Origin of the sequence: Streptomyces sp. KL116D, assembly GCF_030766975.1 — a bacterium.
In the GTDB taxonomy this organism is placed as follows: domain Bacteria; phylum Actinomycetota; class Actinomycetes; order Streptomycetales; family Streptomycetaceae; genus Streptomyces; species Streptomyces longispororuber_A.
The window spans coordinates 1-54,061 of sequence record NZ_JASERH010000004.1 but is presented as its reverse complement, the minus strand read 5'-3'; the positions used below and the strand labels follow the sequence as shown (position 1 = coordinate 54,061).

At 72.2% G+C, this 54,061-nt stretch carries 57 protein-coding genes and 1 riboswitch (1 of these 58 cut by a window edge); of the genes, 21 read left to right on the top strand and 36 right to left on the bottom strand.

What is annotated here, in order from left to right; all coding sequences use genetic code 11:
• Both mug and purB read right to left on the bottom strand, forming a co-directional pair.
• Window positions 1-349, bottom strand: the 5' portion of a protein-coding gene (gene mug / locus RBJ77_RS00740) for a G/U mismatch-specific DNA glycosylase (RefSeq protein WP_372343267.1). The gene continues 203 nt to the left of window position 1, outside the view; 349 of the gene's 552 nt are visible here — the first part of the coding sequence; the start codon lies at window positions 347-349; its stop codon lies beyond the left edge, outside the window.
• Window positions 346-1,827, bottom strand: a complete 1,482-nt coding sequence (purB, locus tag RBJ77_RS00735; protein ID WP_372343151.1) for an adenylosuccinate lyase — start codon at window positions 1,825-1,827, stop codon at window positions 346-348. Before purB ends, mug begins: the two co-directional genes overlap by 4 nt.
• A gap of 150 nt (window positions 1,828-1,977) precedes the next feature.
• Here purB and RBJ77_RS00730 point away from each other — a divergent pair, with 150 nt between their 5' ends.
• The 3 genes from RBJ77_RS00730 to RBJ77_RS00720 are packed head-to-tail and all read left to right on the top strand — an operon-like array spanning window position 1,978 to window position 5,526.
• Window positions 1,978-2,838 carry an alpha/beta fold hydrolase gene (locus RBJ77_RS00730; protein ID WP_372343150.1) on the top strand — a complete coding sequence of 287 codons (861 nt, stop codon included), beginning with the start codon at window positions 1,978-1,980 and terminating at the stop codon, window positions 2,836-2,838.
• A 40-nt stretch (window positions 2,839-2,878) separates the two neighbouring features.
• Window positions 2,879-4,585 (top strand): bifunctional 3-(3-hydroxy-phenyl)propionate/3-hydroxycinnamic acid hydroxylase, encoded by a 1,707-nt coding sequence (locus RBJ77_RS00725; RefSeq protein ID WP_372343149.1) that lies wholly within the window; start codon window positions 2,879-2,881, stop codon window positions 4,583-4,585.
• Complete coding sequence (locus RBJ77_RS00720) at window positions 4,582-5,526, top strand: 3-carboxyethylcatechol 2,3-dioxygenase (protein WP_372343148.1); 945 nt, start codon at window positions 4,582-4,584, stop codon at window positions 5,524-5,526. The genes RBJ77_RS00725 and RBJ77_RS00720 overlap by 4 nt, the downstream gene beginning before the upstream one ends.
• A gap of 3 nt (window positions 5,527-5,529) precedes the next feature.
• Here the strand turns inward: RBJ77_RS00720 and RBJ77_RS00715 are convergent, their stop codons facing one another.
• Window positions 5,530-6,327, bottom strand: coding sequence for an SGNH/GDSL hydrolase family protein (locus tag RBJ77_RS00715; protein ID WP_372343147.1), 798 nt, complete (start codon window positions 6,325-6,327; stop codon window positions 5,530-5,532).
• Between the two features lie 132 nt (window positions 6,328-6,459).
• Between RBJ77_RS00715 and RBJ77_RS00710 the strand changes: the two genes are divergently transcribed.
• Entirely contained in the window at window positions 6,460-6,723 is a 264-nt protein-coding gene (locus RBJ77_RS00710) for a holin (protein WP_372343146.1), read from the top strand.
• Window positions 6,724-6,725: 2 nt separating this feature from the next.
• On the opposite strand, the gene abc-f is transcribed toward RBJ77_RS00710, so the two are convergent.
• From abc-f to RBJ77_RS00675, 7 genes are all read right to left on the bottom strand, one after another.
• The gene (abc-f, locus tag RBJ77_RS00705) at window positions 6,726-8,354 is read right to left on the bottom strand and encodes a ribosomal protection-like ABC-F family protein (protein WP_372343145.1); all 1,629 of its coding nucleotides are present in this window, start codon (window positions 8,352-8,354) and stop codon (window positions 6,726-6,728) included.
• Between the two features lie 52 nt (window positions 8,355-8,406).
• The gene (locus tag RBJ77_RS00700; protein WP_372343144.1) at window positions 8,407-9,420 is read right to left on the bottom strand and encodes a hemolysin family protein; all 1,014 of its coding nucleotides are present in this window, start codon (window positions 9,418-9,420) and stop codon (window positions 8,407-8,409) included.
• Window positions 9,417-10,751, bottom strand: coding sequence for a hemolysin family protein (locus RBJ77_RS00695; RefSeq protein WP_372343143.1), 1,335 nt, complete (start codon window positions 10,749-10,751; stop codon window positions 9,417-9,419). Before RBJ77_RS00695 ends, RBJ77_RS00700 begins: the two co-directional genes overlap by 4 nt.
• Window positions 10,752-10,974: 223 nt before the next feature.
• Window positions 10,975-11,403, bottom strand: coding sequence for a GNAT family N-acetyltransferase (locus RBJ77_RS00690; protein WP_372343142.1), 429 nt, complete (start codon window positions 11,401-11,403; stop codon window positions 10,975-10,977).
• A gap of 58 nt (window positions 11,404-11,461) precedes the next feature.
• Window positions 11,462-12,331, bottom strand: coding sequence for an LLM class F420-dependent oxidoreductase (locus RBJ77_RS00685; protein ID WP_372343141.1), 870 nt, complete (start codon window positions 12,329-12,331; stop codon window positions 11,462-11,464).
• Between the two features lie 63 nt (window positions 12,332-12,394).
• Window positions 12,395-14,959, bottom strand: coding sequence for an ABC transporter permease (locus RBJ77_RS00680; protein WP_372343140.1), 2,565 nt, complete (start codon window positions 14,957-14,959; stop codon window positions 12,395-12,397).
• A gap of 2 nt (window positions 14,960-14,961) precedes the next feature.
• Window positions 14,962-15,750 carry an ABC transporter ATP-binding protein gene (locus tag RBJ77_RS00675; RefSeq protein ID WP_372343139.1) on the bottom strand — a complete coding sequence of 263 codons (789 nt, stop codon included), beginning with the start codon at window positions 15,748-15,750 and terminating at the stop codon, window positions 14,962-14,964.
• 105 nt (window positions 15,751-15,855) lie between these two features.
• Here RBJ77_RS00675 and RBJ77_RS00670 point away from each other — a divergent pair, with 105 nt between their 5' ends.
• Together RBJ77_RS00670 and RBJ77_RS00665 are read left to right on the top strand one after the other, a co-directional pair.
• Window positions 15,856-16,095 (top strand): toxin-antitoxin system HicB family antitoxin, encoded by a 240-nt coding sequence (locus RBJ77_RS00670; RefSeq protein WP_372343138.1) that lies wholly within the window; start codon window positions 15,856-15,858, stop codon window positions 16,093-16,095.
• A gap of 34 nt (window positions 16,096-16,129) precedes the next feature.
• Complete coding sequence (locus RBJ77_RS00665) at window positions 16,130-16,468, top strand: fic family toxin-antitoxin system, toxin component (protein WP_372343266.1); 339 nt, start codon at window positions 16,130-16,132, stop codon at window positions 16,466-16,468.
• A gap of 3 nt (window positions 16,469-16,471) precedes the next feature.
• On the opposite strand, the gene RBJ77_RS00660 is transcribed toward RBJ77_RS00665, so the two are convergent.
• The 4 genes from RBJ77_RS00660 to bioB all read right to left on the bottom strand — a co-directional run bounded on the left by RBJ77_RS00660 (window position 16,472) and on the right by bioB (window position 20,632).
• Complete coding sequence (locus tag RBJ77_RS00660) at window positions 16,472-17,176, bottom strand: class I SAM-dependent methyltransferase (RefSeq protein ID WP_372343137.1); 705 nt, start codon at window positions 17,174-17,176, stop codon at window positions 16,472-16,474.
• Between the two features lie 278 nt (window positions 17,177-17,454).
• Entirely contained in the window at window positions 17,455-18,189 is a 735-nt protein-coding gene (gene bioD / locus RBJ77_RS00655) for a dethiobiotin synthase (protein WP_372343136.1), read from the bottom strand.
• A 6-nt stretch (window positions 18,190-18,195) separates the two neighbouring features.
• Window positions 18,196-19,473 (bottom strand): adenosylmethionine--8-amino-7-oxononanoate transaminase, encoded by a 1,278-nt coding sequence (locus RBJ77_RS00650; RefSeq protein ID WP_372343135.1) that lies wholly within the window; start codon window positions 19,471-19,473, stop codon window positions 18,196-18,198.
• Entirely contained in the window at window positions 19,466-20,632 is a 1,167-nt protein-coding gene (gene bioB / locus RBJ77_RS00645; protein ID WP_372343134.1) for a biotin synthase BioB, read from the bottom strand. The genes RBJ77_RS00650 and bioB overlap by 8 nt, the downstream gene beginning before the upstream one ends.
• Window positions 20,633-20,775: 143 nt before the next feature.
• On the opposite strand from bioB, the gene RBJ77_RS00640 reads away from it, so the two are divergent.
• Entirely contained in the window at window positions 20,776-21,945 is a 1,170-nt protein-coding gene (locus tag RBJ77_RS00640; protein ID WP_372343133.1) for an 8-amino-7-oxononanoate synthase, read from the top strand.
• Here the strand turns inward: RBJ77_RS00640 and RBJ77_RS00635 are convergent.
• Both RBJ77_RS00635 and RBJ77_RS00630 read right to left on the bottom strand, forming a co-directional pair.
• A complete protein-coding gene (locus RBJ77_RS00635; RefSeq protein WP_372343132.1) occupies window positions 21,929-22,162 on the bottom strand; it encodes a DUF397 domain-containing protein in 234 nt (77 codons plus the stop codon). The genes RBJ77_RS00640 and RBJ77_RS00635 overlap by 17 nt on opposite strands.
• The gene (locus RBJ77_RS00630) at window positions 22,159-23,064 is read right to left on the bottom strand and encodes a helix-turn-helix domain-containing protein (protein ID WP_372343131.1); all 906 of its coding nucleotides are present in this window, start codon (window positions 23,062-23,064) and stop codon (window positions 22,159-22,161) included. The genes RBJ77_RS00635 and RBJ77_RS00630 overlap by 4 nt, the downstream gene beginning before the upstream one ends.
• 285 nt (window positions 23,065-23,349) lie before the next feature.
• On the opposite strand from RBJ77_RS00630, the gene RBJ77_RS00625 reads away from it, so the two are divergent.
• Window positions 23,350-23,808 (top strand): ATP-binding protein, encoded by a 459-nt coding sequence (locus tag RBJ77_RS00625; RefSeq protein WP_372343130.1) that lies wholly within the window; start codon window positions 23,350-23,352, stop codon window positions 23,806-23,808.
• A 69-nt stretch (window positions 23,809-23,877) separates the two neighbouring features.
• On the opposite strand, the gene RBJ77_RS00620 is transcribed toward RBJ77_RS00625, so the two are convergent.
• Entirely contained in the window at window positions 23,878-24,798 is a 921-nt protein-coding gene (locus RBJ77_RS00620) for a LysR family transcriptional regulator (protein WP_372343129.1), read from the bottom strand.
• Window positions 24,799-24,913: 115 nt separating this feature from the next.
• On the opposite strand from RBJ77_RS00620, the gene RBJ77_RS00615 reads away from it, so the two are divergent.
• Window positions 24,914-25,546 carry a LysE family translocator gene (locus RBJ77_RS00615; protein WP_372343128.1) on the top strand — a complete coding sequence of 211 codons (633 nt, stop codon included), beginning with the start codon at window positions 24,914-24,916 and terminating at the stop codon, window positions 25,544-25,546.
• Here the strand turns inward: RBJ77_RS00615 and RBJ77_RS00610 are convergent.
• The 4 genes from RBJ77_RS00610 to RBJ77_RS00595 form a co-directional block, all read right to left on the bottom strand.
• Complete coding sequence (locus RBJ77_RS00610; protein WP_372343127.1) at window positions 25,485-26,003, bottom strand: DUF6328 family protein; 519 nt, start codon at window positions 26,001-26,003, stop codon at window positions 25,485-25,487. The two genes, RBJ77_RS00615 and RBJ77_RS00610, sit on opposite strands and share 62 nt — an antisense overlap.
• A 114-nt stretch (window positions 26,004-26,117) precedes the next feature.
• Window positions 26,118-26,591, bottom strand: coding sequence for a C40 family peptidase (locus RBJ77_RS00605; protein WP_255970953.1), 474 nt, complete (start codon window positions 26,589-26,591; stop codon window positions 26,118-26,120).
• Between the two features lie 3 nt (window positions 26,592-26,594).
• Window positions 26,595-26,764: riboswitch (cyclic di-AMP (ydaO/yuaA leader) on the bottom strand.
• A gap of 367 nt (window positions 26,765-27,131) precedes the next feature.
• Window positions 27,132-27,440: a hypothetical protein gene (locus RBJ77_RS00600; RefSeq protein WP_372343126.1), complete on the bottom strand. Its 309-nt coding sequence runs from the start codon at window positions 27,438-27,440 to the stop codon at window positions 27,132-27,134.
• Between the two features lie 7 nt (window positions 27,441-27,447).
• On the bottom strand, window positions 27,448-28,083 hold the full coding sequence (locus RBJ77_RS00595; protein ID WP_372343125.1) for an ATP-dependent Clp protease proteolytic subunit: 636 nt from the start codon (window positions 28,081-28,083) through the stop codon (window positions 27,448-27,450).
• 98 nt (window positions 28,084-28,181) lie between these two features.
• Between RBJ77_RS00595 and RBJ77_RS00590 the strand changes: the two genes are divergently transcribed.
• Complete coding sequence (locus RBJ77_RS00590) at window positions 28,182-28,472, top strand: type II toxin-antitoxin system Phd/YefM family antitoxin (RefSeq protein WP_372343124.1); 291 nt, start codon at window positions 28,182-28,184, stop codon at window positions 28,470-28,472.
• A gap of 90 nt (window positions 28,473-28,562) precedes the next feature.
• Here RBJ77_RS00590 and RBJ77_RS00585 read toward each other — a convergent pair whose 3' ends face one another.
• Window positions 28,563-29,531, bottom strand: a complete 969-nt coding sequence (locus RBJ77_RS00585) for an ABC transporter permease (protein WP_372343265.1) — start codon at window positions 29,529-29,531, stop codon at window positions 28,563-28,565.
• A gap of 177 nt (window positions 29,532-29,708) precedes the next feature.
• Between RBJ77_RS00585 and RBJ77_RS00580 the strand changes: the two genes are divergently transcribed.
• From RBJ77_RS00580 to RBJ77_RS00545, 8 genes are all read left to right on the top strand, one after another.
• A complete protein-coding gene (locus tag RBJ77_RS00580; RefSeq protein ID WP_372343123.1) occupies window positions 29,709-30,335 on the top strand; it encodes a TetR/AcrR family transcriptional regulator in 627 nt (208 codons plus the stop codon).
• A gap of 211 nt (window positions 30,336-30,546) precedes the next feature.
• Window positions 30,547-30,849: an urease subunit gamma gene (locus RBJ77_RS00575; protein WP_372343122.1), complete on the top strand. Its 303-nt coding sequence runs from the start codon at window positions 30,547-30,549 to the stop codon at window positions 30,847-30,849.
• Between the two features lie 16 nt (window positions 30,850-30,865).
• Entirely contained in the window at window positions 30,866-31,177 is a 312-nt protein-coding gene (locus RBJ77_RS00570) for an urease subunit beta (protein WP_372343121.1), read from the top strand.
• Window positions 31,170-32,891 carry an urease subunit alpha gene (locus tag RBJ77_RS00565; RefSeq protein ID WP_372343120.1) on the top strand — a complete coding sequence of 574 codons (1,722 nt, stop codon included), beginning with the start codon at window positions 31,170-31,172 and terminating at the stop codon, window positions 32,889-32,891. Before RBJ77_RS00570 ends, RBJ77_RS00565 begins: the two co-directional genes overlap by 8 nt.
• Window positions 32,892-32,907: 16 nt before the next feature.
• Window positions 32,908-33,582: an urease accessory protein UreF gene (locus tag RBJ77_RS00560; RefSeq protein WP_372343119.1), complete on the top strand. Its 675-nt coding sequence runs from the start codon at window positions 32,908-32,910 to the stop codon at window positions 33,580-33,582.
• A 58-nt stretch (window positions 33,583-33,640) separates the two neighbouring features.
• Complete coding sequence (gene ureG / locus RBJ77_RS00555; protein WP_372343118.1) at window positions 33,641-34,318, top strand: urease accessory protein UreG; 678 nt, start codon at window positions 33,641-33,643, stop codon at window positions 34,316-34,318.
• A gap of 2 nt (window positions 34,319-34,320) precedes the next feature.
• The gene (locus RBJ77_RS00550; protein WP_372343264.1) at window positions 34,321-35,094 is read left to right on the top strand and encodes an urease accessory protein UreD; all 774 of its coding nucleotides are present in this window, start codon (window positions 34,321-34,323) and stop codon (window positions 35,092-35,094) included.
• A 188-nt stretch (window positions 35,095-35,282) separates the two neighbouring features.
• A complete protein-coding gene (locus RBJ77_RS00545; protein ID WP_372343117.1) occupies window positions 35,283-36,860 on the top strand; it encodes an alpha/beta hydrolase in 1,578 nt (525 codons plus the stop codon).
• 42 nt (window positions 36,861-36,902) lie between these two features.
• Here the strand turns inward: RBJ77_RS00545 and RBJ77_RS00540 are convergent, their stop codons facing one another.
• Window positions 36,903-37,937 (bottom strand): NAD-dependent epimerase/dehydratase family protein, encoded by a 1,035-nt coding sequence (locus tag RBJ77_RS00540; protein WP_372343116.1) that lies wholly within the window; start codon window positions 37,935-37,937, stop codon window positions 36,903-36,905.
• Between the two features lie 87 nt (window positions 37,938-38,024).
• Window positions 38,025-38,741: a lysophospholipid acyltransferase family protein gene (locus tag RBJ77_RS00535; RefSeq protein ID WP_372343115.1), complete on the bottom strand. Its 717-nt coding sequence runs from the start codon at window positions 38,739-38,741 to the stop codon at window positions 38,025-38,027.
• Window positions 38,742-38,960: 219 nt separating this feature from the next.
• Between RBJ77_RS00535 and RBJ77_RS00530 the strand changes: the two genes are divergently transcribed.
• Entirely contained in the window at window positions 38,961-39,347 is a 387-nt protein-coding gene (locus RBJ77_RS00530) for an SSI family serine proteinase inhibitor (RefSeq protein ID WP_372343114.1), read from the top strand.
• 13 nt (window positions 39,348-39,360) lie between these two features.
• Here the strand turns inward: RBJ77_RS00530 and RBJ77_RS00525 are convergent, their stop codons facing one another.
• The 5 genes from RBJ77_RS00525 to RBJ77_RS00505 all read right to left on the bottom strand — a co-directional run bounded on the left by RBJ77_RS00525 (window position 39,361) and on the right by RBJ77_RS00505 (window position 43,928).
• Window positions 39,361-39,519 carry a hypothetical protein gene (locus RBJ77_RS00525; protein ID WP_188340237.1) on the bottom strand — a complete coding sequence of 53 codons (159 nt, stop codon included), beginning with the start codon at window positions 39,517-39,519 and terminating at the stop codon, window positions 39,361-39,363.
• A 94-nt stretch (window positions 39,520-39,613) separates the two neighbouring features.
• Window positions 39,614-40,567, bottom strand: coding sequence for a cytochrome c oxidase assembly protein (locus tag RBJ77_RS00520; RefSeq protein WP_372343113.1), 954 nt, complete (start codon window positions 40,565-40,567; stop codon window positions 39,614-39,616).
• Between the two features lie 171 nt (window positions 40,568-40,738).
• Window positions 40,739-41,764, bottom strand: coding sequence for a 6-phosphofructokinase (locus RBJ77_RS00515; protein ID WP_372343112.1), 1,026 nt, complete (start codon window positions 41,762-41,764; stop codon window positions 40,739-40,741).
• Between the two features lie 157 nt (window positions 41,765-41,921).
• Complete coding sequence (locus RBJ77_RS00510) at window positions 41,922-42,653, bottom strand: type 1 glutamine amidotransferase (RefSeq protein ID WP_255970991.1); 732 nt, start codon at window positions 42,651-42,653, stop codon at window positions 41,922-41,924.
• 36 nt (window positions 42,654-42,689) lie between these two features.
• Window positions 42,690-43,928, bottom strand: coding sequence for a MurT ligase domain-containing protein (locus RBJ77_RS00505; RefSeq protein ID WP_372343111.1), 1,239 nt, complete (start codon window positions 43,926-43,928; stop codon window positions 42,690-42,692).
• A 142-nt stretch (window positions 43,929-44,070) separates the two neighbouring features.
• Here RBJ77_RS00505 and def point away from each other — a divergent pair, with 142 nt between their 5' ends.
• Complete coding sequence (gene def, locus RBJ77_RS00500) at window positions 44,071-44,610, top strand: peptide deformylase (RefSeq protein ID WP_255970995.1); 540 nt, start codon at window positions 44,071-44,073, stop codon at window positions 44,608-44,610.
• 19 nt (window positions 44,611-44,629) lie between these two features.
• On the opposite strand, the gene RBJ77_RS00495 is transcribed toward def, so the two are convergent.
• On the bottom strand, window positions 44,630-45,283 hold the full coding sequence (locus RBJ77_RS00495) for a TetR family transcriptional regulator (RefSeq protein WP_372343110.1): 654 nt from the start codon (window positions 45,281-45,283) through the stop codon (window positions 44,630-44,632).
• A 163-nt stretch (window positions 45,284-45,446) separates the two neighbouring features.
• Between RBJ77_RS00495 and RBJ77_RS00490 the strand changes: the two genes are divergently transcribed.
• Window positions 45,447-46,673 carry an acyl-CoA dehydrogenase family protein gene (locus tag RBJ77_RS00490; protein WP_372343109.1) on the top strand — a complete coding sequence of 409 codons (1,227 nt, stop codon included), beginning with the start codon at window positions 45,447-45,449 and terminating at the stop codon, window positions 46,671-46,673.
• A 9-nt stretch (window positions 46,674-46,682) separates the two neighbouring features.
• On the opposite strand, the gene RBJ77_RS00485 is transcribed toward RBJ77_RS00490, so the two are convergent.
• The 6 genes from RBJ77_RS00485 to RBJ77_RS00460 all read right to left on the bottom strand — a co-directional run.
• Complete coding sequence (locus RBJ77_RS00485) at window positions 46,683-47,435, bottom strand: SDR family NAD(P)-dependent oxidoreductase (protein WP_372343108.1); 753 nt, start codon at window positions 47,433-47,435, stop codon at window positions 46,683-46,685.
• A gap of 46 nt (window positions 47,436-47,481) precedes the next feature.
• Entirely contained in the window at window positions 47,482-48,018 is a 537-nt protein-coding gene (locus RBJ77_RS00480; RefSeq protein ID WP_372343107.1) for a cupin domain-containing protein, read from the bottom strand.
• A complete protein-coding gene (locus RBJ77_RS00475; RefSeq protein ID WP_372343106.1) occupies window positions 48,015-49,235 on the bottom strand; it encodes a cytochrome P450 in 1,221 nt (406 codons plus the stop codon). The genes RBJ77_RS00480 and RBJ77_RS00475 overlap by 4 nt, the downstream gene beginning before the upstream one ends.
• Window positions 49,232-50,314 carry a type III polyketide synthase gene (locus RBJ77_RS00470; protein ID WP_372343105.1) on the bottom strand — a complete coding sequence of 361 codons (1,083 nt, stop codon included), beginning with the start codon at window positions 50,312-50,314 and terminating at the stop codon, window positions 49,232-49,234. Before RBJ77_RS00470 ends, RBJ77_RS00475 begins: the two co-directional genes overlap by 4 nt.
• A gap of 138 nt (window positions 50,315-50,452) precedes the next feature.
• Window positions 50,453-51,751, bottom strand: a complete 1,299-nt coding sequence (locus RBJ77_RS00465) for an SWF or SNF family helicase (protein ID WP_372343104.1) — start codon at window positions 51,749-51,751, stop codon at window positions 50,453-50,455.
• Window positions 51,748-54,061, bottom strand: a 2,314-nt coding sequence (locus tag RBJ77_RS00460; RefSeq protein WP_372343103.1) for a DEAD/DEAH box helicase, incomplete at its 5' end; no start/stop codon positions are given. The genes RBJ77_RS00460 and RBJ77_RS00465, both read right to left, overlap by 4 nt.

Here is a 54,061-nt window from a genome sequence, read left to right as displayed (position 1 = left end):
CCGGCTTCAGCCGCGCGACCTTCTCCGTCAGGAGCCGGCCGCCCTCGCGGTACTCCGCCGGGCTCAGCTCGTCGGCGCGCGCCGTGGCCCGCGCGACGACGTTGGTGATGCCGAGCCCGTACGACAGCAGTTCGTCCTGCTCGGACGGCTTCAGCTGCCGGGGCGTGAAGCCGGACAGGTGCAGCACCGGCCAGAAGCGGTTGCCCGGCCGGGCGAAGTGGTGACCGGTCGCCGCACTCATCAGACCCGGATTGATGCCGCAGAACAGGACCCGGAGGCCGTCGCCCGCGACGTCCGGGAGCTGGAGGCCGCGAGCGGCCTCCAGCTCCTCGGTGGTGAGCCGCGTCAGAGGATCGCCCCCGGCGCGTAGCCGGCGGCCTCCGGGTGCTGCTTCACGATCTCGTCGACCCGCGCGACGATCTGGCCCACCTGGCCGGCGGCCGCGCCGGTGAACGACAGCTTGTCCGCCATCAGTTCGTCGAGCTGCGCACGGTCCAGCGGGATGCGGGAGTCGGCGGCCAGCTTGTCGAGCAGCTCGTTGCGCTCGGCGCCCTGCTCGCGCATCGCGAGGGCCGAGGCCACCGCGTTCTCCTTGATGGCCTCGTGGGCCTCCTCGCGGCCGACGCCCGCGCGCACCGAGGCCATGAGCACCTTCGTCGTGGCCAGGAACGGCAGGTAGCGGTCCAGCTCACGGGCGACGACGGCGGGGAACGCGCCGAACTCGTCGAGCACCGTCAGGAACGTCTCCAGGAGACCGTCCAGCGCGAAGAACGCGTCCGGCAGCGCGACCCGGCGCACCACCGAGCAGGACACGTCGCCCTCGTTCCACTGGTCTCCCGCCAGCTCGCCGGTCATCGACGCGTAGCCGCGCAGGATGACCATGAGGCCGTTGACGCGCTCGCAGGAGCGGGTGTTCATCTTGTGCGGCATCGCCGACGAGCCGACCTGGCCCGGCTTGAAGCCCTCGGTGACCAGCTCGTGGCCGGCCATCAGGCGGATCGTCTTGGCCAGCGAGGAGGGGGCCGCGGCGAGCTGCACGAGCGCGGTGATGACCTCGTAGTCCAGGGAGCGCGGGTAGACCTGGCCGACCGAGGTGAAGGCCTGGGCGAAGCCCAGGTGCCCGGCGATCCGGTCCTCCAGGTCGGCGAGCTTCGCGGCGTCGCCGCCGAGCAGGTCGAGCATGTCCTGGGCGGTGCCGACCGGGCCCTTGATGCCGCGCAGCGGGTAGCGGCCGAGCAGCTCCTCGACCCGGCCGTACGCGACGAGCAGCTCGTCGGCGGCGGTCGCGAAGCGCTTGCCCAGGGTGGTGGCCTGCGCGGCGACGTTGTGGGAGCGGCCCGCCATGACCAGCTCGCCGTACTCGCCGGCCAGCTTGCCCAGGCGCGCGAGGACGGCGACGGAGCGGTCCCGGATCAGCTCGAGGGAGAGCCGGATCTGGAGCTGCTCGACGTTCTCCGTCAGGTCGCGGGACGTCATGCCCTTGTGGACCTGCTCGTGCCCGGCGAGCGCGTTGAACTCCTCGATGCGGGCCTTCACGTCGTGCCGGGTGACCTTCTCGCGCTCGGCGATGGAGGCCAGGTCGACCTGGTCGAGCACCCGCTCGTAGTCGGCGATCGCGGCGTCCGGCACCTCGATCCCGAGGTCCTTCTGGGCCTTCAGCACGGCGAGCCAGAGCTGTCGCTCCAGCTTCACCTTCTCCTCCGGCGACCAGAGGGTGGCGAGCTCGGCGGAGGCATAGCGTCCGGCGAGAACGTTCGGGATACGGGGCTTGGCAGGCGCAGTCACGTGTACGGAGTTTACCGGGCGTCCGTACAGGCTCCGAACCATCAGCCAGATGTAGGAACCTACAGGTCACGGGCCCTTTGCCCGCGCCGCCCGCCCACCCTTGACAATCCCCTGCCCTGGGCGTTGCATACAAGTCGTTGTGCAACTATCGGTTGGTTGCGTGCAGATAACGCACGAGAGTGAGTTCAGGTCATGACCGTCACCAAGGAATCCGCAGCCCGCGACATCACGCTTCCGTCGGGCCTGCGCCTGCGCTACTACGAGGCCGGGGAGCGCGGGGGCGTCCCCGTCGTCCTGCTGCACGGCTCGGGTCCCGGCGCGACCGGCTGGTCGAACTTCTCCGGGAACCTGGGCGCGATCGCCGACGCCGGATTCCACGTCCTCGCACCCGACATGCCGGGCTGGGGTGACTCCGACGCCCAGGCGACCAAGGACATGGACCACGACACGACGCTCACGGAGTTCCTCGACGCCCTCGGGATCCGGACGGCGGCCCTCGTCGGCAACTCGATGGGCGCCCACACCGCGATCCGCTTCGCCACGCTGCACCCCGAACGCCTCAGCCACCTGGTGACCATGGGCGCCTCGCTCGGCCGCGGCCCCGCCACCCTCTTCGGCGCGGGCGACGGGCCGAGCGAAGGCCTGAAGGTGCTCGTCAGGGCGTACAAGGACGCCAGCCCGGAGAACATGCGGGCGCTCGTCGAGATCATGACGTACGACAAGGAGCGCTTCGCGACCCCGGAGCTCACCCGGGCCCGTTCGGAGGCCGCGCTCAGCCGCCCCGACCACCTCGCCAACTATGTCGAGGGGCTCGCGCACGGCGCCCCCATCCCGGTCCGGGTCGACCGCGACAGGATCCCCGGCATCACGGCGCCGACCCTGCTCGTCCACGGCAAGGACGACCGGGTCCTGCCCTACGAGATCAGCCTGTGGCTGCTGGCGAACATCCCGGACGCCCGGCTCGTACTGCTCAACCGCTGCGGCCACTGGGCGATGATCGAGCACGCCGCCGAGTTCAACCGCCTCGTCGTCGACTTCCTGTCGCACAACTGAGCCGGCCCGACCCGACCCCGAACTCGATCGGACGCAGAACATGACCACCCTCGACACCGACGTCGTTGTCATCGGAGCCGGTCCCGTCGGCCTCACCCTCGCCAACCTGCTCGGCGTGCGCGGCCACCGGGCCACCGTCCTGGAGAGCCGCGACCGGCTCATCGACTACCCCCGCGGCGTCGGACTCGACGACGAATCGATCCGCACGCTGAGCACGGCCGGACTGTGGGAGAAGGTCCGCCCCTACACCGTCGCGCACCACGTGGTGCGGCTGGTCAACGGCAAGGGGCGGGTCCTCGCCACCAACGACCCGCGGACCCAGGAGTTCGGCCACGCGCGCAAGCACGGCTTCATCCAGCCGCTGGTCGACCGGGAACTCGCCGCGGGCCTCGACCGGTTCCCCGGCACCGAACTGCGCTTCGGCCACCGGGTCGTGGGCCTGGAGGACCGCGGCGACCACGTCGCGGTCACCGCCGAGCGGCTCGACGCCGACGGCGAGGCCACCGGCACCGTCACCCTCACCGCCGCGTACGCCGTCGGCTGCGAGGGCGGCAGCTCCTTCACCCGCAAGTGGATGGGCGTGCCGTTCGAGGGCAAGTCGCCCTCGACCCGCTGGGTGGTCGTCGACGTCGAGAACGACCCGATCGGCACCCCGTCCGTCTACCTCGGCGCCGACACGCGCCGCCCCTACGTATCCATCGGCCTGCCCCAGGGCATCCGCCGCTGGGAGTTCATGCTGCACGACGACGAGCCCACCGAACGGGTCGACGACCCCGCCTTCATGCACTCCCTGCTGGAGCGGCACGTCCCCGACCCGGCGGCGCTCACGGTCATCAACCAGCGCACCTTCACCCACCACGGGCGGGTGGCCGCCTCCTTCCGCAAGGGGCGCGTCCTCATCGCGGGCGACGCCGCCCACCTGATGCCGGTCTGGCTCGGCCAGGGCTGGAACTCGGGCATCCGCGACGCCACCAACCTGGCGTGGAAGCTCACCTCCGTCCTCGACGGCAGCGCCGACGCCGCCCTCCTCGACACCTACACCGAGGAGCGCCGCCGGCACGCCGCCGACATGATCGACGTGAACATGGCGGCCGGCACGATCATGAAGATGGGCCGCTTCGGCGGTGGGCTGCGCGACGCCTGTGCCGTCGTGCTCAATCTCGTACCGCGGTGGAAGTCGTACTTCACCGACCTGCGGTTCAAGCCCATGCCGCGCTACGCCGCGGGTGTCGTCGTCGACCAGGCGACCCTCGCGCCGGGCACCGCGCGGGCCGGGTTCAAGCGCGGCCGGCTCGCCCCGTTCACCGACTCCGCCGGTGAACTCTCCCCGGTGGGGCTGCAGTTCATCCAGCCGCGCGTCAGCACGGCGGACGCCACGGACGTCCTGCTCGACGAGGTCACCGGCGACTGGTGGACCCTCGCCACCTGGGGCACCGACCCGACGGCCTTCCTGTCACCGGCCGACCTGGCGCTCGTCCGGCGCCACCGCATCGCCCTGGTCTCCTTCGTGCCCGAGACCCAGCGCGCCTGGGCCGAGCAGCGCTCCGCCGGCTCACCGGCGCCGGTCACGGTGGTCGGCGACAGCACCGGAGCGCTCAAGAACTGGTTCGACACCCGCGCCTGCGGTCTGGTCGTCCTGCGTCCCGACCGCTTCGTCGCGGCCGCCTCGCTGACCGTGCAGGCCTCGCGGACCCTCGCCGCCGTTCTCGCGGCCGGATCCCTCACCACGGAAGGAGTCCCGGCATGACCCTCGCCCTCGTCACCATGTCGCACAGCCCGCTGCTGGAGTACGCCGATCCGCCCGCAGAGGTGGCCGACGCGGTCCAGGGCGCCTTCGACACCGTGCGGAACTTCGTGACGGAGTACGACCCCACCCTGGTCGTCTCCTTCGCGCCCGACCACTACAACGGCTTCTTCCACGACCTGATGCCGCCGTTCTGCATCGGCTTCGACGCCGTGGGCGTCGGCGACTACGGCACCACCGAAGGGCCGCTGAGCGTGCCGGGCGAGCGTGCCGAGGAGCTCGCGCAGTGGGTGGCCGAGCGGGACATCGACGTGGCCGTCTCCCGCCGCATGGAGGTCGACCACGGCGCCGTTCAGCCGCTGGAGATCCTCTTCGGCGGCGTCGACACCGTCCCCACCGTCCCGGTCTTCGTCAACGGCGTCGCCAGGCCCTTCGTGACGATGCGCCGCGTGCGCCGGCTCGGCGAAGCGATCGGCTCGTACCTCGCGGCGCTCCAGGACGAACGCGTCCTCGTCGTCGGCTCCGGCGGACTCTCCCACGACCCGCCCGTGCCCCAGTGGGCCACCGCCGACGACGCCGCCCGCGCCCTGCTGCTCAACGGGCGCCACCCCACGGCCGCCGCCCGCGACGCGCGCCAGCAGCGGGTCATCGACACGGCGAAGGCCTTCGCGGCGGGCACGGCCGACATCCGCGACCTCAACCCCGAGTGGGACCGGAACCTGATGGCGGTGCTCGCCTCCGGGGACCTGTCGCCGATCGACGCGATGACCGCGGACCAGATGGCGAAGGACGCGGGGAACTCCGCGCACGAGGTCCGCACCTGGGTCGCCGCCTTCGCGGCGCTCGGCGCCGCGGGCCCCTACGACGTGGCGTACTCGTTCTACCGGCCGATCCCGGAGTACATCGCAGGATTCGGCGTGATGGCGGCCCGCACCACCCGGTGACCTCTAGGGGCGGTCGTCGGTGTGGTCGGCGAGGTCGGCGTAGGGCGTCAGCTCGGCCCGCTTCGGCGGCCGCCCGTCACCCGAGGAGCGGCCGGTCAGCCGCCGCCCGATCCACGGCACGAGGTGCTGCTTGGCGAAGCGCGCGTCGGCCGCCCGGCGGGTCACCCAGTTCGGCGGGACCGCGGTCGGCAGCGCGGCCCGCCAGTCGGACTCGGCGTCGTACCCGAGCGCCTGCCACACCGCCTCGGCGACCCGGCGATGGCCCTCCGTCGTCAGGTGCAGCCGGTCCACGTCCCACATGCGCTGGTCGCCCAGGGCCGCGGCCCCGTACAGATCGACGACCACGGCGTCGTGCCGCGCCGCGAGGTCGTCGATGCAGGTGAACAGCTCCTCCATGCGCGGCCGGAACCGCTCCATCACCGGACCGTTGCGCCCCGGCGAACGCATCAGGACCAGCCGCTCGCACGACGGGGCCAGCCTCTCGACGGCCTCCGTGAGCAGATCGCGGACCCGGACCATGTCGCACTTGGGGCGCAGGGTGTCGTTGAGGCCGCCGACGAGGGTCACCACGTCCGCCTTCATGGCGGCGGCGACATCGATCTGCTCGTCGACGATCTGCCCGATGAGCTTGCCGCGCACGGCGAGGTTCGCGTACCGGAAGCCGGGGCTCTGGGCCGCCAGCCGGCCGGCCAGCACGTCGGCCCAGCCGCGGTACGAGCCGTCCGGGAGCCGGTCCGACATGCCCTCGGTGAAGGAGTCGCCGACCGCGACGAGGCTGGTGTATTTGGCATTCATCTGCATGGCGCCAGTGATGGTATCCCGGCCGGTCACAGCTCCGCGCGCCGCAGGTCTGGGCAGCGGCCCGGCCCCGCGGTATTCCAGGAGCAGACGGCACAGCGGCACGGCAGCACGAACGAGACGGGGGAGACGACCATGTGGAGCACCGCCTTCTGGAAGGCCACCGCCGAGCGCGCGATCAGGACCTTCGCCCAGGCCCTCGCCGCCGTCCTCGTGGCCGGCGCCACGAACCTGCTCGACGTCGACTGGGTGGCCGCACTCGGCACCGCGGGCCTGGCCACCCTGCTCGCCGTCCTCACGGCCGTCGGCACGGCCGGCATCGGACCGCACGGCCCCGGCATCCTGGAAGAGCCCACCGGCGGGACGACCTCGGCAGAGCCCGCCCGGCCCGCCGCCTGACGTCAGCCGCCGGCGACCAGCGCCCCGTCGGCGATCCGCACCTGGTCCCCGGCGAACCGCTCCCGCAGCCTGCGGTCGTGCGAGACCACCACGAGCGTGCCCGCGTACCCGGCGAGCGCCTCGTCCAGGTCCTCGACGAGCGCGGGGGACACGTGGTTCGTCGGCTCGTCCAGGAGCAGCAGATCGGCGGGGCGGGTGACCAGGCGCGCCAGGTCGAGGCGGCGGCGCTGCCCCACGGAGAGGCCGCGCACCGGCACGGACAGGTCCTCCTCGCGGAACAGCCCGAGGGCCAGGAGCGTCTCCGCGTGGTCCTCCGGCAGCCCGCCGAGCCCGGCCGCGAACGCGTCGAGCAGCGGCAGGCCGACGCCGTCGTGCGCCACCTCCTGCGTCAGGTAGCCGATGCGCGGCGGCAGCTGGACGCTGCCGCGATCCGGTACGAGCCGCCCCGCGAGGAGCGCCAGCAGGGTCGACTTGCCCGCGCCGTTCGGCCCCGTCACCAGCGTCCGTGAGCCCGGCTCCAGCACCAGCCGGTCCACCGCGAGCCGCTCGCCCACCACGGCGTCCGTCACCTCGACGGGCCGTACGAACGGATGGTCGCCGCCCTCCAGCGCGCCCTCGCCCGCCAGGAACCGCAGCGGGTCCGGCGGCCTCGGCACGGGCTCGGCGCGCAGCCTACGCAGCCGCTCGCGCGCGTTGCGGACGATGCCCGAGACCTGGCCCTCCACCGACCGCTGGTGCTTGGAGAACTTGGCGAACGAGCTGCTGTCCCGCATCCGCCAGCCGCTGGAGAGCCGGTCCGCCGTCCCCTCGGCGATCCGCTCCTGCCGCTCCACCTCGTCGCGCCACGCCCGGTGCCGCTCCTCCCAGCGGCGCCGCAGCGCCGTGCGCTGCTCCAGGTAGCCGTGCCAGCCGTTGCCGTACCGCGCCACCGAGCGGCGGTCCCCGTCGACCTCGACGATCGCGCCCGCCACCCGGTCGAGGAAGACCCGGTCGTGGGTGACGGCGACGACGGTGCCGCGGTGGGCCCGCAGCCGGTCCTCCAGCCAGCCGAGCGCCTGGTCGTCGAGGTGGTTCGTCGGCTCGTCCAGGAGCAGCAGCTCGGGCTGCGGCGCGAGCACACAGGCGAGCGCGAGCCGCGCCGCCTCACCGCCGGAGAGCGAGCCGAGCGTCCGCGTGCGATCCAGCCGGGGTACGCCGAGCCCGTGCAGGGCGGCCTCCAGCCGGGCGTCGGCGCGATAGCCGTCGCGCGCCTCGAAGGCCGCCACCAGATCCGCGTACGCGGCGAGCCCGGCCCGGTCCGCCGAGCCGAGCTCCGCCTCGGCCGCCCTGATCCGGCGCTCCAGGTCGCGCAGGTCCGCGAGCGCGTCGTCGACGGCGTCCCGCACGGTCGCCTCGGGCGGCAGCCGGAGCGTCTGGGCGAGGTAGCCGGTGCCGCCGTCGGCGACCACGACCGCGGACCCCTCGGCGGGGAGCAGCTCACCGGCCACGATGCGCAGCAGCGTCGACTTGCCCGAACCGTTCTCGCCGATGATCGCCACGTGCTCGCCGGGCCGCACCGTCAGCGAGACCCGGTCGAGCACCGGCCGGTCCGGATACCCGTACGACACGTCCTTCAGGACGAGCTGACTCACGACCTTGCCCCCTGCCGCTTCGGAGTTGCCTCGGAGCTGCCTCGGATTTGCCTCAGACGGGTAGCCCGAACAGCTCCCGCAGCACGTCCTCCATGGTCACCAGACCGGCGAGCCGGCCGTCCGAGCCGAGCACCGCGGCCACGTGCGTACGGCTGCCGCGCATCGCCGTCAGGACGTCGTCCAGCGGCGTCGTCTCCCGCACCCGCGCGATGGAGCGCATGTCCGGCACCCGGAACGGCAGATCGCGCGGCATCGCGTCCAGCGCGTCCTTCACGTGCAGATAGCCGACGATGCGCCGGCCCTCGTCCACCACGGGGAAGCGGGAGAAGCCGGACTCGGCGGAGAGCCGCTCCAGCTGCTCGGGGGTCACGCCCACGCGCGCGTAGACGACCTTCTCCAGCGGCAGGACGATCTCCTTCACCGGGCGGCGGCCCAGTTCGAGCGCGTCGTGCAGCCGCTCCTGGGCCCGGTCGTTGATCAGCCCGGCGTCCGAGGAGTCCTTGACCATCCGGGCCAGTTCGTCGTCCGAGAACGTCGCCGCGACCTCGTCCTTGACCTCGACGCGGAGCAGCTTGAGCAGCGTGTTCGCGAAGGCGTTGATCGTGAAGATCACCGGGCGCAGGGCGCGCGCCAGGGCCACCAGCGGCGGGCCGAGGAGCAGCGCGGAGCGCACCGGCTCGGCGAGCGCGATGTTCTTCGGCACCATCTCGCCGAGCAGCATGTGCAGATACGTCGCCACGGTCAGCGCGATCACGAACGAGATCGGGTGGACCAGGCCGTGCGGCACGCCGACGCCGTCGAAGACCGGCTCCAGCAGGTGCGCGATCGCCGGCTCGGCCACGATGCCGAGGACCAGCGTGCACAGCGTGATGCCGAGCTGCGCGGCGGCGAGCAGCGCGGACACGTGCTGCAGGCCCCACAGGACGCTGCGGGCCCGGCGGTCGCCGTCCTCGGCGTGCGGTTCGATCTGGCTGCGGCGCACCGAGATCAGGGCGAACTCGGCGCCCACGAAGAAGGCGTTGACGACGAGGGTCGCCAGGCCGATCAGAAGCTGGATCGCGGTCATCGGGCCTCCTCCGGGGTGGCGCTGTCGGTCAGCGGGGCGTGCAGCAGGACGCGGGCGGCACGGTGGCCGTGCGCGTCCACGACGTCGAGCCGCCAGCCGGTGACCTCGACGCTGTCGCCGACGTCCGGGATCCGGCCCAGCTCGGTCGCGACGAGCCCGGCGAGCGTCTCGTACGGGCCGTCGGGCGCGCGCAGTCCGACGCGGGCCAGCTGGTCGGTGCGGGCGGCGCCGTCCGCCGAGAACAGGGCGCGGCCCTGCTCGTCGGCACCGGCCGGCGCGATGTCGGGCGTCTCGTGCGGGTCGTGCTCGTCCCGCACCTCGCCGACGACCTCCTCGACGATGTCCTCCAGGGTGGCGACGCCGGCGGTGCCGCCGTACTCGTCGATGACCACGGCCATCGTGCGCTTCCCGGACAGCCGGTCGAGCAGCCGCTCCACGGTCAGCGACTCGGGGACGAGCAGCGGCTCGCGCAGCAGGTCGGCCACGCCCTTGCGGGGGCGCTGCCGGTCGGGCACGGCGAGCACGTCCTTGATGTGCACGATGCCGACGACGGTGTCGAGGTTGCCGCGGTAGACGGGGAACCGGGAGAGGCCGGTGGCCCGGGTCGCGTTCGCCACGTCCTCGCAGGTCGCCTGCACGTCGAGGGCCATGACCTGGACGCGCGGCGTCATCACGTTCTCCGCGGTCAGGTCGGCCAGGTTCAGCGTCCGGACGAACAGCTCGGCGGTGTCCGCCTCCAGGGCACCCTCCTTGGCGGAGTGCCGGGCGAGCGCCATGAGCTCCTGCGGGCCGCGCGCGGAGGCCAGCTCCTCGGTCGGCTCGATGCCGAACCGGCGCACGAGACGGTTCGCCGTGTTGTTCAGGTGGGTGATGAACGGGCGGAACGCCGCGCTGAACCAGCGCTGCGGCGTCGCCACCCGCTTGGAGACGGCCAGCGGCGACGAGATCGCCCAGTTCTTCGGCACCAGCTCGCCGACGACCATCAGGAACACGGTCGACAGGGCGGTGCCGATGACCAGCGCGACCGACGACGACGCCGAATCGGGGACGCCGATCGCTTCGAGGGGGCCCGCGATGAGCTTGCCGATGGACGGCTCGGCGAGCATGCCGACGACCAGATTGGTGACGGTGATGCCGAGCTGGGCACCGGACAGCTGGAACGTCAGGTTCCGTACGGCCTTCAGGGCGCTGGACGCGCCGCGCTCACCGCGCTCGACCGCCTGTTCGAGATCGCTGCGCTCGACGGTCGTGAGCGAGAACTCCGCCGCGACGAAGGCGCCGCAGGCCAGCGAGAGAAGCACTGCGACGGCGAGCAGAAGCACTTCGGTCATCGGGTCGTCACCTCCGTCCCATGATCGGCCAGGGGTGGGGCGGACGCGCGCTCGCGGGAGCCGCGCAGGGGGACGGACCGGGTACTGGGGGGCTCGCCCATGGGCGGACGCTCACACCTTTCGCAGAAATTACGAGTGACCCACCCATGGTAAAGGGTCGGCAAAGCGGTTTTCCTTACCGGTCCCGCGCCCCCTCCTCGCCCGGGGCGCCGCCGGGGTCCGCTCAGTCGTCGAGCAGGTGCTTCACCCAGCGGCTCCACTGCGGCTGGCGCGCGTACCCCGCCGCCTGCCACGCGTGGTGCGCCCGCTCGTTGCGGTCCAGGACCATCGCGTCGCCGCGCCGCCCGCCGAGCGCCACGAACCGCTCCTCGGCGGCCGTCAGCAGCGCGGATCCGATGCCCTGCCGTCGGGCGTCGGGGCGCACCGCGAGCCGGTACAGGTGGCAGCGCCAGCCGTCGAAGCCCGCGACGACCGTGCCGAGCAGCTCGCCGTCGCGCTCGGCGAGCAGCAGGGCCTCGGGGTCCCTCGCGACCAGGCGCTCGACGCCCGCCCGGTCGTCGCTGATGCTCGTGCCCTCCGCGGCCGTCTTCCAGAACGCCAGCACGGCGTCGAGGTCGGTGGGTGCGGCGGACCGGATACGAAGATCGCTCATGGCCCGATCCCATCACCGGTCGGCCGTCGTCCGCCGCCGAATTCCACATGCCGGACGGTCACCGCCCGCGCAGCTCCTCGATGACCGGCGCGAGGACCTCCATGTGCGGCTCCAGGACGGTGATGTACGAGAACCCGAACCGCTCCCGCTGCTCGATCAGCCGCCGGGCGATCTGCTCGACGCTGCCGACCAGGACGAGCGGTGAGTCCAGGACGTCCTGCTCGGTGAGGGTCGGCATGCGCTCCAGCCAGGGCCGCGCCGAGGCCGCCGGATCGTCGGTGACGTCCACCAGCTGGACGAGCAGGTTCCGCTCGGCGGGCTCGGCCCGGTCCGCGGCGAACTTCCGGTACGCGGCCACCCGCCCGTCCAGCTCCTCGGCCGACAGCGGGAAGAGGCCGCTGGGCAGCTCGGGGGCCGGGCGCGCGCCGACGAACGCGGCGATGTCGGCGTGCTCGGCGACGATCCGCAGCATCCGGTCCCCGTTCCCGCCGATCAGCAGCGGCGGCCGCGAGCCCGGCCCGGACGAGGGCAGCAGCCGCTCCAGCTCCTCCACGGTGTGCAGGAGCCGGTCCACCCGGCTGCCCGGCGTGCCCCACTCGACGCCTGCCTGCTCGAACTCCGCACGCACGTATCCGGTGCCGAGGCCCAGTTCGAGCCGGCCGTCGGTCAGTGCGACGGCGGTCGCCACCTCGCGGGCGAGCAGCACCGGGTTCCAGAACGCGCAGTTGAGCACGAACGTGCCGAGGCGCGGCCGGGTCGTCGCCTCGGCCGCCGCCACCAGGGCTGGGAACGGCGACGGCATGCCCAGGTGGTCGGCCACGGAGATCACGTCGAAGCCCAGCTCCTCCGCCCTGCGGCACTTGGCGCGCCACGCGTCGCCGGGCGAAGGAGCGATGAGATTGACGCCGAAACGGAACGGGCGGGTCATGAACTCTCCTCACGTGCGGGCGACTTGGGGCGGTCGGACGGAGTGTCCGGCCGCCCCATCCCATCACTCGTGAGCGATGGCCGCCAGCACGTTCAGCCGCGACGCCCGCAGCGCGGGAAGCAGGGCCGCGGCGAGCCCCACGACCACCGAACCGACCACGACCGCCACGATCGTCGGCCACGGGATCGCCAGCGCCTTCATGCCCTCCAGGGCGAGGACCTGCTGCGCCGCCACGCCCCACACCAGGCCGAGCGCCAGTCCGAGGACCGCGCCGAACACGGCGATCACCACGGATTCGAGACGGATCATCCGCCGCAGCTGCCGCCGCGCGAGCCCGATCGCCCGCAGCAGACCGATCTCCCGGGTGCGCTCCACGACCGACAGGGCAAGGGTGTTGACGACGCCCAGGACCGCGATGACGATCGCCAGGCCGAGGAGCGCGTACACCAGGTACAGCAGCACCGCGATCTGGTCGTGGACCAGGGCCTTGTAGTCGGCGAGGTCGCGCACCTGCACCTGCGGGTACGGATCGAGGGACTTCTCCAGCCGCGCCCGCAGGGTGTCGGCGGAGGTGCCGGACGCCGCGTTCACGTAGACCGCCGAGTCCTGGCCGCCGGGCACGTACGTCACCAGGGTGGACAGGCCGACGAAGAAGCCGCCGCGCATCCCGAAGTCGTTGGTCTCCCGGTCGGTGAGCGCGCCCACGGTGAGCGACGCGCGCCGCCCGCCGGGGAACTCCACCGGGAGCACGCTGCCCATGCGCACCTCGTGGTCGTCCGCGAACTCCTTCTGCAGCGCGATGTGTCCGGGCGCGAGCGCCTGCGCACTGGTGCCCTGTGCGTACGTGACGTGGGCGACGTCGTCCAGCCGCGCGTCCCACCCGGCTGCGGTCGTCCTGACCCGGTCGCCGTCCGGCAGCCGCACGGCGAGCGCGGTGAACCGCTGGCGCACGACGAGACCGACGCCGTCGGTGTCGTTGATCTTCTCGGTGACCTCCTGCGGGAACGGCACGAAGTTGGCGTTCTGCACGGTGAAGTCGGCGCCGAGCGTCTCGTCGATCTGGTCGTCGAACGACGTGCTCATGGACGCGCTCGCCACCGACATGCCCGCGACCAGCGCGAGCCCCACCATCAGGGCGGCCGCGGTGGCGCCGGTACGACGCGGGTTGCGCAGCGCGTTGCGCTGGCTCATCCGCCCGACCGACCCGAACAGGGCCGGGAACGCGGCGCCCAGGACCCGGATGACGGGTCGGACGAGCAGCGGGCCCGCGACGACCGTGGCGATCAGCGTCAGCACGATGCCGAGCACGAGCAGGGAACTCGCCGTAGCGGTCCGCGTCGCGGCGGCGCAGCCGAGGAGCGCGGCGGCCCCGGCGGCCGCGAGGAGCCCTCCGACGAGGGCCCGCACCCGCAACGGCCGCCCCACACCGGCGATCTCCGCATCGGCCAGTGCCGCCATGGGGGAGACCCGGGCCGCCCGCCGCGACGGCAGGTAGGCCGCCACGAACGTCACCCCGACCCCGACCACGAAGGCGGCGACGGGCGTGCCCCAGCCGACCACCATCTCCGTGGACTTGAGGTTCATCCCGAAGACGCCCATGAGCTTGATGAGCCCCGCCGCGAGCCCGATCCCGAGACCCAGCCCGACCGCGGAACTGACGAACCCGAGCAGCACCGCCTCCGTCAGGACGGACCGCCGCACCTGCCGCCGGTCCGCACCGAGCGCCCGCAGCAGCCCCAACTCCCTGGTCCGCTGGGCGATCAGCATCGAGAACGTGTTGACGATGAGGAACACCCCGACGAGCACGGCGATGCCCGCGAAGCCCAGCATCACGTACTTGATGATGTCGAGGAATCCGCCCAGGTCCTCCGCGGCCGACTTCGCGTCCTCGTCGGCCGTCTTCAAGTCGTAGGAGCTGCCCAGGACTTGGCCGATGTTCCGCTTGAGCGCGGCGTCGCTGACCCCCGACGCCGCGTCGACCGAGATGCTCGTGGCCCGCCCGGGACCGCCGAGCAGTCTGCGCTGCGCGGTGTCCGTGTCCAGGAAGACCAGCGCCGCGCCCGGGTTCGTCGTACGGAAGGTCGCGATGCCCACGATCTCGACCTCGAACGAGCCGGGCCCGGCCAGGACGGTGAGCTGGTCGCCGACCCGCACGTGCTTCTTGTCCGCGGTGTCGGCGTCGAGGAGCGCCTGGCCGTCGCCGCGCGGCGCGTGCCCGGACGTCAGCCGGACCGGACTGCGGTCGGTGGGCGCCCAGTTGGTGGCGATGGTCGGCGCGCCCGTCGTCGGGCCGACCGAGTCGTTGTGCCGGTCGACCACCGTGATGTTCTCGACCTCGGCGTCGATGTGCGTGGCGGCGACCCCGTCGACCCGGTCGATCCGGGACGCCAGTGACGCGGGCAGCGTCCGCACGTCGCCGGACGGGATCGACTCGTCGAAGTCGTCCTCCTTCGGACTCACCCGGACGTCCGCCGACGTCGACGCGAAGAGCCGGTCGAAGGTGCGGGCCACGGTGTCCGAGAAGATCAGGCTGCCCGCCACGAACGCCACCGAGAGGACCACGGCGAGGCCCGACAGGACGAGGCGTCCCTTGTGCGCGAGGAAGCTCCTGAGCGTCGCCTTCAGCATGGCTACGTCCGCGGCGAGGGCTGGTCGCCGATGGCGCCGCGCACGACGTCGAACCGCTTCATGCGCTCCAGGACCGCCTCCGCGGTCGGCTCCCGCATCTCGTCCACCAGGCGCCCGTCGCCGAGGAAGAGGACCAGGTCGGCGTGGGCCGCGGCGCCCGGATCGTGCGTCACCATCACCACGGTCTGCCCCAGGTCGTCGACGGCCTCGCGCAGGAAGCCCAGCACCTCCAGGCCGGCCCGTGAGTCCAGGTTCCCGGTCGGTTCGTCCGCGAAGATCAGCTCGGGCCTGGCCGCCAGCGCCCGGGCGCACGCGACCCGCTGCTGCTGGCCGCCCGACAGCTGGGCCGGCCGGTGCTTGAGCCGGTCCCGCAGTCCCAGCGTGTCGATGACCTTCTCCAGCCACGCCCGGTCCGGCGACTTGCCCGCGATGTCCATCGGCAGCGTGATGTTCTCGGCGGCGTTCAGCGTCGGGATGAGGTTGAAGGACTGGAACATGAAGCCCACGCGGTCGCGCCGCAGCCGGGTCAGCTCCCGCTCCTTCAGCCCCGTGATCTCCGTGTCACCCAGCCACACCTGTCCCGCCGACACCGTGTCGAGCCCGGCGAGGCAGTGCATCAGCGTGGACTTCCCCGAGCCCGAAGGCCCCATCACCGCGGTGAACCGTCCCCGGGCGATCTCCACGTCCACCGCGTCGAGCGCGAGGACCTGGGTCTCCCCGGACCCGTACGCCTTGGTCAGACCCCTGGCCCGGGCCGCGACCACACCCGTGACCACATCCGCATCCCCCACCCCAACTCCCTTACGCCGTAAGTCAGTTGTGCATCAGGTCGAAGTCGAGGATAGCCGGGCCGGCCCGCCTTGCGGGTGCTAGCGCATCGGCGCTAGCGTGAGGTCATGGCGAAGACCCAGCTGAACGTGCGCGTGGACGAGGACACCGCCCGCGCCGCGAAGGAGCGCGCACTCGCCCGCGGCATGAGCGTGAACCGGTACATCGAGGAGCTGGTCAGACGGGACGCCGGCGAGCTCGGCCGGACGTTCGTCGACGCGGCCGCCGACTTCATGAAGCAGTACGAGGCGGTCTTCGCGGAAGAGTTCGGTACGGACAGGGAAGGCCGGCGCCGCCCCGTTGAGTGAACCGCACATCGACATCGACCTCGCGTGGCTGCTCATGGTCGCCGAGCAGAAGACCCCGGGCGACCCGCAGGTCACGGACTGGGGCGCCCTGGTGGCCGCCGTCTCCCGGCACACCGCGCAGATATTCGAGATCCCGGTCTACGACACCCCGCACGCCCGTGCCGCGGCGCTGCTCCAACTCCTCATCCACGTACCGGCGCTGGAGCGCTCGAACGCGATGTACGCCTCCGCGGTGGCCTACGCCTACCTGGTCGCCAGCGGCCTCAAGGTGGTCATCTCCCCCGAGCAGGTGCGGGAGCTGGCCCGGCTGGTCAAGGACGGCGGCGCCACGGTCCACGACATCGAGAAGGAACTGCGCAAGTGGAGCCGGTGAACCCTACGTGCTGAGCTCCGGCCGCCGCGCGGCCCCGATGACGCAGTACGACGTGGGCAGGCGCACCCCGCGCTCCGGCACCAACAGCCGCCGGTACGCGCCCAGTTCGAACCCGGCGTCCCGCAGGGAGCCCAGCGCGTCGCGTCCCACGTGACATCCGCCGAAGGCGCGCGGCCACACGGTCCGGTCCAGCGCCGACTGGAAGCCCCGCATCCCGCGCCCCGGTGCCTGCCCGTGCTCGAAGAACCGCAGCTCGCCGCCGGGCCGCAGGACCCGCCGCACCTCGCCCAGCGCTCGCTCCACGTCCCGCACGCTGCACAGCACGATGCAGAGCACCACGGCGTCGAACCCCTCGCTCTTCACCGGCAGCGCCTCCGCGGCACCCGGCACCACGTCGACCGGGACGTCCGCCCGCTGCGCCGCGTCGACCGCCAACTGGCGCAGCCCGCGCTCCGGTTCGATCGCGACGACCTCGGACACGGTGCGCGGGTAGTACCCGAAGTTCAGCCCGTTGCCCGCGCCGACCTCCAGCACCCGCCCGGACAGCCCGGCGAGCAACTCGGTCCGCACGGGAGCCATCACCGGCTCGGCGCGCACGCTGAACCGGGCGTAGAACCGGGCGAAGAGCGGATGGTGCACCGCATCCTTGGCCGGGCGCCGTGCGGAGCCCTTACGGGGTGACAGAGGTGACAGGGGACGCCCCACCATGGGAACCCTCCTCAGTGAGACCGACGGTTACCCCGAGTCTTCCCCGCGCACGGCCTCCCGACCGGAAACCACGACGATCCGTCGCCCACCCGGTACGCCGCCTGGGGCCTGTCTCCCAGATCCCTCCTGCCCCACGACGCCTGGCACGCGCTCTCGCCGCACCGGGCGCAAGGCCGAGTACGTCCAGTACGAGACCTTGAGCCCGGCACGCCGAGAGCACGCACCGGACGCCGCAGGGCCCGCCCTTCGGGCGGACGGAGGGACCTGGGAGACAGGCCCTAGGCGACCCCTCGCGCAAATTCCGCACCGTCCCACACGCCACCGAGCTCCGGCCCCAGCCAGCCCCCGGCGGAGGTGCGAAAACCGGCCACCGCCAGCTCCCCGGCCCCGGCCGGAATCGCCCCCAGCAGGCCGGCGCCCGCCACCACGGGCAGATCGGCCACGTTGCACCGCTCCGCGAGTCCGGGCTGCCGGGGCCAGCTGCCGATCACCACGCCCGCCTGGCCGAGCCCCCGCGCGCGCAGCGCCTCCGCCGTCAACTGGACGGAGTTCAGCGTGCCGAGGCCCGCCTGCGCCACCACGAGCACCGGCGCCCCCAGCAGCCGCGCCGCGTCCGCCAGCGTCGCCCCCTCCGCGTCGAGGTGCACGAGCAGCCCGCCCGCGCCCTCCACCAGGACCAGGTCGTGCGAGGCGGCCAGCTTCTCGGCGGCCTCGGCGACCTGCGCGGGCCGCACCGGCGCGAGGCCGGCCCGCGCCGCGGCGGTGCCGGGCGCGAGCGGCTCGGGGAACCGGCCCAGTTCGAGGGGCGTCACGGCGTCTCCCGCGAGCCGCACCACCTCGTCGACATCACCGGGCTCGTCCGGCGCGACCCCGGTCTGGGCCGGCTTGAGCACGGCCACCGACCGTCCGGCCCGCACCGCCACCGCGGCGATCGCCGCCGTGGTCACGGTCTTCCCGATCTCGGTGCCGGTCCCGGTGACCACCAGGACCTGCCCGTCACGCGTCGTCCCCACCGCTGTTCACCCCTTCCGGGCGGCGGCGCACACCGCACGCCCGATCCGTGCCAGGTCCTCGTCGCCGGTGATGTACGGCGGCATCGTGTAGACGAGATCGCGGAACGGGCGCAGCCACACGCCCTCCGCGACCGCGGCCCGGGTCGCCGCCGCCACGTCGACCTCGTGGTCGAGCTGGACGACACCGATCGCGCCGAGCACCCGTACGTCCCTGACCCCCGGGGCGTCCACGGCCGGCGCCAGCCCGTCCCGCAATCCGGCCTCGATCCGCTTGACCTCCGCCCGCCAGTCCTGCGCGAGCAGCAGGTCGATGGACGCGCAGGCCACCGCGGCGGCCAGCGGATTGCCCATGAACGTCGGCCCGTGCGCGAGCACCGGCACCTCGCCGCGGGAGATCCCGTCGGCGACCCGGGCCGTGCACAGCGTCGCCGCCATCGTCAGATAGCCGCCGGTCAGCGCCTTCCCGACGCACATCACGTCGGGGGTCACCCCGGCGTGCTCGGCGGCGAACAGCGCCCCCGTGCGCCCGAACCCCGTCGCGATCTCGTCGAACACGAGGAGGACGTCGTGCGCGTCGCACGCCTCCCGCAGCACCCGCAGGTACGCGGGGGAGTGGAAGCGCATGCCGCCCGCGCCCTGCACCACGGGCTCCACGACGACCGCGGCCAGCTCGTGCGCGTGCCGCGCGACCAGCTCCCGAAGGTGTTCCGCGTACCCCTCCTCGTACGCACCGGGCGGCGCGTCCGCGAAGACCTGCTCCTGGAGGACGCCCGACCACAACTGGTGCATACCGCCCTCGGGGTCGCACACGGACATCGGCTGCCAGGTGTCCCCGTGGTAGCCGCCGCGCCACGTCAGCATCCGGCGCTTCTCGGGACGGCCCAGCGAGCGCCAGTACTGCAGGCACATCTTCAGGGCGACCTCGACGGACACCGACCCCGAGTCGGCCAGGAACACGTGCTCGAGACCGTCCGGCGACATGTCGACAAGGCGCTTCGACAGCCGGACGGCGGGCTCGTGCGTGAGCCCGCCGAACATCACGTGACTCATCCGGTCCAGCTGGTCGCGGGCCGCCTCGTTCAGCACCGGGTGGTTGTAGCCGTGGATCGCCGACCACCAGGACGACATGCCGTCCACCAGCTCGCCGTGCCCGGCGACGCGCAGCCGCACCCCGGCCGCCGACTCGACGACCAGGGGGTCCTGCCGGCCGGGCATCGGCCCGTACGGATGCCAGACGTGCTGCCGGTCGAGCGCGATCAGTTCCTCGACGTGCGGATCAGGCATTGGGGGCGAGATCCGTCCCCGCACCGCGGCGCCGCACGGCGACGAGATCGGTCCGCGCCTCGGGCGCCTCGGGGGACCCGGAAGCGGACCCGCACACCGAACCCGACTCCGACCCGCACGCCGAGCCGCCCTCCGACGCGCAGCCCGCCGCGTCGGAGCGGTGCTCGGGCAGCGTCACCTGATCGGTGCCCTCCACCTCGAAACCGGCGTCCGCGATCATGTCCAGGTCCGCCCGGCCCGCCTGGCCCTCACTGGTCAGGTAGTCGCCCAGGAAGATGGAGTTGGCGATGTGCAGGGCCAGCGGCTGCATCGAGCGCAGGTGCACCTCGCGGCCCCCCGCGATCCGCACCTCGACGTCGGGGCAGACGAACCTGACCATGGCCAGAATCCGCAGGCAGCGCTGGGGGGTCAGGTTCCACTCCTTGGCCAGCGGAGTGCCCTCGAACGGGATGAGGAAGTTGACCGGAACCGAGTCCGGGTCCAGCTCACGCAGCCCGAACACCACGTCGACCAGATCCGCGTCGCTCTCGCCCATGCCCGCGATCAGCCCCGAACAGGCCGAGAGCCCGGCCGCGTGCGCCTTCTGCACGGTGTCGACCCGGTCCGCATACGTGTGCGTCGTGGTGATGTCGCCGTACGTGGCCTCGGACGTGTTCAGGTTGTGGTTGTACGCGTCCGCGCCCGCCCCGCGCAGCCGCTCGGCCTGCCCGTCGGAGAGCAGCCCCAGGCACGCGCACACCTCGACGCCCTCGTTCTGCGACTTGATCGCGTCGATGGTCTGAGCGACCCGGTCGACGTCCTTGTCCGTCGGGCCGCGCCCGCTCGCCACGAGACACACCCGCTTGGCGCCGCCCGCGACACCGGCGGCCGCGGCCTTCGACGCGTCGTCCGGCTTGAGCCAGGTGTACTTGAGGATCTCCGCCTTCGAACCGAGCCGCTGCGAGCAGTACGAGCAGTCCTCCGGGCACAGACCCGACTTGAGGTTCACCAGATAGTTGAGCTTCACCCGGCGTCCGAACCACTGGCGGCGCACCTTGCCGGCCGCGGCCACCACGTCGAGCAGTTCGTCGTCCGTCGTCGCCAGCACGGCGAGCGCCTCTTCACGGCTCGGCAGTTCGCGCCGAAGCCCCTTGTCCACCAGCGTGTTCAGCAGGTCCATGGCGTCAGATCCTTGCCTATGGACAGGCCCTCGCGAAAGGAGACTTCGTACAAAGGACGGCGTTCGACGTGTGGGTATTGCCACACCATGACCTTGTGGCGGCCCGGCTAGGGTCTGTGCGTTACCTACAAACCGAGGGAGTCATGGCCACAGCCCACACCCGTGCGTTCGGCTGGCTCGACGAGCAGCGCGACGCCCGTGAGTCCGCCGGTCTCGTGCGCACCCTGCGCCCGCGCCCCGCCGACTCCCCGTTGCTCGATCTCGCGAGCAACGACTATCTGGGTCTGGCCCGGCACCCCGAGGTCGTCGAGGCCGCCGCCGGGGCCGCACGGACGTGGGGCGGCGGTGCGACCGGGTCGCGTCTGGTCACCGGCACCACTCAGTTGCACACCCGTCTGGAGCGGGAACTGGCGGAGTTCTGCGGCGCCGAGTCCGCGCTCGTGCTGTCGTCCGGCTACGCGGCGAACCTGGCCGCCGTCACCGCGCTCGCCCCGCACGGCTCGCTGATCGTGTCCGACGCGGGCAACCACGCCTCCCTGATCGACGGCTGCCGGCTCGCCCGCGGCACCACGCAGGTCGTGCCGCACGCGGACCCCGAGGCCGTCCGCAAGGCGCTCGGCACCCATGAGGGACCGGCCGTCGTCGTCTCCGACACGGTCTTCTCGGTGGACGGCGACCAGGCGCCACTGGGTGAACTCGCTTCTGCGGCAAGGGAGTTCGGGGCCGGGCTGATCGTCGACGACGCGCACGGCCTGGGCGTTCTCGGCGCCGGCGGGCGCGGCGCCCCGCACGCGGCGGGTCTCGCGGGCGCGGCCGACACCGTCGTCACCGTCACCCTGTCCAAGTCCTTCGGGAGTCAGGGCGGCGCGGTCCTCGGTCCCGCGGCCGTCATCGACCACCTCGTCAACGCGGCCCGTACGTTCATCTTCGACACCGGTCTCGCCCCGGCCGCCGCCGGAGCGGCGCTGGGCGCCCTGCGGCTGCTGCGCGCCGAGCCCGAGCGGGCCGCGCGGGCCCGTGAGGTCGCGGCGACGCTGCACCGGCTGCTCACGGAGGCGGGCCTGTCGGCCGTGCGCCCCGATGCCGCCGTGGTCTCCGTACGGGCCCCCTCGCCGGACGCGGTGGTGGGCTGGGCCGCGCGGTGCCGGGCGAACGGGCTGTCGGTGGGCTGCTTCCGTCCGCCGTCCGTGCCGGACGGCATCTCGCGGCTGCGGCTGACCGCCCGCGCCGACCTCACCGACGAACAACTCGTCGAGGCCGTACGGGCGATCAGCCGCACCGCTCCGGACGGAGCGGTCACCGCAGGGAGCTGACGAAGCCTTCCCAGGCGGTGGAGTGGAACAGCAGGGCGGGCCCCGCGGTGTTCTTCGAGTCACGGACGGCGAGCAGACCGGTGACGTGCCCCGAGCTCAAGGGGGCCGTCTCGACGCAGTTGTTGGCGCCGGTGCTGCGGCTGCTGCGCCGCCACACCGCGCCGCTCAGCGAGGTGCTGCACGGAACGGATGGCACGGGCCGAGGCAGTGCATTCATGGTGCCTCCTCACGCGTCACCGGGGCGCGACGGGGCGTCGGCGTCCTCGTCCACCCGGCGACCTGTGTGATGAATTCCAATGATTTCTCGGGCGAAAGTGCATGGAGCGCAAGAGCGTCGAAGGCGTCTGTGTACGCCTTGAGGTCTTCTTTCCGCTCGAGGTAGAGGCTACTCGTCAAATGGTCGAGAACAACCACATCCAGATCAGTTGTGTTCGGAAATGAGAACACAACGAAAGGACCTGTGAGTCCGATGTGGCCACCGGCCGAGAACGGAAGCACCTGAATCCGGACATGCGACATCTCGGCCGCCTCGGCCAAATGTGCCAACTGCCTTTGCCGGACGCCTGGTCCACCCACGTCGCGGCGCAGCACCGCCTCGTCGAGAACCACGCTGAGCTGCAGCGGAGGGTCGGCCTGCAGCACGCTCTGGCGTGCCAGGCGCACTTCCACGAGTGCCTCGATATGCCGTTCCGACATTCCGTCCAGTACCGAACGCGTCACCGCTCGCGCGTATTCGGGCGTCTGCAACAGACCGGGCACCACGCTCGTCTCCAGCGTGCGGATCTGACACGCCTGCGACTCCAGACTGATGAAATCTCGGTACGAGGGCGGCAAAAGCCCCCGATACGCATGCCACCAATGATGCCCACCGGCATCCTCCGCGCCCGCCAACGCGACCACCAGCTCGCGCAGTTGGGGGTCCTGGGTGTCGAACGCGTCGAGCAGCAGCAGGACGTCCGACGGCTTCACGCCACTGCGCCCTGTCTCGATCCGGCTCACCTTCGACTGATGCCAGCCGACGAGCCGGGCTGCCTCACCACTGGTGAGCCCGGCCTTGACGCGCAGCGCGCGCAGTTCGGAACCGAGCTTGCGGCGGCGGACCGCGGGACCGTACTTCATTTCTGACTCCTCGGGCGCCTCAGGCCTCGGACCGGGCTCCTTCCCGACCCGCACGGGGTAGCTCCTGAGCAGACGGTAGAGGAACCGGCGTGCGCTCGCCCAAATACGGTCTACCGTCGCAGAGTTCACCGCTTCGAGCGACAGATATATGCATATCTTGAGGGATCGGCACCATAGAGGGGTGTCCAAGTGGCACTCTGGCGCGAAGCAGTAGTCGGGGGCCGCGCGTGAAGCGATCCGCCGCAGGCGGACAACCGGCCCCGGCGGGAAAGGGACGACGTCGCCATGGCAGACCACCAGGAAGCATCCGTCACGCTGCCGAGCGATCCCGCCTCGGTCTCCGCCGCCCGTGCCTACGTCACCCATGTACTGGCGGAGTGGGGCATGCCGGGCGACACCGACACCGCGGACGTCGTCCGTCTCATCGTCTCCGAACTCGCGACGAACGCCGTGCAGCACACCCTCGGTCAGTCACCCACCTTCACCGTCGACGTGGAGCTGGAGCGCGACGAGCAGCTGCGCATCGGCGTCACCGACAGTCATCCCCGCTACCCCAAGCGGCTGCCCGCCGCCGTCCAGCAGGACAACGGCCGGGGCATGGTCATCATCCGCTGCCTCACCGCGGAGTGCGGCGGCAGACTCTCGGTCGCCCCGACACCCGAGGGCGGCAAGACCGTGTGGATCGCGCTGCCCTGGATCACCCGCCTGAACGGCGACAACGGCCGCGCGGCGCCCGCCTGCTGACGTCCCGTCATCCGCCGGCTCGGCTCCGCGACGTCCCGTCATCCGCCAACTCGGCTCGGCGACGTCCCGTCAACCGCCGGCCCGGCCGAACGTCCCGCGCACCAGCGCCCGGAAGCTGTCCACGGCCGGGTTCGTCTCGTCCGACCGGTGCACCAGCGAGATCGTGCGCCGCAGGTTCCCGGGTGCCAACTGCCGTACGCCGACCGGCGTCGCCGACGTCCGCGCCACCATCTCCGGCACCACCGCCACCCCGAGACCGGCGCTCACCAGCGCGCACACCAGCGCATAGCCGGGCGTCTCCACCAGGACGGACGGGGTCGCCCCGGCCTTCGCCAGCGCCGACTCGACGCCCTGGCGCGGCGGATGCGTCGGCGCCATGCTGATCAGCGGCTGCCCCGCGAGCTCACCGAGCGGCAGCCGGACCGTGCCCGCCGTCCCCGCGGTCAGCGCATGCCCGGGCGCCGTCACCAGGACCAACTCATCGACGAGCACCGGCTCCTGGACCACGGACGCGGGCACCGGCACCGGTTCCGCCGGGTCGTAGGCGTGGGTGAGCGCGACGTCCACCGTGCCGTCGGCCACGGCCGCGATCCCGAGCGGCGGCTCGTACCCCGCGACGGCCAGCTCCACCTCCGGGTGCGCCCGGCGGAACGCGGTGAGCGCGGGCGGCAGCAGATGCATCCCCGCCGTGGTGAACGTCCCGACCCGCAACCGCCCGCCCGACAGCCCGGCCACCCGCGCCAGTTCGTGCCGGGCCCGGTCCATCTCGTCGAGCACCCGGCGGGCCGCCGCCACCAGGACCTCGCCCGCCCCTGTCAGCCGGGCGCCCCGGTGGTGCCGCACGAGCAGCGCCGCCCCGGCCTCCCGTTCCAGCTTCGCCAGCTGCTGCGACAGGGCGGGCACCGTGAACCCCAGCCGCTGCGCGGCCCGGGTGATCGAACCGGCCTCGGAGACCGCCACCAGCGCGGCGAGCCGCGTCGGGTCGTACATGTCGGCCTCCGGCCACCGGGCGACACAGGATCGCCAAAGGGTTAAGCATTGCTTCAGGCAGACTCAGAATATTCCACATACCTGCTGAAGGCCGGGTTCGGGCAGGCTGGCGTCCATGGACGCTCAACTGGTCGCCTTCACGGGCGTCGCCGCGGGCATGGTGGCGCTGCCGGGCGCCGACTTCACCGTCGTCGTACGCAACTCGCTCGTCTCCCGCCGCGCCGGAGTGGCCTGCGCGCTCGGGGTCGCCGGGGGACTCCTCGTCCACACCGCGCTCGCGGTCGCCGGCGTCGCGGCCGTCCTCACCGCGGTGCCCACGCTCTTCCACGCACTGCAACTCGCGGGCGGCGCCTATGTGCTGTATTTGGGGGTGCGCACGCTCCAGTCGGCGCTGCGACCGCTGGGGGAGCGGGCCGAGGCCGCCGTCGACGCGGCGCGGGCCCCGGCGGGCGGCGCGCTGCGCCAGGGCTTCCTGACGAACACGCTCAACCCGAAGGCGCCCATCACCTTCTTGAGCGTGCTGCCGCAGTTCGTGCCCGCGGGCAGCCCGGCCCTGCCGCGGACGGCCGTGCTGTCGGCCGTCGTCGTGGCGCTCGCCCTGCTCTGGTTCCCGACCGTGGCCCTGCTCGTGGACCGGCTCGGCCGGTGGCTGCGCAGGCCGCGCACCGCCCGCGCCGTGGAGGGCGTCACCGGGAGCGCCCTGGTCCTGCTGGCTCTCGTTCTTCTTCTGGAACCGCTCTTCGCGTGACCAGCGAGCGCCGCAGCAGCCAGGGCAGCACCGCCCACAGCCCCGCACACACGACGAACGTGCCCGCAGCCGCCGCGATGCCGCTGCCCCGGTCGAGCGTCACATCGACCACCAGCAGCACCGAACCGGTCAGCGCGAGCACCAGCGCCGCCATCCCGTAGCCGGCCAGCCGCGACGAGATCTGCACCAGCTCCCGCTTCGCACCCATCTGGAACAGCACGCGGTGCACGGCGGCGGGCGCCATGAGCAGGGCGGCCGCCAGCACAGCGAGCAGCAGGGTCGTCACGTACGTGGCGCGCTGCACGGTGTCCAGGGACGGGAAGCGCGACGTGAACGCGAGCGTCAACAAGAAGGCGAACAGGAACTGCACCCCGGTCTGGATGACCCGGAGTTCCTGCAGCAGCTCACTGAAGTTCCGGTCCGCCCGTTCCAGGGGCGTCTCGTTGCGCTCCTTCATGCCGCACGGGTATCCAGCCGGGACGATCTCAATCGGGACCGTTCGCGGCGCATGGGGACGGGCCTGGCGCCCGGCCCGTCCCCACGGGCGGTTCTGCGGCAGCGGCGGTGCGGATCAGCGCACCCGGCCGTACCAGACGCTCTTCGTCCAGATCTTCTGCAGTCGCACCACGTCCCCGGTCTTCGGGGAGTGCCAGATCCGGCCCTTACCGGCGTAGATCCCGACGTGGTAGACGCTCCGGCCCGAGTGGAAGAACACCAGGTCACCGCGCTTGCGGCTGTGTACGGAGACATGACGGGTCTTGTTGTACTGCTGCGCGGCGGTACGGGGCAGCTTCTTGCCCGCCCGCTTGAACGAGTAGAGCGTCAGGCCCGAGCAGTCGAACCGGTGCGGCCCCGTGGCGCCCCACTTGTACGGCGATCCCTTCTTGGAGGCCGCGACCTGGAGTGCCTTGGTCGCGGACGTGGCCGCCGATGCCTCGGCCGCGGCGCCGGGGACCATGAGCCCGGCTCCCGCGACGGCGAGGGTCAGGGCCGAAGCGGTTCCGGCCCGGGTCAGCAGCGAGGGGACACGATTGAGCGCAGTCATGCGCAACCCTTCGTCAGCCGCCTGCGAAGGATGACCTGTCGGGTTCGGGCCGGCGAAGATGCCCGGCCGCTCGCGGCGGCTTCACCCCAAGGACCACTCGGAACGGCTGCTCCGGTGGACCGTCGTGCCTGGGTCCTCCACTCCTGCCGATGCACTTCTGTCGACCTGGCATCCGGGCGGCGGCAGGACTCGGCGTCCGCACGGACCGCCCCGCCGCGGCGGCGGGGGCTTGTCGTCGGAAGGGATCTTCACGCACGGATGTCGAGAAAACCGAGCTGAACCGGCGGTAAGTGAGGCTCCTCACGCTTGACCCGTTCAGGTGGACAGTGCGGCTTTCGGTGCCCGGCCGCGACGCCCGACGACGCTCGTACCAGCGACGGAACATCAAATTCCGGTGGTCGCGTACAGCCGTGACGCAACTCCGGCGGGCTTCATGGAGGACGAACGTCTACGCCGTTCGGGGGTACACCGTCTGGGCCGTTTCGATCCCGGCACAGACGGGTCGGTCGTCGCGCGAGCACACCTCAACTCTCGTCGACCTCAACTGACCACTTCTGGCGGCAAAGTGACCCTCTGTGTTCGCCTCTCTCCGTCAAGGACGCGCAAAGCCCGTGCGAGGGTTGTCGCGTGCACCTCGTGCTCGCCGCGCTGGTGCATCAGCGTCAGGGCGTCCCGCAGGGCCGTCGCCCGGCTGACGAGCGCCTGCGCCGCCCGCAGGCCCCGGTAGGTGTCGTCGCCGCGCGCCGGATTGATCCGCGCGATCAGATCGACCACGGCCAGATAGCTGTCCACGAGCTCGCACTCGGCGCGGGTCAGTGCGGGCAGGGGCGGTGGTTCGGGTGGATACATCGGCGCCTCACCTCGTGCCCGGCGTGCTCGCCGACGCCTTGCGGTTCTGCAGGACGTGGTCCACCAGGCCGTACTCCAGGGCCTGCTGGGAGGTCAGTACGGTGTCCCGCTCGATGGCGTCGCTGATCTGCGCCCGGGACCTGGTGGAGTGCCGGGCGAGCAGTTCCTCCACCTGCTCGCGCATGCGCACCATCTCGCGCGCGTAGATCTCCAGATCGGTCGGCTGCCCCTGCGCCGGCTCCGGCAGCGCGGGCTGGTCGAGCACCACCCGCGACCCGGGCAGCATCATCCGCTTCCCCGGCGCGCCCGCCGCGAGCAGCACCGCGGAGACCGAGGCGGCCTGCCCCAGACACGTCGTCTCCACCTCGCAGCTGACGAACTGCATCGTGTCGTAGATCGCCGTCATCGCGCTGAACGAGCCGCCGGGGGAGTTGATGTACAGCGAGATGTCCTGGTCGGGCGCCAGGTACTCGAGGTGCATGAACTGCGCCATCACGTCGTTGGCCGACGTGTCGTCGATCGGGGTGCCTAGGAAGACGATCCGCTCCTCCAGCAGCTTCGAGTACGGATCGAGGGTGCGCTGCCCCGACGAGGTGCGCTCGGTGAACTCGGGCAGGACGTAACGGCCGGACGGACGGGTCATGGTGCTCGCGCCTCCTGTGCTCATGACGGTGCCCGGGCGGGCCGGGAAGCCGTCCCTGTAAAAAATGTACAGGACGTACATGACGTACGATGGTGAGCATGGCCTACGAGATTCCGGTGACGCAAGCCAGGGCTGAGCTCGCCGAATTGATCAACCGCGTGGTGTACGGCGGCGAGCGCGTGGTCGTCACCCGGCACGGCAAGCCCCTCGTCGCCCTTGTCTCGGCCGCTGACCTGGAACGACTGGAGGCGCTCGGGGAGTCGGCGGGCGACCCGGTCGAGGAGCCGGTGATCAGTGCCGTGTCGAGGATCGGCGGCCTGACGTCCGCTCCGGGCGAACGGCAGCGGTTCGGCATCGCCGCCGAGCACCGCGGCCCCGAGGTCCGCTGACGGTCCGGCGACCCGGTTCTACGCGCAAAAGGACCGTGCACCCCCGTCCGCTACAGCGGGGGTGCACGGTCGGTCCGGGCGCGGGAGCTGTCAGCCCACGGGCTGCGGGGTCCGCGCCGGCGCGCGGGCGGGCTCGGGGCGCGTCCGCCGCCCGCGCAGGCCGCCGAGCAGGACGGCCGTGAGGCCGAGCGCCACCCACACGGCGAGGGTCAGCGCGGGCGCCGCGGCCCGCGCCCCGTCGAAGTAGGCGACCGAGCGCAGCAGCGAGCCCCCGGCGCCCGGCGGCAGCAACTGGCCGAGGAATCCGGCCGGTTCGGGCAGCAGCTGGGGCGCCGAGGTCATCCCGGAGAACGGGTTGCCGAGCAGCACCATCAGGAGCGCGCCCACGCCGATGCCCGCCGGGCCGAGCAGCGCCGCGAGTCCGGCGACCGTCGCCCCCACGGCGAGCGAGGAGAGGCCGAGGACTCCCGCCTCCGCCCACCAGTTGCCGGTCAGTGCCCCGAGCCAGCTGTGTGCCAGGGCGGCCACCACGACGCCGACCACCGCGGACGCGGCGAGCAGCGCGCCCACCGCCCGCACCCCGCGCAGCCGCAGCAGCGTGACGATCGAACCGCCCGCGATGCCCGCGATCGCCAGCGGCAGCGCGCTCGAACCCAGCACGGCGCCACGGGGATCCGCGGCCGGCGCCGGCACGACGTCCACCGTCCGCACCTGCACCGCGTCCGGCGCCTGCGCCGTCACGGCCTGCTGCAGCAGCTGCGCCACGACGGGCCCCGCCGCCGACGCGGTCAGCAGCGTCGGCCCGCCGGGTCCGGCCACCACCGCTCCGTACACGGTCCGGTCCTCGATCGCGGCCCGTGCGGCCGCCTCGTCCGCGTACCGGTGGATCTCGAACGCCCCTTCCTTCGCCCGGAGTCCGTGCTCCAGGGGTGCGGTGGCGGAGGCGGGTCCCGCGACGCCCAGCGGCAGGTCGCGCGGCGCCGTCCGGGCGGCGGGCCAGGCGAAGGCCCAGAGGGCCAGCGCCGACAGCAGCGGGACGAGCAGCGCCACGACCAGCATGTTGCGGCCGTGCCGGGGTGCGGCCGGGGTGCGGGGAGTGTCGGGCGTGGGCGGCGTGGCGGACATGGGGTCCTCCGAGGAGCTAAAAAGAAGGATCGTTCGTTTTGCTTGATGGCCTCACTGTCACGCCGTCGCGGAATCTTGTCAAGAAGGAATGTTCGTTTTACTTTGAGAACCATGGCCCGCGTATCCCAGCAGCACCTCGACGCCCGCCGCCGCCAGATCATGGACGGCGCCGCGCTCTGCTTCGCCCGGAACGGCTTCCACGCCACCTCGATGCAGGACGTCCTCAAGGAGGTGGACCTGTCCGCAGGGGCGGTCTACCGGTACTTCCGGGGCAAGGACGAGCTGATCCAGGCCATCGTCACGGAGGTGCTCGACGACGTCAGGGCCGCGTTCGAGGCCGTCGGCAAGGAGCCGTCGCCCCCGCCGCCGCACGAACTCGTGGGCACGGTGCTCGGGCAGATGCTCCGGTCGAGACCGGCGCTCCAGGTCGACGGGGTCTTCTACTTCCCCCGTCTGATGGTGCAGGTGTGGACGGAGACGCTGCGCAACGAGGGGCTCGCGACCGTGCTCCACGAGGGGTACGCCAAGGTCCGGGACGCCTGGGTCGAGATCGTGAAGGGGTACCAGGAGGCCGGGATGATGCGCGCCGATCTGGACCCGGACGCGGTCGCCCGCACGATGATCGCCGCCGTCCAGGGGTTCGCGGCCCAGCAGGCGCTCTTCGGTGAACTCCCGGTCGAGACGCTCCAGGTCGGACTGCGCGGCCTGATGAGCATGGGGGACCCCGCCGGGTCTTGATCGGGTCAGCGCGCGGCAATGCGGCGGTCAAGCATCGGTTAACGTCGTTGAAACTCCGCCCAACTACCCTGCGCCCCACGCCACCAGGGGTTTTTGTAGCCGGGGTGCACAAGATCATGTGCACTCGTTGTGTGTTACATCTATATCCGTCGCGGTGGCCGCGGCAGCCGGGCCCCGCACGGCCCGGGTCGAAGGACTGTGAGGTGGGACCGTGCAGCTGACCCCGCACGAGCAGGAGAGACTGCTCATCCATGTGGCCGCCGACGTGGCCGAGAAGCGCCGGGCCAGGGGTCTTCGGCTCAACCACCCCGAGGCGATCGCGCTGCTCACCTCGCACATCCTCGAAGGCGCGCGCGACGGCCGCACCGTCGCCGAACTCATGGCCTCCGGACGCAAGGTGCTCACCCGCGACGACGTCATGGAGGGCATCCCCGAGATGATCCACGACGTCCAGGTCGAGGCGACCTTCCCGGACGGCACCAAGCTCGTCACCGTCCACGAGCCGATCGTCTGACGGGAGAGCGGCAGCCATGATTCCCGGAGAGATCCTCTTCGCCGACGAACCGGTCGTGTACAACGAGGGCCGCGACGTCATACGCATGACGGTGCTCAACGCCGCCGACCGCCCCATCCAGGTCGGCTCCCACTACCACTTCGCCGAGGCCAACCCCGGCCTCGACCTCGACCGCGCCGCCGCCCGCGGCCGCCGGCTCAACATCGCGGCGGGCACCGCCGTCCGCTTCGAACCCGGCATCCCCGTCGACGTCGAACTCGTCCCCCTCGCGGGCAACCGCGTCGTCGTCGGCCTGCGCGGCGAGACCGGAGGTGCCCTCGATGCCTGAGCTGTCCCGCGCCGCCTACGCCGACCTGTTCGGCCCCACCACCGGCGACCGGATCCGCCTCGCCGACACCGACCTGCTCGTCGAGATCGAGGAGGACCGCTCCGGCGGCCCCGGACGCTCCGGCGACGAGGCCGTGTTCGGCGGCGGCAAGGTCATCCGCGAGTCCATGGGCCAGTCCCGCGCCACGCGCGCCGAGGGCACCCCGGACACCGTCGTCACCGGTGCCCTGATCATCGACCACTGGGGCGTCGTCAAGGCCGACGTCGGCATCCGCGACGGCCGCATCACCGGCATCGGCAAGGCCGGCAACCCCGACACCATGGACGGCGTCCACCCCGACCTCGTCATCGGACCGGAGACCGAAGTCCTCGCGGGCAACGGGAAGATCCTCACCGCGGGCGGCATCGACACCCACATCCACTTCATCTCGCCGACCATCGTCGACGAGGCGCTCGCCTCCGGCGTGACCACCCTGGTGGGCGGCGGGACGGGCCCCGCCGAGGGCACCAAGGCGACGACCATCACCCCCGGCTCCTGGCACCTCGCCCGGATGTTCGCCGCGATGGAGAACAGCCCCGTCAACATCGGCTTCCTCGGCAAGGGCAACACCATGTCGAAGCCGTCCATGCGGGACCAACTGCGCGCGGGCGTCTGCGGGTTCAAGATCCACGAGGACTGGGGCGCCACCCCCGCCGTGATCTCCGCGTGCCTCGACGTGTGCGAGGAGTCCGGCGCCCAGCTGGCCGTGCACACCGACACGCTGAACGAGGCCGGCTTCGTCCAGGACACCTTCGACGCCGTCGGCGGCCGCACCCTGCACGCCTTCCACGTCGAGGGCGCGGGCGGCGGCCACGCCCCCGACATGATCACCGCCGTGCAGCTGCCCAACATGCTGCCGAGCTCGACCAACCCGACCCGGCCGCACACCGTCAACACCGTCGAGGAACACCTCGACATGCTGATGGTCTGCCACCACCTCAACCCCGCCGTCCCCGAGGACCTCGCCTTCGCCGAGTCCCGCATCCGGCCCACCACCATCGCGGCCGAGGACATCCTGCACGACATGGGCGCCATCTCGATCATGTCGTCGGACTCCCAGGCCATGGGCCGGATCGGCGAGGTCATCATGCGGACCTGGCAGACCGCCCACGTGATGAAGCGCCGCCGCGGCCTCCTGCCGGGCGACGTCCGCGCCGACAACGCCCGCGCCCGCCGCTACGTCGCCAAGTACACGATCAACGCGGCGATCGCCCAGGGCATCGAGCACGAGGTCGGCTCCGTCGAGACCGGCAAGCTCGCCGACCTGGTGCTGTGGGACCCCAAGTTCTTCGGCGTGAAACCGCAGGTCGTCCTCAAGGGAGGGCAGATCGCGTACGCGCAGATGGGCGACGCCAACGCCTCGATTCCCACCCCGCAGCCCGTCCTGCCGCGCCCCATGTTCGGCGCGTACGGGAAGGCGCCCGCCGCCAACTCCCTCAACTTCGTGACGGAGACGGCGATCGAGGACGGACTCGCGGACCGGCTCGGGCTCGACCGGGCCTTCGTGCCGATCCGGTCGACCCGCGGCCGCAGCAAGGCCGACATGGTCAACAACGACACGCTGCCGCGCGTCGAGGTCGCCCCCGACTCGTTCGCGGTGACCATCGACGGCGAGCTCGTCGAACCCGCCCCGGCCGCCGAACTGCCGCTCGCCCAGCGGTACTTCCTGTTCTGATCGGCGTACGAGTCCCATGACGCGCGCAGCACTGCTCGTCCTGGCCGACGGACGCTTCCCCGCCGGAGGGCACGCCCACTCCGGCGGGGCGGAGGCCGCGGTCAAGGCCGGACGCATCACCGGCGCGGCCGGCCTGGCAGAGTTCTGCCGGGGCCGTCTGCACACCAGCGGCGCGGTGTCGGCCGCCCTCGCCGCCGCCGCGGCGCTCGGTGTCGACCCCGTCGCCCTCGACGGGGCGGCCGACGCCCGCACCCCTTCCGCCGCCCTGCGCGTGGCCGCGCGCAAGCTCGGGCGGCAGCTGATGCGGGCCGCCCGCACCACCTGGCCGCACCCCGAACTCGAAGCCCTGGCGCGGCAGTTCCCCAAGGGGGCGCACCAGCCCGTCGTGCTCGGCCTGGCCGCCCGCGCGGCCGGGCTCGGCCCCGAGGACGCCGCGTACTGCTCCGCGTACGAAAGCGTCAGCGGGCCCGCGACCGCCGTCGTGCGGCTGCTGAGCCTCGACCCGTTCGACGCGACCGGCGTGCTCGCGCGGCTCGCGCCCGAGGTCGACCTGGTCGTGCGGGACGCCGTGGACGCGGCGAGCCGGGCCGTCGACCTCGGGGCCGACGCGCTGCCCGCCGGATCCGCGCCGCTGCTGGAGATCGGCGCGGAGGCGCACGCCGCCTGGCCCGTGCGGCTGTTCGCGTCCTGAGGTCCGCGTCCGCCCGGGCCGACCGTCCTTACCCCCACGACACTGGAGCCGTACCACCATGCACCTCGACCACTCCCACGACGGCCCCGCCGCCGTCTCCGCCGACGCCCACCGCCCCGACGGCACCCGCCGCGCCCTGCGCATCGGCCTGGGCGGCCCCGTCGGGTCCGGCAAGACCGCGACCGTCGCCGCGCTCTGCCGTGCCCTGCGCGACCAGCTCTCCCTCGCCGTCGTCACGAACGACATCTACACCCGCGAGGACGCCGAGTTCCTGCTCCGCGAGGCCGTCCTGCCGCCCGAGCGGATCACCGCCGTGGAGACCGGCGCCTGCCCGCACACCGCGATCCGCGACGACATCTCCGCCAACCTCGAAGCGGTGGAGGACCTGGAGGACGACCTCGGACCGCTCGACCTGATCCTTGTCGAGTCCGGCGGCGACAACCTCACCGCCACCTTCTCCAAGGGCCTCGTCGACGCGCAGGTCTTCGTGATCGACGTCGCGGGCGGCGACGACATCCCGCGCAAGGGCGGCCCCGGCGTCACCACCGCCGACCTGCTCGTCATCAACAAGACCGACCTCGCCCCGTACGTCGGCTCCGACCTCGCCCGGATGGCCGCCGACGCCAAGGAGCAGCGCGGCGACCTCCCGGTCGTGCTCCAGTCGCTGCGCTCGGAGGCCGGCGTCGGCGACGTCGCGGCCTGGGTGCGCGCCCGGCTCGCCGCGTGGACGGCGTGACGGTGACCGGGGCGGCGGCGGGCGTCCGGTCCAGCGCGCGGATCGCGGCCCGCGGCGACGGACGGGGCGGCACCGCGCTGCCCGTCCTGGAGAGCGAGGGGTCGTTCGCGCTCCGCCGCACCCGCGCCGTGGCCGCCGCCGAGGCCCGGGTCATGCTCGTCGGCGCCATGAGCGGCCCGCTCGGCGGCGACCACTTCACCGTCGAGGCGCACGCCGACGAGGGCGCCCGCCTGCACGTCGGCTCGGTCGCCGCCACCCTCGCCCTGCCCGGACAGGCCAAGGGCGAGGCCCGCTACGACGTCCGGCTCACCGTCGCGGACGGCGCCCGACTCGACTGGCTGCCCGAGCAGTTGATCTCCGCGGGCGGCAGCGAGCTGCGCGTCACCACCCGCGCCGACCTCGCCCCCGGCGCCCGCCTCGTGCTGCGCGAGGAGCAGGTGCTCGGCCGGACGGGGGAGGAGCCGGGTAGGCTCACCAGCCGGCTGACCGTCCACCACGCCGGACGCCCGCTGCTCGACCAGGAACTCGCCTGCGGCCCCGGGGCCCCCGGCGGCTGGGACGGCCCCGCCGTCCTGGCCGGACACCGGGCCCTCGGACAACTCGTCGTGGTCCGGCCCGAGTTCGGCACCGACCGACCGGCCGCCGCCGTCCTCGACGAGGCCGGGACCGCCGCGCTCACGCCGCTCGCGGGCCCCGCAGTCCTGGTCACGGCGGTCGCCCCGGACGCGCTCCGGCTGCGCCGGACGCTCGACGCGGCGCTGCGCCGACTGGCCTGACCGCTCACCGGGACGAGTTATACCGTTTATCGGATTGGTAAAGAACGTCTGTCATCTCTGTTGTCAGGGACCCCCCACAGGACAGGATCCGCGTACCGATCGTCAACACGATCGAAGTAACGCTCGAATCGACGTGCGGGAGGCCTCACTTGAGACGGACTCGACAGACGAGTCGCGGCAGCCGGAAGGTGGTGATCGGTTCCGCGGGCGCGTTCGCCGCGGCGGCGCTGATAGCGGGAGCGGTCGCCGCCCCCGCCGCCAACGCCGAGCCGCAGAAGAACGGCAGCAGCACCCAGAACCGTGAGGCCAGGGGCGCGGCCGTCGCCGCGGCCAAGGCGGCCAAGGCGGGCATCGACTGGAAGGACTGCCCCGCGGACTGGGGCCTCGCCAAGCCCATCCAGTGCGGCTGGGTCACCGTGCCGCTGGACTACGCGAAGCCGTACGGCAAGCAGATCAAGCTCGCCGTCGACCGCATCGGCAACACCGGCACCAAGGACGAGCGCCAGGGCGCTCTCGTCTACAACCCGGGCGGCCCCGGTGGTTCCGGTATGCGCTTCCCGACGCGTGTGACCGCGAAGAACCCGCTGTGGGCGAAGACCTCGAAGGCGTACGACTTCGTCGGCTTCGACCCGCGCGGCGTCGGCCACTCCGCGCCGATCTCCTGCATCGACCCGCAGGAGTTCGTCAAGGCGCCCAAGGCCGACCCGGTCCCCGACACCGAGGCGGACAAGCTTGCCCAGCGCAAGCTCGCCAAGGAGTACGCGGACGGCTGCTACGAGCGCAGCGGCGAGATGCTGCCGCAGATGACGACGCCGAACACGGCACGTGACCTCGACGTCATCCGCGCCGCCCTCGGCGAGAAGAAGCTCAACTACCTGGGCGTCTCCTACGGCACCTACCTGGGCGCCGTCTACGGCACGCTGTTCCCGGGCCACGTCCGCCGCATGATCGTGGACAGTGTCGTCAACCCGGCGAAGGACAACATCTGGTACCAGGCCAACCTGAACCAGGACATCGCCTTCGAGGGCCGCTGGAAGGACTGGCAGGACTGGGTCGCCAAGAACGACGCGACCTTCCACCTCGGTGACACCCGCGCCAAGGTCCAGCAGCAGTGGGAGACGCTGCGGGCCGCCGCGAAGAAGAGCCCCATCGGCGGGGTCGTCGGCCCGGCCGAGCTGATCTCCTTCTTCCAGAGCGCGCCGTACTACGACTCGGCGTGGGTGCCCACCGCCCAGGTGTGGAGCGACTACGTCGCCGGCGACACCCAGGCGCTGGTCGACGCGGCCTCCCCCGACATGTCGGACACCGCGGGCAACGCGTCCTCGGAGAACGGCAACGCGGTGTACACCGCGGTCGAGTGCGCCGACGCCAAGTGGCCCACCAGCTGGTCGAAGTGGGACAAGGACAACACCGAGCTCCACAAGAAGTACCCGTTCATGACGTGGGCCAACGCATGGATGAACCTGCCGTGCGCCACGTGGAAGACCAAGCAGCAGACGCCGGTCGACGTGAAGACCGGCAAGGGCCTGCCGTCGGTCCTCATCGTGCAGTCCACGCGTGACGCCGCCACCCCGTACGAGGGCGCCGTCGAGCTGCACAAGCGCTTCAAGGGCTCCCGCCTGATCACCGAGAAGGACGCGGGCTCGCACGGTGTCACCGGTCTGACCAACCCCTGCATCAACGACCGGGTCGACACGTACCTGCTCACCGGCAAGGTCGACAGCAAGGACGTGACGTGCGCTCCGCACGCCACGCCCAAGCCGTGACCTTCGCTTCCTGAGACGAGCCGGGCCCTCATCGGGCCCGGCTCACCTCTGTGCGGCGAGCCAGGCGTCCTCGGCCGCGTAGTCGAAGAGCCCGGTCGTGTACGACGCGACCATCTTCGGGAAGCCGTCCACCCAGTCCTGCTCCCGCAGCCGCCCGGCCAGCCACTCGACCGTCTCCGGCAGCGCGTCGGCGTACGTGGTCACCGGCTTGTACCCGAGCTCCCGCTCCGCGGCGGACATGTCGAAGAGGAAGGGGTGCGGCAGCGACCACGGGGTGTCGCCGACGGTCGGCACCGGCGGCGGCCCGTCCACGAGCACCGTCTCCGTCTCCACCCCCATCAGGGCGTCGATCATCGTGCCGATCTCGGCGACGGTGGGGCAGTCCGGGTCCGCGCCGTTGAGCACCCGTGAGCCCGGTCGCGCCGCGGCCAGCCGGACCAGCTCCGCCAGGTTGGCGACGCTCGCCGGGTTGAAGCGGCTCTCGCCCTTGTAGGCGAGCACGCGCGTGCGGCGCCCGTCCAGGTTCCGCTTCACGAAGTACAGCTCGCGCGGCGTGCGGCAGTACCTCCCGTGCACCGCGGACGCCCGCACCAACGTCGTGGGCAGGGTCTCGCCCAGCGCCAGCAGGTCCTGCTCCAGCTGGATCTTGCGCGTCCCGTACGTCGCGTCGCCGGGCCCCACCGTCCGGTGCGTCTCCGCCACCGGACCCGGGTACCGAGGCCAGCCGTCCGGCTCGCCCTGCGTGTCGAAACTGCGGCCCTGCTCGTCCTCGTAGACCGCGCCGCTGGAGATCACGACCGCCGAACCCATCCGGTCGGCGAGCTTCGTGAGCTGCTGCCCGTGCGCCCTGGTGAACGCCACCATGTCGACGACCAGGTCGACTCCGTCACCGACCAGCGCCGCGAGCGCCGCGTCGTCCTCCCGGTCGAGCCGCACCGTGCGCACCTCGTCGGACCAGCCCTCGTCCCGCCGGCCACCGAGCGAGGCCGCGGTCACCGCCCAGCCGTCCTCCGCCAGGGCGCGCACCGACGCCCGCCCGATCTGTCCTGCCGCACCGATCACCAAAGCCGTCTTCATGCCGGGACCGTACGCCGGTCCCCGACCGGTGCCCATCGGATTCTGCTCAGCGCAGAGCCCGGAACCCCGCCGGTCGCGGACGGCGTGTCAGCTCAGCGGCATGCGGGGGAACCGCCGCACCTTCGCCTCCTCGGCCTCCGCCTTCACGAGAGCCGCGTACTTGTCGACGTACTCCTGCCCGGACAGCTCCAGGATCGCGTACATGATCTCGTCCGTGACGGCCCGCAGGATCGCCTTCTCGCCGTCCATCCCCGCGTACCGCGAGAAGTCCATCGCCTTGCCGAACCGGATCGTCACCCGGCGCATGCTGGGGATCTTCTGACCCGGCGGCTGCGCCTCGAACGTGCCGATCATCGCGCAGGGAACGACCGGCACCTGCGCCTTCAGGGCCATCGCCGCGACCCCGACCTTGCCCTTGTAGAGGCGCCCGTCGTGCGAGCGGGTGCCCTCCGGGTAGATGCCGAGCAGCTCGCCCCTGCGCAGCACCCCGAGCCCCTCGCGGATCGCGGCCTGCCCCGCCTCCTTGCCGGACCGGTCGACCGGGATCTGGCCCGCGCTGCGGAAGAAGGCCGCCGTCAGACGGCCCTTGACGCCCGGGCCGGTGAAGTACTCCGCCTTGGCGAGGAACGTGATCCGCCGCTTGATGATGGCCGGCATGAGGAAGTGGTCCGAGAACGACAGGTGATTGCCCGCGACGATCGCGGCGCCGGACTCGGGGATGTGCTCAAGGCCCTCGATCCGCGGCCGGAACATCAGCCGCAGCAGCGGCCCGAGGATCACGTACTTGAGCAGTCGGTAGAACATTGCCGTCGCCTTCCCCCATGAAGTCTGTGAACCGAGTCAATGCGAAGTTCTCGGTCCGTGGACCCGGTGCGTGCGTGCGCACAGTAGTCAATCGACCGGCCCGGCGCGAGAGCCCGATCGGGCCTCGTCCGGCGCCCGGTCGGCGCGTCCGCTTGGCAGCGCGGGACACGGACGGTGCGCTGTTGCCACCCTGACGTCCCAGCCCCGGAGGCCCTCCGCATGCGTCCCCTCCACGTCGCCGCAGCCGCGCTCCTGTCCCTCGCCGCGGCCGCCCCCGCCCAGGCCGCCACCGAGCCCGCGCCGCCCCGCGGCCTGTTCCTCACCGTGTCGGGCGACGACAACACCTGGATCCGCGGCGTGCTGCTGCGCTGCGAGCCCGAGCTCGCGGGGCACCACCCGTACGCCGCCGAGGCGTGCGCCGCGCTCGACGATGCGAGCGGGGACCTCGACGAACTGCGGGGGGAGCCGCGGACGTGCACCAAGGAGTTCAACCCGGTCACCGTCTCGGCGACGGGCACGCACCGCGGCCGGCTGACCGCCTGGCACAAGACGTTCGCCAACGCCTGCGCCCTGGACGCCGCGACCGGCCACGTCTTCCGGTTCTGAGCCCCGGCCGGCGTCAGGCGCTGCGCGACGCCACCATCGCCACGGTGATCAGGCCGAGCACGACCCAGCCGAACCACAGCCAGCCGTTGCTCCCGAGCGCCACCGTGTAGGCGGTCACGGCCACCAGACCGCCGACGGTGAACGCACCCATCGTCTTCGTGGATCCGGGCATCACACACCCTCCTCCCGGCAGCCGGACGGCGTACGGTGTGCGGCGCCCGAGCCGCGGCCAGAAGGCCATAGTCACCCGTGATCGGGCGGTGGCGCTACTGTCCGCGCGCGTTCAGGGAGGCCAGATAGGCGTTGTACGCCGCCAGCTCCTGGTCGCCGTCCCGGTCCGCGGCGCGGTCCTTGCGGCGCGCCTGCCGGTCGTCCGACTTCTTCCACTGGAAGAGCAGCGCCAGCAGCACCAGCACCGACGGCACCTCGCTGAACGCCCAGGCGATGCCGCCGGCCGCCGTCTGGTCGGCCATCGGATCGATGCCCAGGGAGGCCGGCGGGTTCTCGAACGTCCCGACCATCGTGGTGCTCGCCATCATCAGGGCGATGCCGAAGAACGCGTGGAACGGCATGCCCGCGAACAGCTCGAGCATGCGCATCACGTAGCCGGGACGGTGCGGGCCCGGGTCGACGCCCATGATCGGCCAGAAGAACACCAGACCCACGGCCAGGAAGTGCACCATCATGCCGATGTGCCCGACCTTCGATCCCATGAGGAAGTCGAACAGCGGCGTGAAGTACAGCGCGTACAGGCTCGCGATGAACAGCGGGATCGTGAACGCCGGGTGCGTGATGATCCGCATGTAGCGGCTGTGCAGCAGCATCAGGAGCAGCTCGCGCGGCCCCTTGCGGCCCCGCTGCGCCGACACCGGCAGCGCGCGCAGCGCCAGCGTGATGGGGGCGCCCATGAGCAGCAGGATCGGCGACAGCATGCTGATGACCATGTGCTGCACCATGTGCACGCTGAACATGACCATCCCGTAGTCGTTCAGCTTGGTGCACATCACCAGACCGATGCTGAGCACGCCCACGACGAACGAGATCGTCCGGGCCACCGGCCACGCGTCGCCGCGCCGCGCGAGCCGCACGACACCCCACCCGTACAGGGCCAGCGCGAGGAGGCAGCCGACAAGGAAGAAGGGGTCGGCCGACCAGCCCAGGCCACGCCCCAGCGTGAACGGCGGCAGATCCATGTTCATGCCGTGCCCGCTGTGATCCATCCGCCGGCTCCTGTTGCTCGTTTCGTACGGATTGTGCGCCACCAGAGTAGAACTGCCCCCGGCCGCGCTTTCGGCCGGGGGCAGCTCTCTACAAAGAGAAACTAAAAAGTGGTGGGGCTCCACCGCGTGAAGAGGGTCGGACCCGTCACGGGGTCGGACGCGTGACAGGGATCAGAGCACGCACTCCGCTTCGGCGTACCGCTCCTCGGGCACCGTCTTCAGGGTCTCGACCGCCTCGGCGAGCGACACCATCACGATGTCGGTGCCGCGCAGCGCCGTCATCCGGCCGAACTCGCCGCGGTGCACGGCCTCCACGGCGTGCCAGCCGAACCGCGTCGCGAGCACCCGGTCGTACGCCGTCGGCGTCCCGCCGCGCTGCACGTGACCCAGGATCACCGGCCTGGCCTCCTTGCCGAGCCGCTGCTCCAGCTCGACCGAGAGCTGCCGCGCGATCCCGGCGAACCGCTCGTGGCCGTAGACGTCCTTGCCGCCCTCGTCGAACTCCATCGACCCGGCGCGGGGCTTGGCGCCCTCGGCGGCAACGACGATCGCGAACTTCTTGCCCGCCGCGAACCGCTCGCCGACCTTCGCGGCCAGCTCGTCGATGGCGAAGGGACGCTCGGGGACGACGATGGCGTGCGCACCCGCGGCCATGCCCGAGTGCAGCGCGATCCAGCCGGTGTGCCGGCCCATGACCTCGACGATCAGCACGCGCTGGTGGGACTCGGCGGTGGTCTTCAGCCGGTCGAGGGCCTCGGTCGCCACGCCCACGGCGGTGTCGAAGCCGAACGTCACGTCCGTGACGGCGATGTCGTTGTCGATCGTCTTCGGGACGCCGACGATCGGCAGCCCGTTGTCGGACAGCAGACGGGCCGCCTTGAGCGTGCCCTCACCGCCGATCGGGATGATCGCGTCGAGACCGAGATCGGCGACGTGCCCCCTGGCCCGCTCGACACCGTCCCGCAGATGTGCGGGCTGCACGCGCGAGGAGCCGAGGATGGTGCCGCCGCGGGCGAGGATGCCGCCCACCGCGTCCAGGTCCAGCTTGCGGTAGTCGCACTCGAGCAGGCCCTTCCACCCGTCGTGGAAGCCGATGACCTCGTCGCCGTGGTCGACGACAGCACGGTGCACGACTGAACGGATCACGGCATTGAGACCGGGACAGTCGCCGCCGGAGGTGAGGACACCAATACGCATAAGCCCGGAATACCTTTGCAAACGTGGGCCGATGACCGGACCACGTCGTCCGGCTGGATCCCCCGTACCCTATCGGCGCACAGGGGCCCTCCCGTAAGGGCCGTCCGCCAGCTGGACACTCCCGCTCATATGGGCGCGGGAGCGCCCCGAAGGGGACCTACGCGGGCTGCGCCGTAGCAGCAGCAATCCGCTCGTTGCGCAGCGCCTCGTACCACCGGTCGTCCACCGGAGGCATCGCGTTCACGTCGAGCGCCAGCTTCAGCAGCAGGTCGGCGATCAGCGGGTTGCGCGCCAGCACGGGCCCGTGCATGTACGTGCCGAACACCGTGTCGTTGAAGGCGCCTTCGGTGCCGTCCCCCGTCCCGTTGCCCTTGCCGAGGCGGGTGCGGGCGAACGGGCGGGCCGACGGGCCGAGGTGCGTGACGCCCTGGTGGTTCTCGAACCCGGTCAGCGGCGGCAGCCCCAACTGCGGGTCGATGTCGGCCAGTACGTCACCGACGCACCGCTCGCCCTCGCCGCGGGTGGAGACCACGTCGAGCAGTCCGAGGCCGGGCTCGCGCTCGCCGAGGTCGTTGATGAACTCGTGGCCGAGGATCTGGTACCCGGCGCACACGGAGAACACGATCGCGCCGTTGCCGACGGCACGCTGCAGGCCGCCGTCCCGGCGCAGCCGCTCCGCCGCGAGCCGCTGGGGCCGGTCCTCGCCGCCGCCGATCAGGTAGATGTCGCCGGACGTGGGCACCGGCTGGTCGCTGCGCACGTCGTAGCGCTCGACCTGGAGGCGGCGCTGGCGGGCGCGGCGCTCCACCACCAGGGCGTTGCCCTGGTCGCCGTAGGTGCTCAGCAGGTCGGGGTAGACCCACACCAGACGCAGGCTGCTGTCACTCATGCTCATGATCCTTAGCTCGTTCTCGTCTGGATCGGGTCAGTTGCCCACGCGGCGGCGGACGTCCTGGAAGGCGGTGTAGTTGGCGATCAGCTCGATCCGCCCGGGCGGGGAGATCTGCACCGCCTCGTCGATCGACTCGCAGACGCGGAACTCCAGGCCCGCGACCTCGAGACGGACCGCGAGGTCGAGCTTGCGGTCGCCGATCACGCAGATCGGGTGCCCGGCGAGCCGCGTGTAGTCGACGTCCCACAGCCAGGAGGTGTCGGTGCCGTCGGCACCCCGCGCGTTCACCGAAAGGATCACCGGCGTCGGCGGCGGGTCGATCAGAGTGAACGTTTCGAGCCAGCCCGCCGGGTTCTTCGCGAGCAGCAGCCGCACGTCCCGGTTCAGGAACTGCACGACGTCGTAGCGGCCGGCCACCGCCTGCACCTGGTACATGCGCTCCAGGGCGACCTGCGGCGGCACGCCGAAGCAGGCGGCGACGGCGGCGGAGGTCGCCGCGTTCGCCTTGTTGGCGCGGCCCGGGAGCTGGAGGTGGATCGGCCAGGCGGAGCCGTGCGGGTCGAGCACGTAGTCGCCCTGCAGCGCCCAGCTCGCGGTCGGGCGGCGGAAGCCGCACTCGCCGCAGAACCAGTCGTCGCCGGGGCGCTGCATCACGCCGCCGCACGCCGGGCAGGACCAGGCGTCGTCCTTCCACTCCTGCCCGGCGGCGACCCACACCACGTTCGGCGAGGAGGAGGCCGCCCACACGACCAGCGGGTCGTCCGCGTTCGCGATCACGATCGCCTTCGAGCCGGCCAGGCCCTCGCGCCACTTCTCCGCGAGCATGCGGGTCTCGGCGGCGCGGTCGAGCTGGTCGCGCGAGAGGTTGAGCAGCGCGATCGCCTTGGGGGACGTGTCACGGGCGACACCCGCGAGGTACTTCTCGTCGACCTCGATGACACCGAACCGGGAGTCCGAGCCGCCCGCGAGGGCGGAGGTGATTCCGGCGGGCATGTTCGCGCCCAGCGCGTTCGACACGACCGGGCCGCTGGCGCGCAGGGCCTCGGCGATCAGCCGGGTGGTCGTCGTCTTGCCGTTCGTCGCCGAGACGAGCACGACGTCCAGGTGCTGGGCGAGCCGTCCGAGCAGCTCGGGGTCGAGCTTGAGCGCGACCTTGCCGCCGATCACCGACCCGCTGCCGCGGCCCGCCGCCCGCGACACCGCGGCCGCGGCCTTGCCGGCCGTGACGGCCAGCTTGGCCCGCGGAGTCATCGACTCCGAGTTGCCTGACATCTTCTTGGGTCCTCCTTGCGTACGGCGCCGCGCCTGCCCCCGGCATCGCTTTCCGGCCTCAGCCTATCGAGATCCTCTGACAAGCCCGAACTGCGGCACCACCAGCGGATCGGGGCACTGTACGGACCGTACCCTTACGGCCATGCGACACGGCTCGATCCCGGGCGCCTCAGGGCGCGTACGACCCCTGACCCTGCTCGGCGAAGCCGTGCTGCACCAACCCTGTGCGCAGGTCACGGACTTCGGTCCGTCGCTCGCGCGCCTCGTGGAGGACATGTTCGCGACGATGTACGCGGCCCAGGGCGTCGGCCTCGCCGCGAACCAGGTCGGGGAGTCCCTGCGGGTCTTCGTCTACGACTGCGAGGACGACGAGGACGTCCGCCACGTGGGCCACGTCGTGAACCCGCGGCTGGTCGAGGCGGACGGCGTCGTGATCCGTGGCCCCGAGGGCTGTCTGTCGCTGCCCGGCCTGGAGGCGGGCACGCCGCGCTTCGACCACGCGCGCGTGGAGGGCCAGGACGTGCACGGCGACCCGGTGACGATCCACGGCACGGGCTGGTTCGCCCGCTGCCTCCAGCACGAGTGCGACCACCTGGAGGGCCGCACGTACACGGACCGCGTCACGGGATGGCGGCGTCGGCGGGTGCTGCGCCAGGCGGCGCGTGCGCCCTGGGGTCGGTAGGGGGCGGGGGAGGGGCCCCTCAGAAGCCGGGGCCGCCCACCTTGTCGCCCGCGGCGGCGAGACGCCCCCACAGCAGGTCGGCGAGACCCTGCACCAACTCGTGACGGGTGCACGGCCGTTCCCCGAGCCACCAGTCGCCCGCGGCGTGCATCATGCCGACGATCCCGTGGCCCCACACCCGTGCGAGCTGCTGGCTGCCGGGGCCGAGGTCGACGCGCTCCTCGATGACCTCGGCCAGTTCCTCGCCCATGCGCCGCAGCAGCGGTGCCGAGTGGCGGCCGACGTCGAACCCGGAGTCGCCGGGGGAGCCCTCCGCCGGATGCATCAGGAACCGGTAGACCTGCGGCCTGGCCTCGATCGCCGCGAGGTAGGTGTCCAGCGTGGCCTCGACCCGCTCGCGGCGCTCCGCCGGGGCGTCGAGTGCCGCGCGCAGGGAGGAGAGCAGGGCGTCCGTGTGGCGGGTGGCGAGGGCCGCGTACAGTCCGCCCTTGTCGCCGAAGTGCCGGTAGAGGATCGGCTTGGTGATCCCGGCCTCGGCCGCGATGGCGTTCATCGAGGCGCCCGGGCCGTCCCGGAGCACCACGCGGTCGGCCGCCTCGAGCAGCTCACGTCGTCGGCGCTCGGCGGCGGACTGCTGCTCCGCGCGCTGATCGGTCCGCTGTGTGGTCTCCATGAGGATCTCCCCGCCCGTGCGATGGCTTGACGCACGCGAAAGGTAACACCCGGCGGCCGTGCGGCATCGAACGCGTACTCGGAGGTTGACAGAGGCTACTGACCAGTAACAGACTCTCGTTACCGCAAGTAACATATGCAGTGTACGCAGCCCTGGAGGGGTCATGGCCGAGTTCACGATGGATCTCAACGACGAGCAGAAGGAAGTCCGTGACTGGCTTCACGGCTTCGCCGCCGATGTGATCCGCCCCGCGGCCGCCGAGTGGGACGAGCGCGAGGAGACCCCGTGGCCGGTCATCCAGGAGGCCGCCAAGCTCGGAATCTACTCCCTCGACTTCTATGCGCAGCAGTTCTTCGACCCTTCCGGTCTCGGCATCCCCATGGCCATGGAGGAGCTCTTCTGGGGTGACGCGGGCATCGCGCTGTCGATCGTCGGCACCGGTCTGGCCGCGGTCGGCGTCCTCGCCAACGGGACCGAGGAGCAGATCGGCACCTGGATCCCGCAGATGTACGGCGACGTGAACGACGTGAAGGTGGCCGCTTTCTGCTCCTCGGAGCCGGACGCGGGCTCCGACGTCGCCGCGATGCGCACGCGTGCCGTCTACGACGAGGCCAAGGACGAGTGGGTCCTGAACGGCACCAAGACCTGGGCGACGAACGGCGGCATCGCCAACGTCCACGTGGTGGTCGCCTCCGTCGACCCGGAGCTCGGCTCCAAGGGCCACGCCTCCTTCATCGTGCCGCCGAACACCCCGGGCCTGTCCCAGGGCCAGAAGTTCAAGAAGCACGGCATCCGCGCCTCGCACACCGCCGAGGTCGTCCTCGAGGACGTGCGGGTGCCCGGCTCCTGCCTCCTCGGCGGCAAGGACAAGCTCGACGAGCGCATCGCCCGCGCGCGTGAGAAGGCCGCCAAGGGCGGCGAGCGCGTGAAGAACGCCGCCATGGCGACCTTCGAGGCGTCCCGCCCGGCCGTCGGCGCGATGGCGGTGGGCACGGCCCGCGCCGCGTACGAGGAGGCCCTGGAGTACGCGAAGACGCGCGAGCAGTTCGGCCGCCCGATCATCGACAACCAGGGCGTGGCCTTCCAGCTGGCCGACATGCGCACCCAGATCGACGCCGCCCGCCTCCTGGTGTGGCGCGCCTCCTGGATGGCGACCACCGGCAAGAAGTTCGAGAACGCCGAGGGCTCCATGTCCAAGCTGTTCGCGAGCGAGACCGCCAAGAAGGTCACCGCCCAGGCGATCCAGATCCTGGGTGGCAACGGCTACACGCGGGAGTACCCCGTGGAGCGCATGCACCGCGACGCGGCGATCTACACGATCTTCGAGGGCACCAGTGAGATCCAGCGACTGGTCATCGCCCGCACCCTCTCGGGCATGCCGATCCGCTGACCCCGGACTTCAGTAGTCGACCAGGGCCCCGCACGAGACGTTCACCGTCGCGGACGTCATCGTGCGGGCCCGGTCCGAGGCCACGAAAGCGGCGACGTCGCCCACGTCGGCGAGCGTCGCCGCGCGGCCGAGCAGCGTCGGCCCCGTGAGCATCTCGGTGAGCTCCTTGCGGCCTTCGAAGTCCGCGGGAAGGCTCTCCGGGATCCCGCCCGTCTTGAGGGTCACCACCCGGATCCCCTGGGCGCCGAGCTCGCACGCCCACTGCCGGCGCAGCCCCTCCAGCGCGTCCAGGGAGACCTTGAAGCCGCCCAGGCCCGGCTGGGTCTCGGTGCCCGAGCCGCCGAACGCGAGCACCACGCCCCCACCCCCGGCGGCCATGTGCGGTACCGCCGCCCGCGTGGTGAGGAACTGCGTGCGCATCGTGTTCCGGATCGGGGCGAGGAACTCGTCGACCGTGATCTCCGTCATCGGCTTCTGGACGTCACCGACGCCGATCACGTTGAACGAGACGTCGATCCGCCCGGTCCGCTCCGCCACCGAGGCCACGAAGCCCTGCACGGCCGCCTCGTCGAGCGCGTCGACCCGGAAGGCCTCCGCGCTGCCCCCGTCCTCCCTGATCGCCGCGGCGACCCGCTCGACGGGTGCCGTGGAACGTCCGGCGAGGAACACCGAGGCGCCCTCCTTCGCGAACGCGCGGGCCACGGCCCCGCCGATGGCACCCCCGCCGCCGTAGACCAGCGCGACCTTTCCTTCGAGCAGCACAGCGCACCAACTCCTCGTCCGTCGTCGCGGTACACCTCCGTCCAACCTAGGGGCGGCCGTGCCGCAGCGGGGTCAGCTGCTCGATGTCGTAGCGGGCCCGCAGCTCCTCGATGGCCGCGTGGTCCGGCGGCCCGTCCGTCGCGAGGATGTCGAGGAGTTCGTCGAAGTAGCGCTCGTGGTCCGGCGGGGGCGAGGCCTGGAAGAACATCTTGGCCGGGGCGCCCGTCGGGTTGGCGAAGGCGTGCGGGCAGCCGGGCGGCACGACGATCACGGTCCCCGGGGTGGCCCGCACCACCTCGTTGCCCGAAAGGGACTGCCAGCGCTGCCAGTTGTCGGGCGTCCGCACCCGCGGCTCGAAGGCGAGGACGTCCAGCTCGCCTTCGAGGACGTAGAACAACTCCTCGCTCCGGGTGTGCACATGGGCGCCGACGTCGAACCCCGGCGGCACCACGACCTCGAAGCTGGACGCGATGCGCGAATGGTCGCCGGTGACCTTGAAGGTGACCTGCTGGGCCGCGGTCTGCACCGTACGGCCGTGCCCCGGCGGCACCAGCAGCCCCTCGGCCGGCGTCAGCGCGGTCATCCCGCCGCCGACCACGTCACCGGCAGACCCTCCGGCCCACGGATCAACGCGCCCTTGCGGAACGGCACCTCCTCGGCCGGAACGGCCAGCCGCAGCCCGGGGAACCGGTCGAGCAACGCGTCCACCAAAAGCTCCGACTCCAGCCGCGCCAGCATGCCGCCGACGCAGTAGTGCGGACCGAATCCGAAGGAGACGTGCGGGTTCGGCGACCGGTCGAAGTCGATGCGGTCGGGATCCGGGAACACGTCGGGGTCGCGGTTGGCCGCCAGGTAGGACACGTAGACCGGGTCGCCCTCACTGATGCGCACGCCCGCGACGTCCACGTCCTCCAGAGCGATGCGGGACAGTCCGACGGCACTGCGGTGCGGGATGTAGCGCAGCAGCTCGTCGATGGCCTGCGGGCGCAGGTCCGGCTCGGCGCGCAGCCGCTGCACGAGGTCCGGGCGGGTCAGCAGGACGTACGCCATGTTCCCGCAGTTGTTGGTGACGGCCTCGCCGCCGATCTGGACCAGGACCGCGAGACCGACCGCCTCGTCCTCCGTCAGCTCGCCCGCACCGACCGCCGTGCCCAACAAGGAGGTGACGTCCTCGCCGGTGCCGTCGTCCCGCGCGCGGATCAGGCGCGCGAAGTAGGCCGACATCTCGTTCTTGGCGCGTTCGCTGACCTCGGCGCCGTGCGCCGACGACAGGATCAGCTGCGTCCAGGTGTGCATCAGCTGCCGGTCGGCCGCGGGCACTCCCATCAGCTCGCAGATCACCGCGATGGGGAAGGGCGCGAGGAGGCGCTCCGTGAGGTCGGCCGGCGGCCCGTCGCGCAGCACACCGGTCACCAGCTCGTCGAGCATCCCTTGCGCGCGCGTGCGCAGTCGCTCGACGCCGCGCGCCGTGAACGCCGCGGTGACCGCGCGGCGCAGCCGCGTGTGGTCGGGCGGGTCCGCGAACCCGACGGCGCCCGCCTGCGGGATGAAGTGCGGGGCCAGCCGCGTGACCTGCCGGCCGACGACGGCCTCCCGGCTGAACCGCGAGTCGTTCGTGACGGTGCGCACGTCGTCGTAGCGCGTCACCAGCCACGCCCAGCCCTCCCCGTTCGGCAGCTGGATCCGGGTCACCGGGCCCTCGGCCATCAGCCGGGACAGGACCGGGTCGAAGTCGACGCCGTGGAGGTCCAGGGCGGGCCATGGGCGGACCGGCGGCCGGGTGGTGGTGTCCTCCGTCATACGGCGGCCTCCGCGAGCTCAGGGGCGTCGTCGGGGCGGTGCCAGCGGCCCAGGGACATCTCGGCCGTGATGCCGGGGCCGAAGCCGGCGAGCAGGCCCCGCGCGGTGTGCGGCGCGCCGCCCTCGTCGAAGAGCCGGCGCAGCGCGTCGAGGACGACGGCGCTCGCGATGTTCCCGTACTCCGTGAGCGTCGCCCGGCTGAACCGGAAGGCGTCCGGCGGGACTTGGAGGAACTTGCTGAGGTCGTCCAGGATGCGCGGGCCGCCCGCGTGGATGATGTAGAAGTCCAGCTCCGACGCGTTCCAGCCGTGCTGACCCGCCAGCTCCTGGAGCGCCGGCGCGAGGGGTTCCATGGTGGTCGGCACCCGCTTGTCCAGCATGAAGTGGAATCCCGTGGGGCGGACGTCGTACGCGATCCAGTCCTCGGTCTTCGGGATGAGGTACGAGCCGTTGCGCTCCAGCGCGATGCCCGTGCCGCCCCGGCCGCGCACCACGGCGGCGGCGACGCCGTCCCCGAAGAGGCCGTTCGACAGCAGAGAGCCGATGCCCAGATCGGTCGGCTGGTAGCACAGCGAGCAGAACTCGCAGGCCACGATCAGTGCGTTCGCCTCGGGGTAGGCGGTGCAGAAGTCGTGCGCCCGGTTCACCGCGGCCCCGCCCGCGGCGCAGCCCAGCTGGGCTATCGGTATCTGCCGGGTGTCGCTGGAGAAGTCCATCTCGTTGATCAGCCAGGCCGTCAGCGACGGCATCATGAAGCCCGTGCACGACACGTAGATGATCACGTCGATGTCCTGGGTGCGGAGCTCCGCGTCGTCGAGTGCGCGCCGCACCACGGCCGGCACCCGGGCCTTCGCCTCCGCCGCGTAGAGCGCGTTGCGTTCGTCGAACCCCGGGTGCTTCAGCGTCTCCTCGATCGGCTGCACGAGGTGCCGGGTGCGCACCCCCGTGTTCTCGATCAGGCGCAGCGCCAGCGGGAGTTGGGGGTGGTCGGCATGTCGGGAGCGTGCGAGAGCGAGAGTCTCCTCCATGGTGATGACATGTTCCGGAACGGAGACAGCGGGTCTGCACAAAGTCGCCATGAGCCTGCGCCTTCTGGTCGCCCCCCGGCTGAAGGTGCCTCCCTTGAGGAAGGGAGGTTCACCCACGATCACCCGCCGCGCGCCGTTCGTCCCGTCGGACTACTCCATGCCGGTCGTGCGACGGGCCCCCGCGTGCCGCTACTCCTCGCCCGTTCCCAACGCCGTGGCCAGCGCGGACGCGGGATCCGACGCCGCGGGGCCGGCCGGCGCCCAGCGGCCCCGCTCCTTGCGGTAGGGCCACCAGCGCCCGTCGCGGCCCAGGCGCAGCTGGGCGTCCGTGCCCGAGGCGGTCCAGCGGCCGCGGACGGCCCTGAGGGCGGGTCGCTCGTCCGCGTCCCAGGCCGCCTCCAGCGCCGCACGCGCGCGTGCGGCGGATTCCGCGTCCGGGGTCCACTCCTCCTCCAGGACACGGAGCGCGGCGACGCCCCCGTGCTCCCAGGCGCGAGCGGCCAGGGCGAGGCCCTCGCGGTCCCGGCCCGAGCCCTGGGCGAGCCGTGCCGCGACCCGCCGGTCCGGTGCCGCCGCGGCCAGCCGGGCGGCGTCCTGCGCGGTGGTCAACTCCGGCCGGGGCGGACGCTGTTCGTGGCCCGGAGCGAGCGCGTCCGTGAGGAGCCGGTGGGCCTCGGCGGCGGCCTGCGCCCCGAGGAACCCCAGTGCGGCCACGTCGGTCCCCGCGGGCGCCGGCGTCTCCGTGTCCAGCGACGGCGGCTCCCCGGGCTCCGCCGGCGGCCCGGGAGGGGCCGGCAGCGGAGGCAGCACGACCCCGGACGCGTACGCCTCCGCCGCGTCCACGCCCTCGGCCTCCCGGGACGGCGCGGCCGGTTCGGCCCGCGCCGCGCTGCGCACCTGCAGTTCGTCCAGCAGCGCCCGCTCGCCGCGCCCGCGCAGCAGGAGCAGCACGAACGGGTCCTGGTCCAGGAGCCGGGCCAGCTGATAGCTCAGGGCCGCCGTGTGCGCGCAGTGGTCCCAGGCGTCGCAGTCGCACGACGGTTCCAGGTCACCGATGCCCGGCAGGAGTTCCACCCCGGCCGCCGCCGCGTCCTCCACCAGGTGCGGGGGCATGTCCCGGTCCAGGAGCGCCGCGATGTGGCCCGCCCGCTCGGCGGCCATGCCGAGGAAGCGGTCCCAGTCGTCCTCGTCGAGCCGCTGCAGCAGCACGTCGGAACGGTGCTGGACGCCGCCGCGGTCCTCCACCACCGCGGTGATCCGGCCGGGCCGCACCGACACCGCGCCGACCGCCCCGGCCCGGGCCAGCCTGCGGCCCGCCTTGAGCTGCGCCAGATCGAGCGCCGTGTCCTCCAGCGCCTTCAGCCACGCCTGGCCCCACCAGGTCCGGGCGAAACCCCGGCCCTGGGCGGGCGGCAGCGCGGCGAACGTGCGCTCCTGCGCGTCGTCGCCCTCGAAGGGCGCCTCGTGCTCGTCGTACAGGTCACTCATCGGGCGCCCCCTCGCAGCTCGACCAGATCGGCCAGATCGGCATCGCTCAGTTCCGTCAGGGCCGCCTCGCCCGCCCCGAGGACGGCGTCCGCCAGCTCCCGCTTGCGCACCAGCATCTCCGCGATGCGGTCCTCGATCGTGCCCTCCGCGATCAGCCGGTGCACCTGCACGGGCCGGGTCTGCCCGATCCGGTACGCGCGGTCGGTGGCCTGCGCCTCGACCGCCGGGTTCCACCAGCGGTCGTAGTGCACGACGTGCTCCGCGCGCGTGAGGTTGAGACCGGTGCCCGCCGCCTTCAGGGAGAGCAGGAAGACCGGCACCTCGCCGTCCTGGAACCGCTGCACCATGGCCTCGCGCTCCGCGACCGGGGTACCTCCGTGCAGGAACTGCGTGGGCACGCCCCGGGCCGCCAGGTGCCGCTCCACCAGGCGGGCCATCTGCACGTACTGGGTGAAGACCAGCACGCTCGCGTCCTCGGCCAGGATGGTGTCCAGGAGCTCGTCGAGCAGCTCCAGCTTCCCCGAACGGCCGCCGATGCGCGGCTTGTCCTCCTTGAGGTACTGCGCGGGGTGGTTGCAGATCTGTTTGAGGGCCGTGAGCAGCTTGACGATGAGGCCCCGCCGCTCGAAACCGTCCGCCCCGGAGATCTCCGCCAGCGTCTCGCGCACCACGGCTTCGTAGAGGCCGGTCTGCTCCTTGGTCAGCGACACCGCCCGGTCGGTCTCGGTCTTGGGCGGCAGTTCGGGGGCGATCCCGGGGTCCGACTTGCGGCGCCGCAACAGGAAGGGCCGCACGAGCCGCGCCAGCCGGTCGGCCGCGGCCGGGTCCTTGCCGCCCTCCACGGCCTGGGCGTAGCGCGTGCGGAACGTGCCGAGCCGGCCCAGCAGGCCGGGCGTGGTCCAGTCGAGGATCGCCCACAGCTCGGACAGGTTGTTCTCCACCGGGGTGCCGGTGAGCGCCACGCGCGCGCGGGCGCCGATGGTGCGCAGTTCCTTGGCCGTCGCCGAGTACGGGTTCTTCACGTGCTGCGCCTCGTCGGTGACCACCAGACCCCAGGCGACGGCGGCCAGTTGGGCCGCGTCCAGGCGCATGGTGCCGTACGTGGTGAGGACGAACTCCCCGTCCGCCAGATCGTCCAGGGAGCGCCGTCCGCCGTGGAAGCGGCGCACGGGGGTGCCCGGGGCGAACTTCTCGATCTCGCGCTGCCAGTTGCCCATCAGGGACGTCGGGCACACCACGAGGGTGGGCCCCGCGGTCTCCGGTGCGGTCTGCCGGTGCAGGTGGAGCGAGATCAGCGTGATCGTCTTGCCCAGGCCCATGTCGTCGGCGAGGCAGGCGCCCAGTCCGAGTGACGTCATCCGGGCCAGCCAGGTCAGGCCCCGCAGCTGGTAGTCGCGCAGTTCGGCGGCGAGTGCGGCCGGCTGCCCGACCGGCTCCATGCCCTCCGGGTCCGCGAGGCGGTCCCGCAGCCCCGTCAGCCAGCCGCTGGGGCGGACCTCGACCTGGCGGCCGTCGACCTCCGTGGAGCCCGTCAGAACGGCGCTGAGCGCGTCGACCGGGGTGAGCTTGCGGTCCTGGTGGGCGCGGGCGCGCCGGGCCTCGCCGGGATCGACGAGCACCCACTGGTCGCGCAGCCGCACCACCGGCCGGTTCGACTCGGCGAGCCGATCCAGCTCCTCGCGGCTCAACTCCTGGTCACCGAGGGCGAACCACCAGTCGAACGCCAGCAGTGCGTCGGCCGACAGGAACGACGGCGCGCCCGACGAGGCCTGGTCGGGTCCCTCGCCCTCCGGTGGTCCGATCACCGCGCGGGCCGTCAGCTTGCGGGCCAGCTCCCTGGGCCAGTGCACCTCGACGCCGGCCGCGGACAGCAGCCGCGCGCCCTCTCCGAGCAGTTCGGTGACCTCCTCGTCCGCCAGCTCGATCGCGTCCGGGACGCCCGCCGAGAGCAGGGGCGTCAGCGGCGCCCACGCGCGCGCCGCCCGCCGCAGCGCGAGGAGGGCGTCCATGCGGGCGCGCGCGCCGAAGGCCCGGGCGGCGTCGCCCGGGTCGCCCGCGCCCGCCCACACCTCCGCCGCGTCCGCGACCAGGGCGGGATCGCTGACGCTGTGCATCTGCAGGACGGCGCGGAACGGCAGCCGGGTCTCGTCGTCCGTGACCTGGGCGAGGCCGGGCACCTCCACGCGCAGCGAGACGCGGACGCCGGCGTCGTGCCCCGCCGCGACGTCCCCCGCCCACGGACGCAGCTCGGGCACGCGCTGCGGGGCCCGGGCCGCGAACGCCGGGGTGCCCGTGGCGAGCGCGGCGGCG

Excerpts from the sequence above, each read along its gene's own strand:
- RBJ77_RS00580 (WP_372343123.1), top strand. The coding sequence starts at position 29,709 with ATGGCCCGCGTATCCCAGCAGCACCTCGACGCCCGCCGCCGCCAGATC.
- bioB (WP_372343134.1), bottom strand. The coding sequence starts at position 20,632 with ATGGACCTGCTGAACACGCTGGTGGACAAGGGGCTTCGGCGCGAACTG.
- RBJ77_RS00685 (WP_372343141.1), bottom strand. The coding sequence starts at position 12,331 with ATGACCCGCCCGTTCCGTTTCGGCGTCAATCTCATCGCTCCTTCGCCC.
- RBJ77_RS00540 (WP_372343116.1), bottom strand. The coding sequence starts at position 37,937 with ATGAAGACGGCTTTGGTGATCGGTGCGGCAGGACAGATCGGGCGGGCG.
- RBJ77_RS00690 (WP_372343142.1), bottom strand. The coding sequence starts at position 11,403 with ATGAGCGATCTTCGTATCCGGTCCGCCGCACCCACCGACCTCGACGCC.
- RBJ77_RS00490 (WP_372343109.1), top strand. The coding sequence starts at position 45,447 with ATGGCCGAGTTCACGATGGATCTCAACGACGAGCAGAAGGAAGTCCGT.
- RBJ77_RS00525 (WP_188340237.1), bottom strand. The coding sequence starts at position 39,519 with ATGCCCGGATCCACGAAGACGATGGGTGCGTTCACCGTCGGCGGTCTG.
- RBJ77_RS00610 (WP_372343127.1), bottom strand. The coding sequence starts at position 26,003 with ATGAAGGAGCGCAACGAGACGCCCCTGGAACGGGCGGACCGGAACTTC.
- RBJ77_RS00505 (WP_372343111.1), bottom strand. The coding sequence starts at position 43,928 with ATGTCAGGCAACTCGGAGTCGATGACTCCGCGGGCCAAGCTGGCCGTC.
- RBJ77_RS00700 (WP_372343144.1), bottom strand. The coding sequence starts at position 9,420 with ATGACCGCGATCCAGCTTCTGATCGGCCTGGCGACCCTCGTCGTCAAC.
- RBJ77_RS00695 (WP_372343143.1), bottom strand. The coding sequence starts at position 10,751 with ATGACCGAAGTGCTTCTGCTCGCCGTCGCAGTGCTTCTCTCGCTGGCC.
- RBJ77_RS00650 (WP_372343135.1), bottom strand. The coding sequence starts at position 19,473 with ATGCCTGATCCGCACGTCGAGGAACTGATCGCGCTCGACCGGCAGCAC.
- RBJ77_RS00535 (WP_372343115.1), bottom strand. The coding sequence starts at position 38,741 with ATGTTCTACCGACTGCTCAAGTACGTGATCCTCGGGCCGCTGCTGCGG.
- RBJ77_RS00530 (WP_372343114.1), top strand. The coding sequence starts at position 38,961 with ATGCGTCCCCTCCACGTCGCCGCAGCCGCGCTCCTGTCCCTCGCCGCG.
- RBJ77_RS00495 (WP_372343110.1), bottom strand. The coding sequence starts at position 45,283 with ATGGAGACCACACAGCGGACCGATCAGCGCGCGGAGCAGCAGTCCGCC.
- ureG (WP_372343118.1), top strand. The coding sequence starts at position 33,641 with ATGCACCTCGACCACTCCCACGACGGCCCCGCCGCCGTCTCCGCCGAC.
- RBJ77_RS00605 (WP_255970953.1), bottom strand. The coding sequence starts at position 26,591 with ATGACTGCGCTCAATCGTGTCCCCTCGCTGCTGACCCGGGCCGGAACC.
- RBJ77_RS00560 (WP_372343119.1), top strand. The coding sequence starts at position 32,908 with ATGACGCGCGCAGCACTGCTCGTCCTGGCCGACGGACGCTTCCCCGCC.
- RBJ77_RS00680 (WP_372343140.1), bottom strand. The coding sequence starts at position 14,959 with ATGCTGAAGGCGACGCTCAGGAGCTTCCTCGCGCACAAGGGACGCCTC.
- RBJ77_RS00660 (WP_372343137.1), bottom strand. The coding sequence starts at position 17,176 with ATGGTGGGGCGTCCCCTGTCACCTCTGTCACCCCGTAAGGGCTCCGCA.
- RBJ77_RS00590 (WP_372343124.1), top strand. The coding sequence starts at position 28,182 with ATGGCCTACGAGATTCCGGTGACGCAAGCCAGGGCTGAGCTCGCCGAA.
- RBJ77_RS00670 (WP_372343138.1), top strand. The coding sequence starts at position 15,856 with ATGGCGAAGACCCAGCTGAACGTGCGCGTGGACGAGGACACCGCCCGC.
- RBJ77_RS00620 (WP_372343129.1), bottom strand. The coding sequence starts at position 24,798 with ATGTACGACCCGACGCGGCTCGCCGCGCTGGTGGCGGTCTCCGAGGCC.
- RBJ77_RS00730 (WP_372343150.1), top strand. The coding sequence starts at position 1,978 with ATGACCGTCACCAAGGAATCCGCAGCCCGCGACATCACGCTTCCGTCG.
- RBJ77_RS00635 (WP_372343132.1), bottom strand. The coding sequence starts at position 22,162 with ATGAATGCACTGCCTCGGCCCGTGCCATCCGTTCCGTGCAGCACCTCG.
- RBJ77_RS00725 (WP_372343149.1), top strand. The coding sequence starts at position 2,879 with ATGACCACCCTCGACACCGACGTCGTTGTCATCGGAGCCGGTCCCGTC.
- RBJ77_RS00570 (WP_372343121.1), top strand. The coding sequence starts at position 30,866 with ATGATTCCCGGAGAGATCCTCTTCGCCGACGAACCGGTCGTGTACAAC.
- RBJ77_RS00480 (WP_372343107.1), bottom strand. The coding sequence starts at position 48,018 with ATGACCGCGCTGACGCCGGCCGAGGGGCTGCTGGTGCCGCCGGGGCAC.
- purB (WP_372343151.1), bottom strand. The coding sequence starts at position 1,827 with ATGGTTCGGAGCCTGTACGGACGCCCGGTAAACTCCGTACACGTGACT.
- RBJ77_RS00625 (WP_372343130.1), top strand. The coding sequence starts at position 23,350 with ATGGCAGACCACCAGGAAGCATCCGTCACGCTGCCGAGCGATCCCGCC.
- RBJ77_RS00470 (WP_372343105.1), bottom strand. The coding sequence starts at position 50,314 with ATGGCGACTTTGTGCAGACCCGCTGTCTCCGTTCCGGAACATGTCATC.
- RBJ77_RS00665 (WP_372343266.1), top strand. The coding sequence starts at position 16,130 with ATGGTCGCCGAGCAGAAGACCCCGGGCGACCCGCAGGTCACGGACTGG.
- RBJ77_RS00600 (WP_372343126.1), bottom strand. The coding sequence starts at position 27,440 with ATGTATCCACCCGAACCACCGCCCCTGCCCGCACTGACCCGCGCCGAG.
- RBJ77_RS00630 (WP_372343131.1), bottom strand. The coding sequence starts at position 23,064 with ATGAAGTACGGTCCCGCGGTCCGCCGCCGCAAGCTCGGTTCCGAACTG.
- RBJ77_RS00640 (WP_372343133.1), top strand. The coding sequence starts at position 20,776 with ATGGCCACAGCCCACACCCGTGCGTTCGGCTGGCTCGACGAGCAGCGC.
- RBJ77_RS00595 (WP_372343125.1), bottom strand. The coding sequence starts at position 28,083 with ATGACCCGTCCGTCCGGCCGTTACGTCCTGCCCGAGTTCACCGAGCGC.
- RBJ77_RS00715 (WP_372343147.1), bottom strand. The coding sequence starts at position 6,327 with ATGCAGATGAATGCCAAATACACCAGCCTCGTCGCGGTCGGCGACTCC.
- RBJ77_RS00515 (WP_372343112.1), bottom strand. The coding sequence starts at position 41,764 with ATGCGTATTGGTGTCCTCACCTCCGGCGGCGACTGTCCCGGTCTCAAT.
- RBJ77_RS00510 (WP_255970991.1), bottom strand. The coding sequence starts at position 42,653 with ATGAGTGACAGCAGCCTGCGTCTGGTGTGGGTCTACCCCGACCTGCTG.
- RBJ77_RS00475 (WP_372343106.1), bottom strand. The coding sequence starts at position 49,235 with ATGACGGAGGACACCACCACCCGGCCGCCGGTCCGCCCATGGCCCGCC.
- RBJ77_RS00720 (WP_372343148.1), top strand. The coding sequence starts at position 4,582 with ATGACCCTCGCCCTCGTCACCATGTCGCACAGCCCGCTGCTGGAGTAC.
- RBJ77_RS00710 (WP_372343146.1), top strand. The coding sequence starts at position 6,460 with ATGTGGAGCACCGCCTTCTGGAAGGCCACCGCCGAGCGCGCGATCAGG.
- RBJ77_RS00465 (WP_372343104.1), bottom strand. The coding sequence starts at position 51,751 with ATGAGTGACCTGTACGACGAGCACGAGGCGCCCTTCGAGGGCGACGAC.
- RBJ77_RS00520 (WP_372343113.1), bottom strand. The coding sequence starts at position 40,567 with ATGGATCACAGCGGGCACGGCATGAACATGGATCTGCCGCCGTTCACG.
- def (WP_255970995.1), top strand. The coding sequence starts at position 44,071 with ATGCGACACGGCTCGATCCCGGGCGCCTCAGGGCGCGTACGACCCCTG.
- RBJ77_RS00585 (WP_372343265.1), bottom strand. The coding sequence starts at position 29,531 with ATGCTGGTCGTGGCGCTGCTCGTCCCGCTGCTGTCGGCGCTGGCCCTC.
- RBJ77_RS00615 (WP_372343128.1), top strand. The coding sequence starts at position 24,914 with ATGGACGCTCAACTGGTCGCCTTCACGGGCGTCGCCGCGGGCATGGTG.
- RBJ77_RS00565 (WP_372343120.1), top strand. The coding sequence starts at position 31,170 with ATGCCTGAGCTGTCCCGCGCCGCCTACGCCGACCTGTTCGGCCCCACC.